Source organism: Candidatus Thermoplasmatota archaeon (assembly GCA_035540375.1).
GTDB lineage: Archaea > Thermoplasmatota > SW-10-69-26 > JACQPN01 > JAJPHT01 > DATLGO01.
In genome coordinates this window covers 1-44,438 of record DATLGO010000015.1, presented here as the reverse complement: position 1 = coordinate 44,438, position 44,438 = coordinate 1, and the positions used below count along the sequence as shown (strand labels likewise).

At 70.9% G+C, this 44,438-nt stretch carries 52 protein-coding genes and 1 tRNA gene; 27 read left to right on the top strand and 26 right to left on the bottom strand.

The genetic code is table 11. The annotated features are described in order from the left end of the window. Positions 1-123 precede the first annotated feature (123 nt). The 5 genes from VM889_01875 to VM889_01855 all read left to right on the top strand — a co-directional run bounded on the left by VM889_01875 (position 124) and on the right by VM889_01855 (position 4,271). On the top strand, positions 124-1,374 hold the full coding sequence (locus VM889_01875; protein ID HVL47285.1) for a cation:dicarboxylase symporter family transporter: 1,251 nt from the start codon (positions 124-126) through the stop codon (positions 1,372-1,374). Beyond that, the gene (locus VM889_01870; protein ID HVL47284.1) at positions 1,371-2,537 is read left to right on the top strand and encodes a threonine synthase; all 1,167 of its coding nucleotides are present in this window, start codon (positions 1,371-1,373) and stop codon (positions 2,535-2,537) included. Before VM889_01875 ends, VM889_01870 begins: the two co-directional genes overlap by 4 nt. A 78-nt stretch (positions 2,538-2,615) precedes the next feature. Further along, entirely contained in the window at positions 2,616-3,617 is a 1,002-nt protein-coding gene (locus VM889_01865) for an NDP-sugar synthase (GenBank protein HVL47283.1), read from the top strand. Between the two features lie 151 nt (positions 3,618-3,768). Then, entirely contained in the window at positions 3,769-4,011 is a 243-nt protein-coding gene (locus VM889_01860) for a hypothetical protein (protein HVL47282.1), read from the top strand. 56 nt (positions 4,012-4,067) lie between these two features. Then, positions 4,068-4,271: a hypothetical protein gene (locus VM889_01855; protein ID HVL47281.1), complete on the top strand. Its 204-nt coding sequence runs from the start codon at positions 4,068-4,070 to the stop codon at positions 4,269-4,271. Here VM889_01855 and VM889_01850 read toward each other — a convergent pair. Continuing rightward, positions 4,258-4,746, bottom strand: coding sequence for a hypothetical protein (locus VM889_01850; GenBank protein HVL47280.1), 489 nt, complete (start codon positions 4,744-4,746; stop codon positions 4,258-4,260). The genes VM889_01855 and VM889_01850 overlap by 14 nt on opposite strands. Before the next feature lie 320 nt (positions 4,747-5,066). Between VM889_01850 and VM889_01845 the strand changes: the two genes are divergently transcribed. Further along, a complete protein-coding gene (locus tag VM889_01845) occupies positions 5,067-5,255 on the top strand; it encodes a hypothetical protein (protein ID HVL47279.1) in 189 nt (62 codons plus the stop codon). A gap of 25 nt (positions 5,256-5,280) precedes the next feature. On the opposite strand, the gene VM889_01840 is transcribed toward VM889_01845, so the two are convergent. Beyond that, positions 5,281-6,915 carry an AarF/UbiB family protein gene (locus VM889_01840; GenBank protein ID HVL47278.1) on the bottom strand — a complete coding sequence of 545 codons (1,635 nt, stop codon included), beginning with the start codon at positions 6,913-6,915 and terminating at the stop codon, positions 5,281-5,283. 341 nt (positions 6,916-7,256) lie between these two features. Continuing rightward, positions 7,257-8,192: a hypothetical protein gene (locus VM889_01835; protein HVL47277.1), complete on the bottom strand. Its 936-nt coding sequence runs from the start codon at positions 8,190-8,192 to the stop codon at positions 7,257-7,259. A gap of 212 nt (positions 8,193-8,404) precedes the next feature. Here VM889_01835 and VM889_01830 point away from each other — a divergent pair, with 212 nt between their 5' ends. Both VM889_01830 and VM889_01825 read left to right on the top strand, forming a co-directional pair. After that, a complete protein-coding gene (locus VM889_01830; GenBank protein HVL47276.1) occupies positions 8,405-9,094 on the top strand; it encodes a helix-turn-helix domain-containing protein in 690 nt (229 codons plus the stop codon). A 195-nt stretch (positions 9,095-9,289) separates the two neighbouring features. After that, positions 9,290-9,829: a hypothetical protein gene (locus VM889_01825; GenBank protein ID HVL47275.1), complete on the top strand. Its 540-nt coding sequence runs from the start codon at positions 9,290-9,292 to the stop codon at positions 9,827-9,829. A gap of 41 nt (positions 9,830-9,870) precedes the next feature. Here VM889_01825 and VM889_01820 read toward each other — a convergent pair whose 3' ends face one another. Continuing rightward, positions 9,871-11,505, bottom strand: coding sequence for a hypothetical protein (locus VM889_01820; protein ID HVL47274.1), 1,635 nt, complete (start codon positions 11,503-11,505; stop codon positions 9,871-9,873). Between the two features lie 161 nt (positions 11,506-11,666). Then, positions 11,667-11,741, bottom strand: a tRNA-Ile gene (locus VM889_01815). Positions 11,742-11,860: 119 nt separating this feature from the next. On the opposite strand from VM889_01815, the gene VM889_01810 reads away from it, so the two are divergent. After that, entirely contained in the window at positions 11,861-12,949 is a 1,089-nt protein-coding gene (locus VM889_01810) for a polyprenyl synthetase family protein (GenBank protein ID HVL47273.1), read from the top strand. On the opposite strand, the gene VM889_01805 is transcribed toward VM889_01810, so the two are convergent. Then, on the bottom strand, positions 12,930-13,931 hold the full coding sequence (locus tag VM889_01805) for a potassium channel family protein (GenBank protein ID HVL47272.1): 1,002 nt from the start codon (positions 13,929-13,931) through the stop codon (positions 12,930-12,932). The genes VM889_01810 and VM889_01805 overlap by 20 nt on opposite strands. Positions 13,932-14,028: 97 nt before the next feature. On the opposite strand from VM889_01805, the gene pheT reads away from it, so the two are divergent. After that, entirely contained in the window at positions 14,029-15,687 is a 1,659-nt protein-coding gene (gene pheT / locus VM889_01800; protein ID HVL47271.1) for a phenylalanine--tRNA ligase subunit beta, read from the top strand. 3 nt (positions 15,688-15,690) lie between these two features. Here the strand turns inward: pheT and VM889_01795 are convergent, their stop codons facing one another. Then, entirely contained in the window at positions 15,691-16,104 is a 414-nt protein-coding gene (locus VM889_01795; protein HVL47270.1) for a hypothetical protein, read from the bottom strand. 164 nt (positions 16,105-16,268) lie between these two features. On the opposite strand from VM889_01795, the gene VM889_01790 reads away from it, so the two are divergent. The 6 genes from VM889_01790 (at position 16,269) to VM889_01765 (ending at position 21,012) form a co-directional block, all read left to right on the top strand. Then, positions 16,269-16,700: a hypothetical protein gene (locus tag VM889_01790; GenBank protein HVL47269.1), complete on the top strand. Its 432-nt coding sequence runs from the start codon at positions 16,269-16,271 to the stop codon at positions 16,698-16,700. 10 nt (positions 16,701-16,710) lie between these two features. Beyond that, positions 16,711-17,262, top strand: coding sequence for a hypothetical protein (locus VM889_01785; protein HVL47268.1), 552 nt, complete (start codon positions 16,711-16,713; stop codon positions 17,260-17,262). 91 nt (positions 17,263-17,353) lie between these two features. Further along, the gene (locus VM889_01780; GenBank protein HVL47267.1) at positions 17,354-17,932 is read left to right on the top strand and encodes a hypothetical protein; all 579 of its coding nucleotides are present in this window, start codon (positions 17,354-17,356) and stop codon (positions 17,930-17,932) included. A gap of 451 nt (positions 17,933-18,383) precedes the next feature. Then, entirely contained in the window at positions 18,384-19,439 is a 1,056-nt protein-coding gene (locus VM889_01775) for a hydroxymethylglutaryl-CoA synthase (protein ID HVL47266.1), read from the top strand. Then, positions 19,439-20,614 carry a thiolase domain-containing protein gene (locus VM889_01770; GenBank protein ID HVL47265.1) on the top strand — a complete coding sequence of 392 codons (1,176 nt, stop codon included), beginning with the start codon at positions 19,439-19,441 and terminating at the stop codon, positions 20,612-20,614. The genes VM889_01775 and VM889_01770 overlap by 1 nt, the downstream gene beginning before the upstream one ends. Continuing rightward, a complete protein-coding gene (locus VM889_01765; GenBank protein ID HVL47264.1) occupies positions 20,614-21,012 on the top strand; it encodes a Zn-ribbon domain-containing OB-fold protein in 399 nt (132 codons plus the stop codon). Before VM889_01770 ends, VM889_01765 begins: the two co-directional genes overlap by 1 nt. Here the strand turns inward: VM889_01765 and VM889_01760 are convergent, their stop codons facing one another. The 3 genes from VM889_01760 to VM889_01750 all read right to left on the bottom strand — a co-directional run bounded on the left by VM889_01760 (position 21,013) and on the right by VM889_01750 (position 23,997). Continuing rightward, entirely contained in the window at positions 21,013-22,713 is a 1,701-nt protein-coding gene (locus tag VM889_01760) for a hypothetical protein (protein ID HVL47263.1), read from the bottom strand. Between the two features lie 73 nt (positions 22,714-22,786). Next, positions 22,787-23,521, bottom strand: coding sequence for a hypothetical protein (locus VM889_01755; protein ID HVL47262.1), 735 nt, complete (start codon positions 23,519-23,521; stop codon positions 22,787-22,789). Then, a complete protein-coding gene (locus tag VM889_01750; GenBank protein ID HVL47261.1) occupies positions 23,518-23,997 on the bottom strand; it encodes a YbhB/YbcL family Raf kinase inhibitor-like protein in 480 nt (159 codons plus the stop codon). Before VM889_01750 ends, VM889_01755 begins: the two co-directional genes overlap by 4 nt. 128 nt (positions 23,998-24,125) lie before the next feature. On the opposite strand from VM889_01750, the gene VM889_01745 reads away from it, so the two are divergent. Next, positions 24,126-24,827 carry a cytochrome c biogenesis protein CcdA gene (locus VM889_01745; protein HVL47260.1) on the top strand — a complete coding sequence of 234 codons (702 nt, stop codon included), beginning with the start codon at positions 24,126-24,128 and terminating at the stop codon, positions 24,825-24,827. Here the strand turns inward: VM889_01745 and VM889_01740 are convergent, their stop codons facing one another. Further along, complete coding sequence (locus VM889_01740; protein HVL47259.1) at positions 24,828-25,361, bottom strand: TlpA disulfide reductase family protein; 534 nt, start codon at positions 25,359-25,361, stop codon at positions 24,828-24,830. A gap of 192 nt (positions 25,362-25,553) precedes the next feature. Between VM889_01740 and VM889_01735 the strand changes: the two genes are divergently transcribed. The 4 genes from VM889_01735 to VM889_01720 are packed head-to-tail and all read left to right on the top strand — an operon-like array spanning position 25,554 to position 28,440. Further along, complete coding sequence (locus tag VM889_01735) at positions 25,554-26,666, top strand: hypothetical protein (GenBank protein ID HVL47258.1); 1,113 nt, start codon at positions 25,554-25,556, stop codon at positions 26,664-26,666. 4 nt (positions 26,667-26,670) lie between these two features. After that, positions 26,671-27,678 (top strand): hypothetical protein, encoded by a 1,008-nt coding sequence (locus VM889_01730; GenBank protein HVL47257.1) that lies wholly within the window; start codon positions 26,671-26,673, stop codon positions 27,676-27,678. 41 nt (positions 27,679-27,719) lie between these two features. Then, positions 27,720-28,121: a hypothetical protein gene (locus tag VM889_01725; protein ID HVL47256.1), complete on the top strand. Its 402-nt coding sequence runs from the start codon at positions 27,720-27,722 to the stop codon at positions 28,119-28,121. A gap of 55 nt (positions 28,122-28,176) precedes the next feature. Beyond that, complete coding sequence (locus VM889_01720) at positions 28,177-28,440, top strand: hypothetical protein (GenBank protein HVL47255.1); 264 nt, start codon at positions 28,177-28,179, stop codon at positions 28,438-28,440. A gap of 3 nt (positions 28,441-28,443) precedes the next feature. Here the strand turns inward: VM889_01720 and VM889_01715 are convergent, their stop codons facing one another. Beyond that, entirely contained in the window at positions 28,444-29,496 is a 1,053-nt protein-coding gene (locus VM889_01715) for a UbiA family prenyltransferase (protein HVL47254.1), read from the bottom strand. Positions 29,497-29,543: 47 nt separating this feature from the next. Here VM889_01715 and VM889_01710 point away from each other — a divergent pair, with 47 nt between their 5' ends. Further along, positions 29,544-30,038, top strand: coding sequence for a carboxymuconolactone decarboxylase family protein (locus tag VM889_01710; GenBank protein HVL47253.1), 495 nt, complete (start codon positions 29,544-29,546; stop codon positions 30,036-30,038). A 45-nt stretch (positions 30,039-30,083) separates the two neighbouring features. Here VM889_01710 and VM889_01705 read toward each other — a convergent pair whose 3' ends face one another. Together VM889_01705 and VM889_01700 are read right to left on the bottom strand one after the other, a co-directional pair. Then, complete coding sequence (locus tag VM889_01705; protein ID HVL47252.1) at positions 30,084-30,527, bottom strand: hypothetical protein; 444 nt, start codon at positions 30,525-30,527, stop codon at positions 30,084-30,086. A gap of 387 nt (positions 30,528-30,914) precedes the next feature. Beyond that, on the bottom strand, positions 30,915-31,547 hold the full coding sequence (locus VM889_01700; protein ID HVL47251.1) for a class I SAM-dependent methyltransferase: 633 nt from the start codon (positions 31,545-31,547) through the stop codon (positions 30,915-30,917). A gap of 261 nt (positions 31,548-31,808) precedes the next feature. Between VM889_01700 and VM889_01695 the strand changes: the two genes are divergently transcribed. Continuing rightward, positions 31,809-31,937 (top strand): hypothetical protein, encoded by a 129-nt coding sequence (locus tag VM889_01695; protein ID HVL47250.1) that lies wholly within the window; start codon positions 31,809-31,811, stop codon positions 31,935-31,937. Here the strand turns inward: VM889_01695 and VM889_01690 are convergent, their stop codons facing one another. The 4 genes from VM889_01690 to VM889_01675 form a co-directional block, all read right to left on the bottom strand. Beyond that, positions 31,938-32,126, bottom strand: coding sequence for a hypothetical protein (locus VM889_01690; GenBank protein HVL47249.1), 189 nt, complete (start codon positions 32,124-32,126; stop codon positions 31,938-31,940). Further along, entirely contained in the window at positions 32,123-32,698 is a 576-nt protein-coding gene (locus VM889_01685) for a metal-dependent hydrolase (GenBank protein ID HVL47248.1), read from the bottom strand. Before VM889_01685 ends, VM889_01690 begins: the two co-directional genes overlap by 4 nt. A 42-nt stretch (positions 32,699-32,740) precedes the next feature. Continuing rightward, the gene (locus tag VM889_01680) at positions 32,741-32,956 is read right to left on the bottom strand and encodes a hypothetical protein (GenBank protein ID HVL47247.1); all 216 of its coding nucleotides are present in this window, start codon (positions 32,954-32,956) and stop codon (positions 32,741-32,743) included. A gap of 69 nt (positions 32,957-33,025) precedes the next feature. Further along, positions 33,026-33,745, bottom strand: a complete 720-nt coding sequence (locus tag VM889_01675) for a hypothetical protein (GenBank protein HVL47246.1) — start codon at positions 33,743-33,745, stop codon at positions 33,026-33,028. An 82-nt stretch (positions 33,746-33,827) separates the two neighbouring features. Between VM889_01675 and VM889_01670 the strand changes: the two genes are divergently transcribed. From VM889_01670 to VM889_01660, 3 genes are all read left to right on the top strand, one after another. Next, complete coding sequence (locus VM889_01670) at positions 33,828-34,052, top strand: hypothetical protein (protein ID HVL47245.1); 225 nt, start codon at positions 33,828-33,830, stop codon at positions 34,050-34,052. Positions 34,053-34,158: 106 nt separating this feature from the next. Beyond that, positions 34,159-34,497, top strand: coding sequence for a DUF5611 family protein (locus VM889_01665; GenBank protein HVL47244.1), 339 nt, complete (start codon positions 34,159-34,161; stop codon positions 34,495-34,497). 44 nt (positions 34,498-34,541) lie between these two features. Beyond that, on the top strand, positions 34,542-35,072 hold the full coding sequence (locus tag VM889_01660) for a VIT1/CCC1 transporter family protein (protein ID HVL47243.1): 531 nt from the start codon (positions 34,542-34,544) through the stop codon (positions 35,070-35,072). Here VM889_01660 and VM889_01655 read toward each other — a convergent pair whose 3' ends face one another. Then, the gene (locus VM889_01655; protein ID HVL47242.1) at positions 35,073-36,599 is read right to left on the bottom strand and encodes a phenylalanine--tRNA ligase subunit alpha; all 1,527 of its coding nucleotides are present in this window, start codon (positions 36,597-36,599) and stop codon (positions 35,073-35,075) included. Position 36,600: 1 nt separating this feature from the next. Beyond that, on the bottom strand, positions 36,601-38,028 hold the full coding sequence (locus VM889_01650) for a tryptophan--tRNA ligase (GenBank protein ID HVL47241.1): 1,428 nt from the start codon (positions 38,026-38,028) through the stop codon (positions 36,601-36,603). A 143-nt stretch (positions 38,029-38,171) separates the two neighbouring features. On the opposite strand from VM889_01650, the gene VM889_01645 reads away from it, so the two are divergent. Next, positions 38,172-38,639, top strand: a complete 468-nt coding sequence (locus VM889_01645; GenBank protein HVL47240.1) for a hypothetical protein — start codon at positions 38,172-38,174, stop codon at positions 38,637-38,639. Here the strand turns inward: VM889_01645 and VM889_01640 are convergent, their stop codons facing one another. The 6 genes from VM889_01640 to VM889_01615 form a co-directional block, all read right to left on the bottom strand. Next, the gene (locus VM889_01640; protein HVL47239.1) at positions 38,640-39,206 is read right to left on the bottom strand and encodes a CBS domain-containing protein; all 567 of its coding nucleotides are present in this window, start codon (positions 39,204-39,206) and stop codon (positions 38,640-38,642) included. A gap of 224 nt (positions 39,207-39,430) precedes the next feature. Next, positions 39,431-40,501 (bottom strand): tRNA-intron lyase, encoded by a 1,071-nt coding sequence (endA, locus tag VM889_01635; protein ID HVL47238.1) that lies wholly within the window; start codon positions 40,499-40,501, stop codon positions 39,431-39,433. A 2-nt stretch (positions 40,502-40,503) separates the two neighbouring features. Beyond that, on the bottom strand, positions 40,504-41,349 hold the full coding sequence (purQ, locus tag VM889_01630; protein ID HVL47237.1) for a phosphoribosylformylglycinamidine synthase subunit PurQ: 846 nt from the start codon (positions 41,347-41,349) through the stop codon (positions 40,504-40,506). Then, on the bottom strand, positions 41,346-43,781 hold the full coding sequence (gene purL, locus VM889_01625) for a phosphoribosylformylglycinamidine synthase subunit PurL (protein ID HVL47236.1): 2,436 nt from the start codon (positions 43,779-43,781) through the stop codon (positions 41,346-41,348). Before purL ends, purQ begins: the two co-directional genes overlap by 4 nt. A 5-nt stretch (positions 43,782-43,786) precedes the next feature. Then, positions 43,787-44,035, bottom strand: coding sequence for a phosphoribosylformylglycinamidine synthase subunit PurS (purS, locus tag VM889_01620; protein ID HVL47235.1), 249 nt, complete (start codon positions 44,033-44,035; stop codon positions 43,787-43,789). A gap of 32 nt (positions 44,036-44,067) precedes the next feature. After that, positions 44,068-44,346: a winged helix-turn-helix domain-containing protein gene (locus tag VM889_01615; protein ID HVL47234.1), complete on the bottom strand. Its 279-nt coding sequence runs from the start codon at positions 44,344-44,346 to the stop codon at positions 44,068-44,070. Positions 44,347-44,438 lie beyond the last annotated feature (92 nt).

Below are 44,438 nucleotides of genomic sequence, written 5' to 3'. Positions count from 1 at the left end.
GTTCCCGACCCAGTCCTTCCCCCTCCTCCGGCGCCTCCGGCGCCTTCCCCCGCTGAGACCCTCGCCGTCGCCCTCCGACGGTGGGGCGCACGTTAAATGCGGGGGTGGTGTTCGGGGGGTGCCATGGTCCGGAAGCTCCTCGGCCCGATCATCCCGCTCGCCGCGCTCGTCGCGGGCGTCCTGCTCGCCGTCGCCGTCCCGGACACCACGGCCTGGGGCAAGGAGGGCATCAAGCTCTTCGTCGCGGCCTTCAACGTGATCGCCCCTTACCTCATCCTCTTCCTTCTCGCGGCCACCGTCGCGGACCATTTCGGCGACAAGTCCCGTCGCCGCGTGCTGCCTCTCGTCTTCGTCTCGTTCGTCATCTCGACCGTGCTCGCGGCGGTCTACGCGGTCGTCCTCATCGCGGGATTCTTCGGTCTTCCGATCCTCGGCGCGGCGTCGACCGACGCGGCCGCGGCGGAGGGACCTTCGATCATGGAGCACCTCGCGGAGGGCCTGCGCGCCCAGACCGTGATCGCGGTCGTGTACGGCCTCTTCGTCGGTTTCACGCTCGCGATCCTCGGAGCCCGCACGGGCGTCGTCGGATACGTCGCGACCCAGACGCGGCTTACCTTCGCGCGCTGGGGCGCGTTCATGCTGCGCATCCTGGCCTCCGTCCTCAAGGTCGGCCTTCCGCTCCTCCTCTTCGCCGCGGGCCTCGCGCTCATCGGCGCGGTCGGGGCCGCGGGCGACGCGGCCTACTGGTACGGCGTGAGCTTCGCGCTCACGGTCGTCCTCCTCGGATCATTCCTCGGCCTCTACACGGCGCTCGTCTACTTCGCCGCGGGCAAGGACGGCGTGCGCCGCTTCGGTCGCTTCACGCTCAAGTCCGGAACGCCCGCTTGGGCCGCCTCCTCGAGCATGGCCGCGCTCCCGCTCGCGCTCGAGTCCGCGCGCGACGATCTCGAGGTCCCGGAGGACGTCGGCGACGCGGTGCTCGGCATCGGCGCCGTCGTGAACCTCGACGGCAGCATGATCGGCGCCTTCGCGCTCGTCGTCACCGCCGCCGTCGCGACCGGGCACGTGCCCACCTTCGCGGAGATCGCCCTTCTCGCGATCCCGCTCGGCATCGTCCTCCACGGCATCCCGGGCGTCCCGGGCGGCTTCGTCGCGGTCGTCCCCCCGATCGCGATCGCCGGCCTCGGCATCCCGCCCGAGGCCGCCGCGACCTACACGGCGTTCTTCGTCTCGATGGCCGCGGGCCCGAACGACCAGCTGCGCTCGGCCGCGAACGTCATCTCGAACGGCGCGCTCGCGATCCTCGTGCACCGCATCGTGCGCGCGACGCGTCCCGAGGCCGGGAAGCCCGCGCCGGAGATCCGGGCGCCTTGATCGCGCGGCTCGAATGCGGCCGCTGCGGCCGCGTCCACGAGGACGGCCCGCGCGCGCTCGCGACCGTGTCGCGCTGCTGCGGAAAGCCGCTTCTCGCGCGCTACGATCTCGCGGCCCTCCGCGGTCGCGTCACGCGCTCGGCGCTCGAAGCGAGGCGCCCCGGCCTCTGGCGCTATGCCGAGGTCCTCCCCGTGGAGGACGCGCGATTCCGCTTCACGCTCGGCGAAGGGGGCACGCCGCTTCTTGCGCCCGCGCGGCTTCGCGAGGCGCTCGGAATCCCGAACCTGGCGGTGAAGGAGGAGGGCCTCAACCCGACCGGGTCCTTCAAGGCGCGCGGCCTCGCGATGGCCGTCTCCGCGAACGCGGAGCGCGGCGCGCGCGGCTTCGCCGTCCCGAGCGCGGGCAACGCGGCCGCCGCCCTCGCCGCGTACGCTGCGGCCGCGGGCCTGCCCGCGCACGTGTTCATGCCGCGCGACGTGCCGCCCGTCATCCGCGAGGAATGCGAGGCCTTCGGGGCGCGCGTGACGCTCGTGAGCGGCCTCATCACCGACGCCGCGAAGGAGGCCCAGGCGCTCGTCGCGAAGGATCCGTCGATCTTCGACGTGAGCACGCTCAAGGAGCCCTACCGCGCGGAGGGCAAGAAGACGATGGGCTACGAGGTCGTCCAGGACCTCGGTTGGACGATGCCCGACGTCGTGGTCTACCCGACGGGCGGCGGCACCGGCATCGTCGGGATGTGGAAGGCGTTCGCCGAGATGGAGGCGCTCGGCCTCGTCGGCCCCGAGCGGCCGCGCCTCGTCACCGTGCAGAGCGAGGGGTGCGCGCCCCTCGTCGCCGCGTTCGAGGCGGGGCGCGAGGACGCGACGCCGTGGGAAAACGCGGCGACGCGCGCCGCGGGCCTCCGCGTGCCGCGCGCGATCGGCGACTTCCTCGTGCTCCGGGCGCTTCGCGCAAGCGGCGGGACGGCCGTTGCGGTCTCCGAGAAGGCGATCGCGGAGGGGACGCGCGACCTCGCGCGCGCGGGCATCTACGCGGCGCCGGAAGGCGGCGCGACGGTCGCGGCCGCGCGCCTGCTCGCCGATCGCGGGTGGATCCGGCCGTCCGAGCGGGTGGTCCTCTTCAACACCGGAAGCGGCTTTCCGTACGCGGCCTGGCGGGAATGACCCGGCCAGGATGCGTCACGCCTCGCGAGATCGTAGGAGGAACGCTCAAGGACTAGCGGTCCTTTGGGCACCCGTCCCATGAAAGCGATCGTGATGGCCGGGGGCGAGGGCACGCGGCTCCGCCCCATCACCGAGCGGCTCCCGAAGCCCTTCGTCCGCGTCGCCGGAAAGCCCACCATCGAGTATGTCCTCGACCGCCTCGTCGAGGCCGGCTTCCGCGACGTCATCGTCACCACCTACTACAAGCCCCACCTCCTCATCGAACGCCTCGCGGGCGGTACGAAGGTCGGCGCGCGCGTCTTCTACAGCGTGGAGGACACGCCCGCCGGCACCGCGGGCGGCGTCAAGAAGGTCGGCGCGCTCCTCGACTCCACCTTCGTCGTCACCTCGGGCGACGTGCTCGCCGACGTCGACATCGGCGACCTCGTGAAGGCCCACAAGGCGAAGGGCGCGATGGCGACGATGGCGCTCACGCGCGTCGAGGACCCGACTCAGTTCGGCATTGTGGGCCTCGACGGCAACGACCGCATCGTGCGCTTCGCGGAGAAGCCGAAGCGCGAGGACGTGTTCTCGAACCTCATCAACGCGGGCATCTACGTCCTCGAGCCCGAGGTCCTCTCGATGATCCCCGCGGAGGGGGCCTTCGACTTCTCGAAGCAGCTCTTTCCCAGGATGCTCGCCGAGGGCAAGCCGCTCTACGGGCGCGAGATCAAGGGCTTCTGGATGGACGTCGGCCGCCCCGCGGACCTCATCGCCGCGAGCGCGGAGCTCGGCAAGCGCCACCACGGCGGACCGTTCAAGGACAAGGCCGAGGTCGACCGCACGGCGAAGGTCGTCGCGACGGACCTCTACGCAGGCGCGAAGGTCGCGCGCGACGCGCAGGTCGAGGGCTCGATCCTCTACGACGGCGCCTCGGTGGGCCCGGGCGCGCGCGTCGCGCGGAGCATCCTCTGCGACGGCGCGATCGTCGAAGAGGGCGCCGTCGTCGAGGACGCGGTCCTCGGCGCGCAATCGCGGGTGCCCGCGAAGACGCGCTACGTCGGGGGTCGGCTCGAAGGCGGCGCGGTCGCGAAGCCGTGAGAGGACCCTCGCGGCGGCGCTCCCCGGGGGCGAGCCGCCCTATCGAGCGGCTCGCGCTTCGCCGCGCCGTTGACCCATCAGGACGCCTCCCGGGTCGAGCGAGCGACAGGCGGTCGACAGCATCATTCCCTGCGCGGTTCGTTCGACCCCGATGGAAATCCTTCGCTGGATCGTCATCGCAGGCCTCGTGACCGCCCTCGCGCCGTCCGTCGCGCTCGCCCACGGGACGCACAAGTGCGAGGGTCTCGTGGATGAGCACTGCTTCGCGTACTGCGAGGACACGGGGTCCATCGAGGACTGCCGCGACCCCTGCGAGCTCTGGGTCGACGGGTTCTGCACGAACATCCTGGACCCGGGTTGTTCGACGTGCCGCGCGCGCGTCCACCTTCCCTGAAGAGGGTTTGACGTCGCCCCATCCCCGGAGCGCCCAGCGCTCCGGGGCGATCTTCGATGATCCACGTTTTTTCGCCGCCGATGACGCGCGAGGTCCCCGGCGGCGCCGATCATCCGCGCAACGTCGCGCTCGATGCGCTCGGTCGGACCGCATGCGACGCGACGCGCCGCAGGCGTGCCGCGGCGTGTGCAGGCGGCGTCTTTCTCCGCGCGAGGCGGGCTGCCTTTCGCGGCGGCCTTGCCTCGATCAAAGGGCCGTGAAGTCCGCGGGCGGCGTCTCGTAGAACACGGTGACCGCGATCGTGCCGCGCAGGTTCACGACGGGCTCTCCAGCCTGCGGGACGATGCGCCACGTTCCGCGGTCGTCGTCCGTGAGGTCGAGGACCATGCGCGCGCCACCGCGGCCGCTCACCTGATCGCGAAGTTCCTCCGCGGGACCGAACGCATAGAGGAAGCCATTGCACGAAGGCGGCGCGGTGCACGTCCACGTTCCTTCCACGACGAGCGCGCGGGGCGCCGGGCCCGCCGGGGCCGACGCCGGGCCGCTGAAGCCGACGGAGACGAAGACGGGCGGCGCCGCGAGCGAGGCGTCGATGGTGAACGCCTTCTTCGTGGTCTCGGGGTCGGGGACGGCGGGTTTCGAGGCCGGCGCGACGGGCGCGGGCTCGACGGTGGAGCCGAGGCAGCCGGCGAACGCGACCGCAAGGGCGACGAGGATGACGCTCGGGGCCGACATGACGGGGTCATGGGACGGGCCCAGCTTTATCTTTCCTGTCAAGGGGACCGCCGCGTCAGGGTCCCTGGGTCGTCGCGCAAAATGACCCCGTCGCGTTGGGCCGCCACAGCGACGCGAGCGCGCCCCGCGCGCATCGTCTCACCCGCGCGCTGCCGGTGTGCGCGCGGCGCGCGCCGTCGCCGCCGCCCTTCGCGCGTCGTCGCGCGCCGTGGGCCCGCTGCGGTCGCTCGCCGGGCCCGCCGGGGGCGTATAAACATTGGCGGGGCGACACAACTAGAGGGAAGAAGCCGTCCGCGGTCGCCAGCCTGCCTGGTGTGATCGTGCACCCGAAGATGGAGAGGCTGAGGGCGTATCTGCGACACGGGTTCCGGCTCGCGTCGATCGAGAGCGATCGCCGCGCGATCGAGGTGCGCCTCGTGCGGCCGCACGCGCGCGTTTGCGGCGTGACCGTCACGTTCGACCGCAAGGACGCGGCAAGGCTACTCGCCGCGACGCGCGTCCGCCGCTGAGCCGCGGGCGGCCCGCGGCGCTCCGTCAATCGGCGAGATAGAGCATCACGAACGCCCAGAGCAGGACGAAGAGCGACGCGACGAAGAGGAACGGGAGCAGGAAGGTCGGGCTTCCGAAGGCGAGCACGAGGCCGGAGCCGAGGACGAGCGCCGCGATGAGCGCCGTGAACGAGGTCCGGAAGCTCCTGCGCTCCTCCTGCGCATGGTACTCGGTCATCGACGCGAGGTCCACCTTGATGCGCAGGTCGTTGCCCTCGATCTTGCGCGAGAGCGCCGCGAGGCGCGTCGGGAGCGCCTTCACGAACTCGGTCGTCTGGAGCGCGGCGTCGAGGAGCATCTCCGCGCCGCCTTCCGCGCTCACGACGCGACGGCGGATGACGCCGAGGATGTAGGGTTGCAGCACTTCGACGAGCTCGAATTCGGGGTCGAGCTTCTTGCAGAGGCCCTCGAACTGGAAAAGCGCGCGCGTGATGAGCATGAAATCCGGCGGGAGCAGCATGTTGTGCCGCTGCGCGACCTGGATGATCATGTCGAGAACGACCGGGTCGCCGACGCTCGCCCGCTCGCGCTCGTGGTAGTCCATGATGCGCTCCGCGTCGCGCGATAGCGCCCGCAGGTCGACCTCCCCGTACACGTTGCAGATGTCGTAGAGGCTCTGCGCGACGGCTTCGACGTCGTTGCGCACGAAGCCCATGATGAGATGCAGGATGCGCTCGGCGCGGCGCTTCGTGACCTTGCCGACGGCGCCGAAGTCGAGGAACGCGACCGTCGTCGCGTCCACGGCCATCAGGTTGCCCGGCGACGGGTCGGCGTGGAAGAGGCGGTCCTCGAACATCTGCTTCGCCATCGCGTGCGTGATCACGCGGGCGAGGCGCTTGCCGTCGAGGGCCTTGAGGTCCGGGTTGTCGAAGTCCGAGAGCTTGTAGCCCTCGATGCGCTCGAGGACGAGGACGCGCTTCGCGGTGAACTCCCAGTGGATCTTCGGGATCTTCACCCCCTCGAAACCCTGGAAGGACTCGTACACGCGCTGATGGTTGCGCGCCTCGTAGCGGTAGTCCAGCTCCTTCACGAGCATGTCGAACACCTCGTTCAGGTGCTCGCGGGGCTGCCACACCCGGCTCGCCGCGAAGAGGTTCTCCACGAACCGGACCATGGGCTCCATGATCTCGAAGTCGACGAAGACGCGCTCCTCGATATCCGGGTGCTGGCACTTCACGGCGACCTTCTCGCCGTTCTTCAGCACCGCGAAATGGACCTGCCCGATCGAGGCCGACGCGACCGGGACCTCCTCGAAGTGGTCGAACAGCTCCTCCATCGGGCGGCCCAGCTCCCGCTCGATGAGCTGCTTGATGAGCGGGAACGGCGAGGGCGTCGTGCGGTCGTAGAGGCTCTTGAACTCGTCCACGAACGCCTTCGGCACGAGGTCCGGGCGCGTGCCGAGCAGCTGCCCGATCTTCACGAACGTCGGGCCCAGCTCCTCGAGGGCGCGCCGCGTCTTCCGGGGCACCTCGGGCGGGATCACGACCTGGCCGCCCCGCGGACCGGGGGTCCTCTCCGCGACGGCCATCTCCCGCATCATGCCGAAGACGTCGTTCTTGTAGAGGATGCGGGAGATCTCCACCGTCCGCTGGAGCTTGCTCACCGCGCGTGCGCGCGCCATGGAAGGAGTTCCTGACGCGCGGTAAGGCCACGCCCTTCTTTATATCTACTGGGTTCCGGACCCCGGCTTCCTGGGGGGAAAGTGCGAGGCACAACCGAGGCGGGGGCAGCGGGCCGGATCATTGTGGGAGGCACACCCACCCCTGGAGCGGGGGCCTTCGGGCGCGGGGACCGGGGTCCGGGCGTCGGACCCGGGACCGGGACCGGGTGCCGGGATTCGGGGCCGGGTCCGGGCGTCGGGACCGGGCGCGGGTGCCGGGACCGGGCGCCGGGAGCCGGGCGTCGGGTCCGGGTCCGGGTCCGGGTCCGGGTCCGGATCCGATGCCTCCTCGCGACGCGCGATCAGCCGCTCTTCCTATCCTTCGACTTGGACGCGGACTTCTGGCCGTCCGGCTTCGCCTGCTTCGGCTTCGCGTCCTTCTTCCCGCCCTTGTCCTTCGACCTCGAGGCCTTCTCCATCCCCTCGCCGTCCTTCTTGGACGTCCCGTCGTTGGACCCCTTCTTCGAATCCTTCCCCTTCGGCTTGGCCTTCGAATCGGCCGTGTCCTTGCCTTCCTTCTTGCCTTTGTTCTTGGACTGGCCGTCGGCCTTTCCGTCCTTCTTGTCCTTGCCCTTCGGCTTCGGCTTCTTGTCGGCCGCCTTCCCGTCCTTCCCGGCCTTGTCCTTCTTCTTGTCCTTCGCCTTCCCCTCCTTGGGCTTGGCGTCCTTCCCCTTGCCCTTGTCCTTCTTCGCGTCCTCGCCCTTCTTCTCGGCGTTGCGCGCTTCGCGCTCGGCCTCGCGCTTGGCCTTCCGCTCCTCGCGCTCGGCTTCGCGCTTCTCCTTGCGCTCCTTCCGCTCGGCCTCGCGCTCGGCCTTCTCCGCGTCCTTCGCCTCCGCGGGCGACGCGCCCGAAGCGGCTGCGTCCGTTGCGGGGATCTCCGCGAGCGCGTCTTCAGCGACGCCGTCCGGGGGCACGACGCCGGCGTCGGCGAGAGGGGCGTCGCCCAGGGTGTCGGGCGCGACCGCTTCGGTTGCGCCCGCGGGGGGCGCGGGCGGGAGCGCGTCGAGGCCCTGCGGGAATCCGATCGATCCGACGCCCGATGTGGGCATCGTCGCCTCGGTCGGGGGGGTGAGGTTCGCGAGGTCCCCCGCATCGGGCGCGAGGCCGTCGGCGGAGGCCCCTTCGTCGCCCGTCGCCTCGAGCGGGATCGGCATCGCGGAGGGCGTGACGCACCCCGCGAAGGTGAGGGCGGCGGTCGACAACAGGGCCCCGAGGATCAAGGTGCGCCGTTCGAGCATGGCTGTCGGGGGCCACCCGCGGCGGGATGGTGCATACCCCGGGAGGCGACCGCCACTCGCCGCGATTCCGCCCGACCCCACCCGTCAACAAGGCGCAGACGGGCGGGGGAACGGACGCCGGAGGGCGGACTGACCCTCCCCCACGCCATTCTTTCGGCGCGAGCCGTCGCCACCTTCGGCAGCCTTATCGATCGAGGACCGGATGTCGACGCATGACGATGAACGATCGGATGGCCGAGAAGATGGCGGGCGAGATCACGCTCTCCCGCGAGCCGGGCCAGACGATCCGCAAGTGGCGGGAGATCTTCAGCGTCTCGCAGACGCAGCTCGCGGAGATCCTGGAGGTCTCGCCGTCGGTCATCAGCGACTACGAGTCGGGCCGCCGCAAGAGCCCGGGCACGGTCACGGTCCAGCGCATCGTGCACGCGCTCATCAAGATCGACGAGACGCGCGGCTACCGCGTGCTCCGGACGTACCAGTCGATGATGGAGACGAACGAGGCGATCATCGACATCCGCGAGCTCTTCGTGCCGATCACGATCCCGAAGTTCGTCGAGGCGATCGACGGCGAGATCATCGCGAACGAGGAGAACGTCGAGCGCGAGCTCAAGGGCTACACGATCATCGACTCCGTGAAGGCGATCACGTCGCTCACGGCCTTCGAATACATGAAGATCTACGGGTGGTCGAGCGAGCGCGCGCTCGTGTTCACGGGCATCACGTACGGGCGTTCGCCGATGGTCGCGATCCGCGTGCACCCGATGAAGCCCGCGTGCATCGTCTACCACCGCCCCGAGAAGGTGGACGACCTCGCGCTCCGCCTCGCGAAGACGGAGTCGATCCCGCTCGTCATCTCGCGCGCGCCGCTCGACAAGATCACGGAGCGCCTGCGGACGCTCTGAGGGGATCCTCCCGCGACGGCGGGAGTTGTGCAGGACTCCCCGCCCCAGGGTCGCGTCCGCGACCCGAACGAGGCCCGGGGGCGATCTCGCCCGCCATGGCCGGGCGTCGCGGTCGCAGGCCCGATCCGACCCGCGCGGGTCAGGGCATACGATCTCAAGGTCGTCCTTATCAAGCGGGCCGGCCCTCGCCCCGCGATGACCGCCACCCGCTCCGCCCGCACGGCCCTCTTCGTGGCCCTGGGTCTGATGACGATCGCCTTCGCGTTCCCCGCCTCCGTCGCGGACCGCCACTGCCCCAACCCCGACGGGACGCCGTGCGAGCCGCCGAAGGAGTGCTTCGAGAAGGGCAACTCCGCGGCCGCGATCGGCAACATCCAGGCCGGAACCGTCACGCTGCAGACGCAAGTCGGGAACAGCGCCGTCGAGCTCCCGCGCAAGGACCTCGCGATCGCGATCTCCACGACGGGCCAGCTCGACGTCGAGGTCGTTCACAAGTGCGTCCGCGAATACACGTTCTCGTGGACGAAGACGAGCATGATCGGCGGCCCGACGTCCTTCACGACGACGGTCTACCCGAACTGCTTCGCGGGCGTCGACACGTACGCGATCCCCGTCGGCTGGGACCTCGTCGACATCCACATGACGCTCACGGCGACCGGCTGCGACGGCGCGACGCACTCGGACGTCCGCGACATCAAAGTCGTCGACCCGCCGCTCGTCGTCCCCGCGCTCTGAACGCGCGACGCCGCCCGCCCGCGCGGGCGGCCCCCTTTTTTTCAAGCCGTCGTAGGCGTCCAGGCCTCGAACCGGTCGCAATCGCGCACCGGGGCCTCGCGCGGCGACCCGATCTCGTCCGTCCACGCGAGCGTGACGCCCGCGTCGGTGCAGGCCGTGAACGCGGGCGCGCCCGCCGCGAACGTGACGCTTTCCGTCGCGTACCGGCCCGGGAGCGTCGGATCGTGGATCACGACGAGCTCGATCGGCGCTCGACCGGCGACGAATCTCGCCTCCTCGCCGTAGAGCGGGCCTGCGGGCTCGCGCGCGACGCCCCCGACCCACGTGAAGGTCCCGGGGCGCCAATCGTCGTCGGGCACGAGGGTGACGAGGAACCGGCAGATCGTGCCGCGCCCGACGCAGCTCGCCTGCTGCGGGATGGCGGCGCCGACGAACTCGCCGGCGGATGCGTACGGGCGGTCCGGGTAGGCCCGCGTGCCGCTCTCGTACGCGTCGCCCGGCGAGGCTGTCCCGACGAACCCGTCGCCGTCGCGGTCCTTCCAGAGGCCGATCCAGATCTCGAAGGAGAAGGTCCCCGGGATCGGCGCCATCCGGCCGTCCGGCCCACGTCCGACGACGTCGCCGGACCGCTCGCTCAGGGGCGCCGTGGAGCACGTCGGGCAAGCCCATCCTTGGCGAAGCACGAGGTCCATCCAGTCCGAGTACGCGTCGATATACTCCGCATGCCGTCCCGACGCGGTCGCGCCCGATCCCGGCTCGACCTCGTGCTCGTAGCGGGCGAACGCCGCCGAGACGAGCGGGCCGACGACGGTTTCGGCCGGACCCGAGAAGAGCGACGGCGAGGGTCGGCACTCCGCCGGGCAGAGGCCGAGGCTCGGGCTCCCGATGTCGTCCATGAGCGGGCCGGCGAGGGCGTCGTACAGGGCCGCGAGCGCCGGAGGCGCGAGGGCGGGGTACCGGTCGATGTCCACGCGCGAGCCCGGCACCGGCGTGTAGGGCCGCACGTGGCCTGCCGCATCGACGCTCGGACGCAACTCGGGCTCCGCGACCGTCGCGACCTCCAGGGCGCGGGCGAGCGATCCGTCGAGGAAGATCACGCCGCTGTAGCCGACGGTCATGGGCTGCCGGTAATAGAATCCGGATCGTCCGGCCGCGTCGTAGAAGAAATCGGGCGACCACGCATCGGGCCTGTCGAACGTGAGCGTGGAGGGGTGGCTTCCGGGCTCGACGTAAGCGACGAGGAGCGTGAGGTGCTTCGCGATCCATTCGTTCGAAGAGGCGGTCCTCGCCTGCAGGGCCCGCACGCGCTCGTCACCGTCGATGTTGCCCCACAGCCCGTACCAGGCGACGAACTGCGTCCAGCCCGGCAGGATCGCGTCCGGCGCCTCGCCGTTCGTCGCGTGGTGGGGATTCCCCCGGCCCGTGATGGGCATCGCATCGAGGATGCGGATTCCGGACGGGGGAAAGGGCCTGAAGGCCTCGATCTCCTCCGGACATGACGGGGTGGCGACGCGCGCCTGCGCCTCCGCGACGCAGTTCATCTGGCCGGCCCCGTCGAGCGCGATCCGTTGGGCCTCGCGCCGCTCGAAGCCGACGGGATGGAACTCCTCCGACGCGGTCTGGGCGAGGGCGAGCGGAGCCGCGAGAAGCAGGACAACGCAGGCGAGGACGCGCATGGGCGCGGCTGTCCCTTGGGGGTCATGGAGGTGGCGAAGGTTTGTCGGGGCGAGTTCGCGCCGCTCCCGCCCAGGGACGCGACGAAAAGAAGGTCGAACGCTGAACGGGGGTGGTTGAGGGGGAAAGGTCGCGCCTCTCCCTGTCCTCGCCCTTCCTTGCATGGGCCATCCAGGATTTGAACCTGGGACCTTCCGGTTATCAGCCGGATGCTCCAGCCAGTCTAAGCTAATGGCCCGGACCGACCGGAGAAAGACCCCGGCCGGGCTTGCCGTGATTCGCTTTTTCATATATGAGCTTTCGGAGCCCTGGATCCGAGGGAATAGCTTGAAGGCGGCCGCAAAGCTTCGAGCGCCCATGCGTGCCGACCCGGGGCGCATCGCCCGCCTGGAGGCCACCATCCGCGAGCACGCGGTCCTCGTGAACGGCGCCCTCGCTTCGTACCTTCCCGCCACGGGCGGGACGTTCGCGAAGTCGCTCGCCGAATACCTCGCCTTCTCCGAGAAGCGGCTGCGGCCGTCGCTCGCCGTCTACGAGCCCATGCGCCACGTCGTCGAGGCGGGCGGCAAGCGCATCCGGCCCACGCTCTGCATGCTCGCGTGCGAAGCGGTCGGCGGCAAGCGCGAGATGGCGCTTCCCACGGCCGCGGGCATCGAGTTCCTCCACACCTTCACGCTCGTCCACGACGACATCATGGACAAGGATCTCGTCCGGCGCGGACGCGAGACCGTCGGCGCGCTGTGGGGCGACGAGGTCGCGATCACGGTCGGGGACGGGCTCTTCGCGCTCGCATTCAAGGCCGTCGCCGCGAACGCGGACGTGCCCGGCGTTCCGCCGGGCCGCGTCTTCCGCGTGATGGAGGGGGCCGCCGAGACGTCGCTTCTCCTCGCGCAGGGCCAGACGATGGACCTGCTCATGGCGCACCGCGCCGACGTGCCCATCGACGAGTATCTGGAGATGATCCGCCTCAAGACCGGCGTCCTCCTCGAGTTCTCGCTCGCGGCCGGCGCCACGCTCGGCGGCGGCACGAAGGAGGACGCGGAGGCGATCGCGCGCTTCGGCGCGCCCCTCGGCATGGCGTTCCAGATCAAGGACGACGTCCTCGACCTCGTCGCCGACGAGAAGCGGCTCGGGAAGCCGGTGGGCTCCGACATCCGGAGCGGCAAGCGCACGCTCATGGTCGTCCACGCGATGGCCGAGTCGCCCGACGCGGGGCGCCTCGCCGAGATTTTGGAGAAGCCCGCCGCGAAGACGACCGACGCCGAGGTGCGGGAAGGCATCCGGATCCTCGAGCGCGCCGGGTCGATCCGCTTCGCGGAGGAAACGGCCGAGCGGTTCCTCTCGGAATCGAAGAACGCGCTCGCGAAGCTTCCCGCGACGCCGGGCGGCGAGGCGCTCGAGGCGCTCGCGACGGTCGCGGACTACATCATGCACCGCGACCGCTGACGTCGCGGTCCCACGACCAGCCTTCCGCCTCCACGGCGCCCCGCAATCGCGCGCGTCGCTTCGCGCCGGTCGCGGTCTCGCGTCCGAGGGCCTCGGGGTCGATCCCGAATCCGCGCGCCTCGAGGCCGTCCGCCGAGGGCGGCGGAGGGGGCGCTTCGGCCTCGACGAACGTGCGCGCGAGCACCGCCGCGTAACGGTCGATCGCGCCGCGGGCCTCCGCGAGCGCAAGCGGCTGCGGACGCGCCTCCGCCTCGCGGGCGGAAGCGAGGAGCGTCACGGCGTCGTCGAGGAGGGCCGCCGCGAGCGAAAGGGAGACGCGGCGGTCGCGAGCGTCGTAGAAGTGGAGCACGGGATACGCGAGGTGCTGCTCCGTCACGAGGGCCAACTGCTCCGCGAGGCTGGACAACATCCGGTCGAAGCCTCGGGGGCGCCCGTCCACGAGCCCCGTCGCCACGATGGCCGCGGGGGTCGCGCCGAGCGCGTGCACGCGCATGGCCGTGGTGCGTTTCTTGACGACGCCCTCGAGGACCGACATCGTGTAGGTGATCGCGAGCGTGAGCAGGACGAGACCGCTCAGGACGGCGACCGACGTCGCGGCCTGCCACGGCGTGCCGTTGGGGACGTAATCGCCGTTGCCCATCGTGAGGAGCGTGTAGGCGACATAGTACGCCTTGGCCGCGAGGCCCGGGGGCGGCAAAGAGCCGGTCGCCGCGAGGCTTGCCCCGTCGCTCGCGAAAACGAGCGTCCAGCCGATGCCGATGAGGACGAACCACGCCATGAGGGTCGCAACGAGGCTCGCGGGACCGAGGAGCGAGCGGAGACGGCGGCCTCGAGGACGCCGCGCGAGGGCGCGCAGGCCGCCCAGGAGGCGTCGCGTCATGGGCCCGGCGTCCCCGTCCACCCACCAGATGGTCCACCCCGCGTCGAGGAGCGTGAGACCGACGAGCCCGAGGCCCGCCCCGAGGATGAGGAGATCGGTCACGATCGTCCGCGCGTCGGCGTATGCATGAGGCTTGCGCGTCGGGAGCCGGAACGTCGCGGAACCCTCTTATATGGCAGGAAGCGGATGCGCGCCGCAGATGCCGGTCATCCGCTTCGACGCCCGCGAGCTCACGCGCCTCGTCGGGAAGAAAATCCCGCGCGGGACGCTCGCCGAGAAGATCCCGATGATCGGCGCCGACGTGGACGACGTGTCGGGGGACCGATGGGCGATCGAGTTCTTCCCCGACCGGCCCGACCTCTTCACGGTCGAGGGCATCGCGCGCGCGATGCGCGCATTCCTCGACGTGAAGCCCGGCCTCGCGACGTACAAGGTCGCGGCTCCGAAGTCGAAGCTCGTCGTCGACCCGAGCGTCGCGAAGGTCCGGCCGCACATCACCGCGGCCGTCGTGCGCGGCGTCGACGTGACGGAGGACCGGCTCGAGGGCCTCATCGCGCTCCAGGAGGCGCTGCACTGGGGTCTCGGGGCGCGTCGCCGGAAGGTCGCGATCGGCGTCCACGACCACAAGCCCGTCAAGGGTCCCTTCGTCTACAAGGCCGTCGATCCCGAGTCCATCCGCTTCGTGCCGCTCGCCTCCGAGGAGGAGATGGACCTCGCCGAGGTGCTGAAGCGCCACCCGAAGGGTCAGGACTACGCTCATCTCCTTGCGGGCCACGGACGCTTCCCCGTCATCCTCGACGCGGCGGGGAACCTCCTCTCGTTTCCGCCGATCATCAACGGCGCGCTCACCACGGTCACGACGAAGACGCGGGACGTCCTCGTCGACGTCACCGGCTGGGACGCGTGGGCCGTCGAGCGCGCGCTCAACCTCGTCGTCACGAGCCTCGCCGAGAGCGGCGGCCGCATCGAGGCGATCACGATCGAGACGCCGCCCGCGAAGAGGGGCGCGAAGGCGAAGACGCGCCGCGCGCCCGCCCTCGAACCCGAGAAGCGGACGCTCGCGGTCGCCGACGTCGAGAAGCTCCTCGGCCTCCCCTTCACGCCGAAGGAGGCCGCGGCGTGCCTCGCGCGGATGGGCTACGGCGCGAAGCCCTCGACGAAAGGCAAGGTCGCGGTCGAGGTTCCCGCGTGGCGCACGGACATCCTGCACGACGTCGACCTCATCGAAGACGTGGCGATCGGGTACGGCATCAACGAATTCCCGCACGAGCGGCCGCACGCCGTGACCTACGGCACGCCGCTTCCCGGCGCCCGCGCCGCGGAGCGCGCCCGGCAGAGCCTCGTCGGCCTCGGCTTCCTGGAGGTGATGTCGCTCTCCCTGTCGAACGCGCGCGACCAGTTCGCGCGCATGCAGCTCGCGCGCGACTGGAGCGTCGACGTGATGAACCCGCTCTCGGAGGACCACACGCTCCTGCGCGTGCACGTCCTCCCGAGCCTCCTCAACGTGCTCGCCCGCAACGCGCACCGCGATCTCCCGCAGCGCGTCTTCGAGGTCGGCACGGTCACGGTCGAGCGCGAGGACGGGACGCCGCGGCACGAGAAGCGCGTCGCGGGCGCGTGGATCGCGAGCAAGGTCGGCTACTCCGACGCGAAGTCCGTCGTCCAGGCGCTCGAGCGCGACCTCGGCTGGAGCGCCGAGATCGGTCCCGGCCACCACGCGAGCTACGTCGAGGGCCGCGTCGCGGCCGTGACGGACACGGACGGGCGGACGCGCGGGGTGTTCGGGGAGCTCTCCCCGGCCGTCATCACCGCGTTCGGGCTCGCGAACCCGGTCGTGGCGTTCGAGTTCGTGCTCTGATCCCTAACGTCGATTTAGCATCGACTTTAGGAGGCGGACCACGAGTTCTTGGACCTCGGGATTCAACTCCTCATATAACGAGAGCGAGCGGGCCGTGTACTTGTCCTCGATACGTCCAACTACCTCATTGCCGCGCCAGACCCAATCTACACTAATGAACGAACCCACCTTGTCATCACGCGCATCCGGGTGTCTGGGGCGGGCCCGATTCACGATGCCGACGGCCTTGATAATCAGGCCTTGGTTAGGCGGGAACGATTTCATGTACACAATGTCCCCGGTCTGGAGTCGATTGAGGATTGCATGGAAGACCGGGGCTTCCTTCTCGCTGTATCCAACGGCCGCAACCGAACGGTCGAGGAATGCCTGCGTCATATCATCGGGATCGTAGTACGAGCCAACGCCATAGATTGCCATTGACGGGTCCTCAGTCTTCGTAAATGGCTATCTCTATTTAATCGGTCCTAACAAGCTCGGAGTTGACGGTGTGAAAGCTCCTTGGCGACATAGTTATAAAGCCGATCGACCTCTCAGCGTTTTGGCCATAGTGTCCCACACTATGGCATACTACGGGTGGCTCCATGAAGATCGACATCGGGAACGGCAAGATCCTCGGCACGAAGAAGGTGAGCGCGAACGGCCAGATCAGCGGCTTCACGGAGTACGCGGGCCGCGAGGTCCTCGTCGTCCTCCCGGACGGCGAGCCGCAGGTGCGCCTCGACGCGCGCGAGTACGCGAAGGAGCTGCAGACCGCGGCCCACGAGCACATGAAGCTCGCGTTCATCCAGTACAAGGATCTCAAGAAGCGGTTCGAGACGCCCGACCGCGCGACGAAGGAGTTCATGTCCAAGCACGCGCCCGAAACCTTCCAGGGCCTCTACGAGAAGGTCGACTCGTTCGTGAAGTCGAACCTCGGCAAGGCCGAGGCGCGCGTCGAGAAGGCGCTCGGCATGGAAGGCTCGAACGGGCACGCCCCGGAGCCCGCGAAGGAGACCGAGGAGATCCGCCTCTGAGGGGGTCGCCATGGTGAAGGTCGAGACCCGCAAGGTCAACGAGGACGGCACGATCACGGGCCTCGCCCCCGGCCGCGAGGTCCTCGTCGTGACGCGGCCCGACCTCGAAGGGAGCCGCGTCTCGAAGGTGCTCGAACGCCCGCGCGCGATGCTCGCCGACCTCGGACGGTTCGCCCGCGAGCACGCGGACCTCACGGTGGGCCAGGTCAGGCAGTTCACGGACCGCCACGGCAACCCCGCGGACCGTGTCCGCGCGTACGCCTCCAAGCTCTCGCCCGAGGAGTTCAAGGCGCGCGCGAAGGAGCTCGAGACCTTCGTCCACGCGCGCTTCAACGACGTGACGCGCGAGGTCGAGCAGCGCTACGTCCAGCTCGAGGGCGAGATCGACGACGCGGTCGAGCGCATCTTCGGGCGCGCAAGCCCCGTCGGGGAGCCCGAGGAGGCCGCGGCCGTGGGCGAGACCCCGTCGGCCGGCGCGCCGGTCGCGGCCGCGCCCGAGCCCGTCGCCGCGAAGGCGGGCGGCGCGAAGAAGCCCCGCGCGAAGAAGGCGAAGCAGGACTGAGACCCCGGGGCCGGCGGCCTCGCCTGATAAACCCGCCGGTCCTCGAGCGTTCCACAACCGGTATCCTCACCCGCCGGGCTTCTGCCAGTTTATGCCCGCGGAGCAGGCCCTCGTCCTCGCCCGTCATCCCGGCCGCGTCTCGGCCGCCGCGAACCGCCTCGTCCTCGACTGGTCCCGCGAGACCCTGGGCTCGTCGACGACGGCGCGCGTCGTCGCGGAGGCGGAGCGCCGCCACGGCGTGCGTGTGGAGGCCGAAGGCGCGTGGGCGCCGTTCGCGACCCATCTCGCGCTCCTCGACGCGCTCGCGTCGGAGGTCGGCGTCGACCGCCTCGCGGAGGCGGGCCGCTACAACGCGCGCCACGTCGAGCGGGTCGTGCCGGGCGTGGGTTTCCTCCTCAAGTTCGTGAAGCCGCGCCGTCTCCTCTCGGAGGCGCCGATGCTCTGGAAGACGTACGCGGACTTCGGCCGCATCGAGCGCGCGGAAGGCCGCGACGGCGCGGGCGAGATCGCGTTCACGGGCTTCGCGCCGACCCCCGCGTTCTGCGCGAGCCTCCAGGGCTTCTTCGGCGGCCTCCTCACGCGCGTCGGCGCGAACGCCGTCCGGCTCGAGCACCCCGAGTGCCTCGCGAAGGGCGCGCCCCGCTGCCGCTTTGTCGGCGCGTGGGCCTGACCCGCTCCCTCTCCCGCTCCCGCTCCCGGACCCGGACCCGGACCCGGTCCCGGACCCGGTCCCGGGCCCGCTGCCCGGACCCGGCTCCCGGTCCCGAGACCCGGCACCCGGTCCCGACTCCCGGGCCCGGTCCCGACACCCGGCGCCCGGCACCCGGTCCCGACTCCCGGGCCCGGTCCCGGTTCCCGACGCCCGGCACCCGCCTCCCGGTCCCGGTCCCGGTTCCCGGCACCCGGTCCCGACTCCCGGGCCCGTTCCCGGTTCCCGGCGCCCGGTCCCGGTTCCCGGTCCCGGTTCCCGGTCCCGGTCCCGGTTCCCGACGCCCGGTACCCGGCGCGCGAATGCGAGCGCCCGCCCGACGCCCTTTTCACCGGTTTTTTCGGCATTTGCCGGTATTTCCATCGGTTGCTTTATTAAGTACCGCGGGCGTTGCGCGCCGTCCGGTGGACCCATGACGGTCGGCATCGTGAGCTACGGCGCGGCGATCCCGCGCTACCGCATCAAGTCGGAGGAGATCGCCCGCGTGTGGGGCGAGGACCCCGACAGCATCAAGAAGGGCCTCAATGTCCACGAGAAGACGGTGCCGTCGCCGGACCAGGACACGACGACGCTCTCGGTCGAGGCGGCGCGCGTCGCGATCAAGCGCGGCCGGTTCGACCCGAAGACGATCGGCGCGATCTACGTCGGGAGCGAGTCGCACGTCTACGCGGTGAAGCCGACGGCGACGATCCTTTCGGAGGCGATCGAGGCCTCTCCGTACCTCACGGCCGCAGACTTCGAGTTCGCGTGCAAGGCGGGGACGGCCGCGATCCAGACGTGCGTCGGCCTCGTGGGCGCGGGCATGATCGAGCGCGGCCTCGCGGTCGGCGCCGACACGAGCCAGGGCGCCCCCGGCGACGCGCTCGAGTACAGCGCCTCCGCGGGCGCGGCGGCGTTCGTGATCGGCCGCGAGCGGGTCATCGCGTCCATCAACCACACCGTCTCCTACACGACGGACACGCCCGACTTCTGGCGCCGCGAGGGGCAACGCTACCCGACGCACGGCGGCCGCTTCACGGGCGAGCCGTCGTACTTCCGCCACGTCCAGGCGGCCTCGGAGCGCCTCATGGAGCGCGCGGACATGAAGCCCGCGAGCTACCAGTACGCGGTCTTCCACCAGCCGAACGGCAAGTTCCCGATCCGCGTCGCCCAGAAGCTCGGATTCAATGAACCCCAGTTCAAGACCGGCCTCCTCACGCCGATCATCGGCAACACGTACTCGGGCTCGTCGGTGCTCGGCCTCTGCGCCATCCTCGACGAGGCGAAGCCGGGCGACCGCATCTTCATGTGCGCGTACGGCTCGGGCGCGGGCGCCGACGCCTTCGACATCACGGTCACGGACGAGATCCGCAACCTCCACCGCGAGGGGACCCCCACGATGAAGCAGCTCATCGACGACAAGGAGTACGTGGACTACGCGACCTACGCGAAGTTCCGCGGCAAGATCATCAAGGGAGCGTCGGCCTGATGCGCGACGTCGCGATCATCGGCCAGGGCATGACGAAGTTCGGCGAGCTCTGGGAGCGCTCCCTCCGCCAGCTCGTCACCGAGGCGGGCCTCGCGGCCGTGAAGGACGCGGGCGTCCCCGGCGACCGGATCGACGCCATGTACGTCGGCTCGATGAGCGCGGGCCGCTTCGTCGGGCAGGAGCACGTCGGCGCGCTCGTCGTGGACGAGGCGGGCCTCGCGCACCACCACATCCCCTCGACGCGCATCGAGGCCGCCGACGCCTCGGGCGGCGTCGCGCTTCGCCAGGGCTACCTCGCGGTCGCCTCGGGGGACGCGGACGTCGTCGTGGTCGGCGGCGTCGAGAAGATGACGGACGTCATCGACCAGGAGCAGACGAACACGCTTGCGACGGTGCTCGACCAGGAATGGGAGGCGTTCTTCGGCGCGACCTTTCCCTCGGTCTACGCCCTCATGGCGCAGCGCCACGCGCACAAGTACGGGACGACCGCGGCCCAGCTCGCCGCGGTCTCGGTGAAGAACCACGAGCACGGCGCGATGAACCCCAATGCCGCCTATCCCTTCGCGATCACGAAGGACGCGGTCCTCAAGAGCCCGATGGTCGCGGACCCGCTCCGCATGCTCGACTGCGCGGCGAACCTCGACGGCGCCGCCGCGGTCGTGCTCTGCGCGGCCGACAAGGTCGCGGAATTCACGCGGAAGGACCGCGCCGTGAAGATCCTCGCCTCGCACCAGGCGAGCGACACGCTTGCGATGCACGACCGCGCGAGCATCACGGAGCTCGCCGCGACGAAGCACGCCGCGAAGCGCGCCTACGAGCGCGCGCGCCTCACGCCCGCGGACATCGACGTCGCGGAGGTCCACGACGCCTTCACGATCGCCGAGATCCTCGCGATCGAGGACCTCGGATTCTACGCGAAGGGCTCGGGCGGCGCGGCCGCCGAGAAGGGCTTGACGTCGTGGAAGGGCGAGAAGCCCGTCAACACGTCGGGCGGCCTCAAGGCGCGCGGCCACCCGCCGGGCGCGACGGGCGTCGCGCAGGCGGCCGAGATCGTCCAGCAGCTCCGCGGCGAGGCCGGCAAGCGGCAGGTCGCGGACGCCGAGATCGGGCTCGCGCACAACGTCGGCGGATCCGGCGGCACGGCCGTCGTCACGATCTTCGGGAGGATGAAGTAATGGCGGTTCCCCGCTTCTGGCGCGAAAACCACGAGCGCTACAACCTCAAGGGCGCGAAGTGCACGAACTGCGCGACGATCCTCTTCCCCGCGCGCAGCCTTTGCCCGAAGTGCCGGCACGCAAGCGTCGGAAAGCTCGTCCCGCAGTCGCTCTCCGGAGAGGGCGTCGTCGAGAGCTTCACGACGGTCCACAGCGCGCCCGCGGGCTTCGAGCTGCAGGCGCCGTACGTGCTCGCGATCGTCCGCCTCGCCGAAGGCCCGCGCGTCACGGCTCAGATCGTGGACGTGGGAGGCAAGACGGTCGCCGTCGGGATGAAGGTCCGGAAGGTCTTCCGGCGCATCAACCAGGACGGCGAGTCCGGCGTGCTGCACTACGGGTACAAGTTCGCCGTCGCCTGATCACGCGAGCTGCCCGATCACGTCGCAGTCCCGCACGGTCTCGGTCACGTCCGCGCCGGCGTCCTGGAAGCGGACGCCGATGTCCTGCGTGCACGCGAGGAAGCCCCCGTGCATCGTGCCCTGCGGCAGGAAGAGGTTGCGCGTCGCGGCGTAGCGGCCTTGCACGACGGAGTCGAGGCGGAGTTCGAGTTGAATCGGCTCGTCGCCCTCGTAGTGGTAGGCGAGCGGGTCGCCGCCGTTCGTGTTCAGGAAGAGCATCGTCCCGGATCCGCTCGTGGTGATGAACGCGCCGATCGGGCCCCAGGTCGAAAGCGGGGTGATGTAGAGGCGCAGGTTCTGGAGGTTTCCGGACGGCTTGACGGGGTCGAGCGCCGCCGTCGGGAAGTACTCGACGCCCGCGTTGTAATAGTCGTCCGGGAGGGGCCGCGTGCCGCCTTCGTACGGATCCTCCGGGTTCGCGACGCCGATGAAGCCGTCGCCGTTGTGGTCGCGCCAGACGCCGATGCGCATCTCGAACCCGACGTAGCCGGGGAGCGCCGCCTGGGAGCCGTCGGCGGCGCGGCCCGCGAGGGGGCCGGGGCGGGCGGCCGCGGAGGCTTCCGCGGTGCCGGGGCCCCAGCGGGGAAGAAGGTCGATCCAGGCGTGGTAGGCGTCGCGGTAGGCGAGCCCGTGGTCCTCGTTGGTGCTCAAGGAGCCCGGCTGCCATTCGCGCGGGTAGGGCGCGTAAAGGCCATCGGCCACCGGTTCCGTGACCGGGGAGGCCGCCGTGCCGAGGGGGGCGGGGCCGATCCTGCAGCCGCCGGGACAGTAGCCGAGGCTGGGGCTCCCGACGGCGTTCACGGCGGGTCCCGCGGTGGCGGCGTAGAGGGCCGCGACGGGCCCGGGGGCCGCGGCCGGGTGGCGGTCCACGTCGACGAGCGAGGTGGGCCGGGCCGTGAAGGGTCGCTCCCCGTCCGGCGCGAGGACGGGGTCGGAGACGGCGGTAACGGTGACGTCCTGCAGGAGGCTGCCGTCGAGGAAGACGATGAGCCCGCCCACCTGGGCGATGTCGCCGTGCCTCGACGTATAGTATCCGTAGTTGGTCGCGGACTGGAAGACGATGTCCGGGGTCGTGTCGCGCGGCCGCTCCGAGTTCAGGAACTGCGGGTGCGCGCCGGGGTCGACGAACGCGGCGAGGAACGTCCTCGAGTCGATGAGCCACTCGCTGTCGAGCGTCGGCTGGTCTCCTTCCACGCGGTTGCGGATGATGCCGTCGGGATTCGTGTCCGCCCAATAGCCGTACCAGCCTTCGAACGTGCCGGCGCCGGGCCAGATCACGTCGGGAAGCACGCCGCCCGAGGCCCGGTGGAGGTTGCCGCCGCGCGTGCTCGTGGAACCGGCGAGGTTGTTGGGCGTTCCCGGCCCGATCGGCTCCATGAGGGATTCGGGGGCCTGCGTCGCGACGCCCGAGGCCATGTAGACGAGGTCGAGCATGCGCATCATGCTCCGGGAGGAGGACCACTTGCTGTGCTTCACAATCTCGTAGAAGCAGGTCGAGGTCTCGAGGCCGTGCCAGGCTTCCGCGACGCAGTTGGCCTGGCCGGGGGCCTGCGGATTCTCGGAACCCTCGAGCCACGCGGACGAGCTGTAGGTGGAAGCGGCGGCCGCGAGGGGGGCGGCGGCGACGAGGAGCGCAAGGACGGCGAGGACGCGGACGGTCAAGATGAGCCTCCCGAGCGCGAGGGGGTCTCGCGCACGATAACCCTTTCCAGGGACGGTCGGGCTTGCCAAAGCGTCAGACGGCGCGCCCGCGGCGACCGAGGAGACGTCCCGCGCCGTAGAGCGCGAGGCCGATGACGAGGGCCGGGACGCCGTAGACGACGAGGCCCAGCCACCAGGCCCCGTGCGGCGCGTGCGCGTTCTGGCCGAAGAAATCGAGGACGCCCGGGAACGAGGCGGGACCCCCCGTTCCGGCGACGGCCGAGGCGGGCTCGCCCCGCCCGGGATCCGGCAAGAGGCGCGGCTCGACGGGGGGCATGCCCTCCGCCCCCCCGATCGCGATCGTGTAGGGGCCGCCCCGGTCGGCAGAGGCATGGACCGCGAGGTGCGCGACGCCTTGCCCCTCGACGCTGAGGCGACCGCGCTCGAGCCAGCAGAATCCGAGGTGGCAGACCTCGCCTTCGGGCTCCGGGGTCCGCGCGACGACGGCGCCCTCCCCCGGGGCGAGGCTCACGCCCGGCGGGAGCGCGCCCTCGCCGGGAGCGGGGAGATCCTTGGCGACGAGAACGCCCGCGAGGGGGACCTCGCGCGCGCCTTCGCCCGCGGGCACGAGGAGGTCGACTTCGAGCCTTCCGTCGTACGGGATGCGGATCCAGTCCACGTCGTCGCCGTCCTCGAGAACGCCGTCGATCGACCACGACCACCCCGGAACGCCGAGCGCAAGCATCCGTCCCTCGACCATCTCCGTCGGCTGGTGCGCGGCCGCGAGGCCCGCGATCAGCAGGACCGCCGCCGCGAGCGCGGGTCTCATCGCGTCGACGTCCCCATCGTCTCGCCCCAGGCGAGGACGTGGCCCGCAATCGCGTCTTCAAAGGTGGACCGTCGCGCGCCGCGCGGGAGGTCGAGGAGCGCGTCGAGCGCGTAGACCTTGAAGAAGTAGCGGTGGGTGCCGGAGGGTGGGCAAGGACCCCGGTAGCCGACGTCCGCGAAGTCGTTGCGCCCTTCGAGGCCGCCGAGGGCCGTGACGTCGGCGCCCTCGGGCAGGGCGTCGAGGTCGGCGGGGAGGTTCCAGGCCACCCAATGCGTGAACGCGCCGCGCGGGGCGTCCGGGTCGTCGACGAGGAGCGCGACCGCGCACGTCCCCACGGGACGCGGTCCGAATTCGATCGCGGGCGCGACGTCGTCGCCTTCGCACGTGTGGCGCGGGGGGATCGGCCCCCCGGCGGCGAAGGCGGGCGAGCGCGGCGTCAGCGACTTCAGCGCCTCGAGCGCGCGGGCGTCGAGCATGTTTCCGGGACGGTCATCTTCGGACCAAGGCGGTTGCGGAGGCCCCGTCGATGGCCGCGGTCACGCGCGGTCCACGGGTTCGCTTCCCCGACCGGCAGGCCTTTGGCGCCCGGGGGGTGTTTCCGCGCGTGCCGGTCGATCCGTTCCTCGCGGCGTTCGCCTTCTCGGCCGGCGTCGGCACCTTCCTCAGCCCTTGCAGCGTCGCGCTTGTTCCGGCCTACGTCGCATTCTACGCGGGGCTCGACGCCAAGGCCCGTCGCGGGACGGCCGCGAACGCGCTTCGGGGAGCCCGCGTGGGTCTCGCCGCGGCCGGAGGCGCCCTCGCCCTCTTCCTCGCCGCGGCCCTCGTCGTCTACCTGCTGCGCGTGCGATTCGCCCTCACGTCGGCCGCGCTCGCCTCGGCCGTCGGCGCGCTGAGCATCGCCGCCGGTCTCGCGCTCATCCTGCTCGGCCTGCTCATCCTCGCGGACCGCGCGCCCACGTTCGCCCCCAGGCTCACCGCGCCTCGCGGTCGCGGTCCGCTCGCGATGGCGGGCTTCGGCGTCGTCTTCGCGATCGCGAGCCTCGGTTGCACGCTTCCGCTCTTTCTCGGCGTCGTCGTCGCCTCCTTCGACCAGGACGCGATCGGCGCCGCCGCGGCGCTCGCGGCGTTCGGGGGCGGCATCGCCGCGCCCCTCCTCGCGCTGAGCGTCGCGACCGCCGTCGCGGGCGACGCGGCGCGCGCGTTCGTCGCGCGCGCGGCGCGGATCGCGAAGAAGGCGGGCGGCGTCGTGCTCGTCGCGGCCGGCCTGTACGTGATCTACTACTACACGCTTCTCGCGCCGCTTTGATCAGGCGCGCGCGAGCCTGTCGAGGGCCCTGCGGAGCGCGTCCTCCGTGACCTGGCCGTAGCCCCACCGCTCGACGACCTTTCCGTCGCCGTCGAGAAGCACGACGCTGCTCTGCGACGTCACGCCGAAGGTCCTCTGGAGCTTCTGGCCATGGTCGATGCCGTGGGGCCAGGGCTGGCCGTGGCGGGCCTTCCAGGCCTCGAGATCGCCGTCCGTTTCGAGCGGATCGTATCCCACGGAGAACAGGCGAACCCCGCGCTCGGCGTAATCGCGCTCGATCGAGGCGAGGACGGGGGCTTTGGAGCGGCAGGAGCCGCACCAGGTCGCCATGAAGAAGAGGACGACGGCGTCCCCCGCCGTCGTTTCGCGCGCATGCGTGACGCCCATCGTGTCGCGAAGCGACCACGCGGGCCCCTGCGCCGCGTCCGGGTCCTGGTCGATCGGGGCCGGGACCCCCGAGTTCGACTGGCCGATGCATCCCGCAAGGGGCGCCGCGACGAGACCGAGGACGGCGAGAGCGAGGAGGGGTCGCACGAAACGTCATCGCGTCTCCTCCTTTATGGACCTGTCCGAATCCGACGCGCGTTTTCGTCCCGGCTCTGACATGTCGACTTTCCCCAAGAGCGCGGCGCGGGGCGCTCGCGACCGCCCGCGCCGTCGCCCGTCCGGCCGTCAAAGGAGTGATTGAGAACCCGTGAATAGGCCCCCCCACAGAGCCGCGGGTCCATGCGCCGCGAAATCGAGTCGGGACTCGCCGGTCTTCGCGAGCACCTCGTCCGCGCCTCGCGGGCGAGCCTCGTCCTCCTCTTCGGCAGCGGCTTCCTCGCCGTCGTCGGCGTCGCGGCCGCGGTCTGGAGCGTGTATGCCCAGGACTTCTCGCGATACGGGTTCCGCGAGCTTGCGGGCCTCGCGCTCGGCCTCTCCCTCCCGACCTTCCTCGCAGGCGTGCTCCTCGCGTATCCGCAGCGTCTCCTCGAGCGCTTCGTCGGCGCCGCGGGGGCGCTCCTTGTCCTTGCGGGCCTCGCCGCCTTCGCATGGCTCTATCCGTACAACTGGAACGTCCAGGCGCGCACGGACTGGAGCCCGCAGATCATCCTCGTGTACGCGACGGGCCTCGGCGTTCTGAGCGTGCTGGTCTTCCGCGCGGTCCTCTCGCGCTTCCTCCCCGAGTCCGAGACGGAAGCGTTCGAGGACGTGAGCGAGGACGAGATCCGCGCGGACCTCGAGAACGCCTCGCGCGCCACGCTCAACTGGGGCGGCATCGCCTCGCGGGGATCCCCGCCGCTTTCCGTGACGCTCCCGGCGAACTCGGCCGAGACGCTCTCGCTCAGCCGCATGGTCGGAACGACCGTGACGCTCGACGACGCGCCCCACGCCTCGACGACGCGTCTTCGCGCGATGCGCGGAAGCTTCGTCGAGTGGAGCGAATCCGACTCGACGCTCGGCGAGACGAGCGCGCTCGCGGCCCTCCGCGCCGCGAAGCAGGCCGAGCTCGAGGCGAGCTTCTGGTTCCGCCTCAAGACCGGCCGCCTCTTCGGGCTCGATCGCCTCTTGGCGCCGCGCGCCGCCTCCGCGGTCCCGGCGGACGAGGACGGCCCCGTGGCCGAGGTCCCGCAGGCCGCGGCCTGGCTCGAGGATCCTTACCGCGGCGACCGCGCGGACCTCGCGGCCGCGCTCGAGCTCGACAGGACGCTCCGCCTCGCGCCCCTCGCCGCGAAGCGCGCGGACCCCTACCGCGCGGGCGCGAGCGACCTCGCGGCGGCCGCGGAACTCGACCACATCGCGCGCTCGATGCGCGCGCTTCACGCTCCTCTCCCTGGCGAACAGAAGGAAAGGTGACAGAATGCCCAAGGGTCTCGACATCGGTACGATGAACATCGTGAGCGCCAAGCCGAAGGACGGACAGATCGACCTGACGAAGCAGAGGAACCTCTTCGTCGAGGTCGAGTACTCCGACATCGCCGAGAAGATGCTGAGCCGCAGCAACGTGCTCTACATCAAGAACGGCAAGAAGGTGTACATCGTCGGCGAGGACGCGCTGAACTTCGCGAACATCTTCAACAAGGAGACGCGCCGCCCGATGAACGCGGGTATCCTCTCCCGGAAGGAGAAGGACGCCATCCCCATGATCCGCCTCATCGTCGAGCGCGTCGTGGGCGCCCCGCACAAGAAGGGCGAGCACGTGTACTTCACGTGCCCGGCGAAGCCGGTCGACGCGCCGATCGACACGCTCTACCACCAGAAGACGCTCGAGGCGATCCTCCATAACATGGGCTACAACGCCCATGCGATCAACGAGGGCATGGCCGTCGTCTACTCGGAGCTCGCCGACTCGAGCTTCACGGGCCTCGGCGTGTCCTTCGGCGCGGGCATGACGAACGCGTGCCTGTCGTACTACGCGGTCCCCGTGACGCAGTTCAGCGTCGCGCGCGGCGGCGACTGGATCGACAACTCGGTCGCGCAGGCCACCGGCACGCCGGTCGACCGCGTGACGGCCGCGAAGGAGCGCGACTTCCGCCTCGACGCCTCGAGCCACCTCGGTGAGCTCCAAGGCGCGCTCGCGGTGTACTACGACAACCTGCTCGAGTACGTCGTGCGCGGTCTCGAGCGCCAGACCCGCGACGCGAAGGTCCAGGAGGATCTCGAGATCCCGTGCGTCATCACGGGCGGTACGGCGGCGCCAAAGGGCTTCCGCCAGGCCTTCGAGGCCAAGCTCCGCGAGGCGGACCTGCCGTTCCGCGTGAAGTCGGTGAGCGAAGCGCGCCACCCGCTCTACAGCGTCGCGCGCGGCGCCCTCGTCGCGGCCCAGGCCGAAGAGGGCGACCACCACCACAAGGACTCGAAGAAGTAGCGCACGCGAAGCCTTATGGCGGCCCGGGTCAGCGTTGCCTCATGCAACGCGAAACCCCGGCCGCCGACGCGGCGGAGGGCCTCCGCCGCTGGGCTTCGGGAGAGCCCCTGGTACGGCACCTGCGGACGGTCCTCCCCGCCTTGGCAGAGGCAGGTGACCGGCCGGGGCTCTTCGTGGACGCCGCGGCGACCCCCTGGATCGACGTCGAGGGCGACCTCCGCGTGAGCGTGCTGCGACTCTGGTCCGTCGCGATCGACGGGTCGCGCACGCTCGTCGGCCAGGTGCAGGCGACCGCGTCCCGCGACGGTGACCGGCGCCTGCGCGCCTACGTTCACCGGCCCGAGATGTTCCACACCGAGGAGCAGGCAGGCGAGGACGCCTGGTTCCTCCAGGTCCTCGACGCGCACTACGAGCGCGGCGGCGCGCCGCTCGCCCTCGCCTGATGCCTCGGACGGTGTGAGCCCAAGCTATATGAGGCCCGGCCGCCAAGCGGGAGCGTTGACCGCCCCGCGCGAGCACGCCGAAGGCGCCGCCTGCAAGCCGCGCCGATTCACCGGCCGGAGCGCCGTTTTCGCGGCGCTCTTCTGCGCCCATTGCACGCTCACGGGCGTCGCCGCGTTCCTGGCCGCGGGCCTCGCCGGCGCGCCGCTCCTCTTCGGCGTCGGCCTCGACTGGATCCTGCCGCCTTTCTTCATCCTCGGAGCCTTCGGGCTCTGGGTCTGGAGCGGGCGCCGGGGCGAGCCGGCCGCGCGAGCCGAGTGACGGTCAGCCGCGCCAGAGTCCCGTGTACATCAGCGCGAAGACGAGATTCACGGCGAGGAAGGTGAGGCTCGCGAGGACGATGCCTTTCACCATCTCGGGTCCGTCGCGGGCGTGCCCGATGAACGTGTGGTATTGCCACACGAGGAGGGGAGCGAAGATGGCGAGCAGGGGGAACATCGCGCGCGGGATGATCGTGCCCGTCCACGCGAAGCCGAGCGCGCCGAGGTTCGCGGCCACCCAGCACGCGAAGCCGACCCGGTAGGCGCGGTCGCGACCGAGCTTCGTCGCGAAGGTCGCGTAGCCCGCGCGCACGTCCGCATCGTAATCGACGAGCGTCGTCGGGACATAGACGGCGGCCGCGACGAGAAGCGCCTGCGGCATGAAGAGCCAGGGCGCTTCGGCGAGGGGACGCGCGACGCTCCAGCCCGCAAGGCCCGCAAGGCCTCCCACGCCCATGGCGTTCACGAGGACGTCCGCGCCGGGGCGCGTCTTGAGCCGGAGGGGCGGGGCGGAGTAGGCCCACGCGAGCGCGAGGGCGCCCGCGACGAGCGCCGCGAACTCGACGTTGACGAGGAGGGCGAGCGCTAGGGCCGAGGCGCCCGCAAGCCGCGCCGTCGCGCGCGCCCATCCCGCCGTCACGATGCCCTGGACGAGCGGGCTTCTCGCCTTGCGCGGGTTCAGGCGGTCGCCCGCGAGGTCGTGCACGTCGTTCACGAGCAAGGTGGCGAGCCACACGAGGGGCCCCATGACGACCGCCGCGAGGAGGAACGGCCACGCGTCCTGGAGCCACCCGACGAGCGTCGCGAGGAACTCCGACGTCGTCGCGCCCTCCGTCGACGCGCGGCTCCAGAACGCGAGCCACGCGCCGAAACCGGGCGCGATCTCGCGCGTCGCAAGCAGGTGCCCGACAACCATCGGGACGAGGCTCACGAGCCAGATTTCGGGGCGCGCGAGGCGCCAGAGGGCGAGCGCCGCCTCCCCGATGAGCAGCCTGGGCGGGGGCGCGGGGTCGAGCGTCTGGACCATGGCGCGTGCGGGATCGGTGAGGGTCCGCATAACGTCGCGCCTCCCGGTAGCCCGAAGACCTTTGCACGACGCCGGTCGTGGCCGCCGCGAAGGTGAACCTCGTGGCGACCCGAACCCTGCCCCCCGAACACGTCCCGCAGAACATCAAGAGCGAGATCGAGCAGTCGCTCGGCATGGTGCCCAGCTTCTTCGGCGCGGTCCCCAAGACCGCGGTCGAGACGGCGTGGATGTCGATGCGCGACTTCGAATCGAGCGAGGAGACGAAGCTCGACAACAAGACGAAGCAGCTCATCGGCCTCGGCGTCGCGTCGCAGATCCCCTGCACGTACTGCGTCCTCTACCACACGGAGGCCGCGAAGGCGCTCGGCGCGACCGAGGAGGAGCTGCGCGAGGCCACCTTCATGGCCGCCACGACCCGCATGTGGTCCACGGTCCTGAACGGCATGGCGGTGGACTTCCGCGAGTTCAAGGACGAGACGAAGGAGATGATCCAGCACATGAAGCAGCAGATGGGCGGCAGCGCGGGCGGCGAGAAGGCGCGCGCGCAGCCGACCTCCGGCATGCGGCGCTGAATCTCCTCCGAGCCGCGCGTTCCCCCGCGCGCGGCTCCGCTTTTTCTACTTCGCAAGACGCGCGAAAACGGAGGCGTGGTCCCCGTAGAACTCCCCGGGCGCCTTGCCGACGGGCGTGAAGACGAGCTCGAGCGTGTCGGGCGTGCCCTTGAGGTCCTTCGGGGCGTTCACTTCGTACACGAGGATGAGATACCACCGGTCGTCCTCGGGGCCCGTGGCCGGATAGCTCTGGACGTCGACGAGCTTCGGCTCGCCGAGCGGCGTCTCGAACCACGACTTCGCGACGCGCTTCGCGGCGTCGAGCGGCGCCTCGTTGAGGCGGATGTTCTCGCCCGGGAGGGACCAGGCGTCGGGGCTCGCCTCGAGCCGCATCGTCGCGACGCGACGCTCGCCGTCGCGGACGGCGAGGAACGCCTGGAGTCGGAGGTGGGTGCCGTTCTCGTGTCGGAACTTCGCGAGGATGGGCTCGCCGGCGGGGCGGACGTGCATGTCGCCGCGATGGCGCGGGGCCCCCTTAACGGTGCGGTCCGGCGCGCTTCAAAAGCCCGCGCCCGCCGCGGCGTAGCACGCCCGCGGCGCGAAGCGCCAGCTTCATTTCGGGAAGCTCGTTCCTAAGGATCGGGTCAGGGCTCACCGGCCTCCGGTACCCGGATGATTGCGCCGCCGACCGCCGCGCGACGGCCCCACGCCGTCCCGTGGCGACTCACGCATCCCATCCCATTTCCGAGCCAGCCGCGGGACACGCCTCGGGCCACGCATCCCTCATGCGCGGACTCCTTTGCATCCCACGAACGGCCGACGACACACACCAAACGGGGCGTGACGCCGCTTTCGAGCGGCGCCCCCTGATCGGGGGCCGGGAGTCAACCCATCCTTCTACGCGTCCTCGCGTCGCGCGAGGGCGAGCCCGTCGCCCGCCATCAGGACGGCGCTTGCGAACTTCCGCGACCGCGTGAGCTGGTCGAGGAACGCGCGCGCCCCGAGGCCCGCCGCGTTCGCGCCCTTGGGGGCCGCCCCCTTCGCGAAGACGTGCGCGACGACGAGGAGCGCGCCGGGTCTCATCTTCGGCGCGAGGAACTGGAAGATGCCGGGGTAGATCATGGGGTCAGCGTCGAGGAGGACGAAGTCGTACGTCCCGGCGAGGCCGGGCACGGCGTGGCGCGCGTCGTCCGCGATGACGTTCGCGCGCCCGGCGAAGCCGAGCGTCTCCAGGTTCTTGCGCGCGGCCTCGGCGCGGGGCTCGTCGATCTCGATCGTGTCGACGGTCGCGTCGTCCGGAAGCGACCCGAGGAGCCACGCGGTCGCGTTGCCGAGGGCGGTCCCGATCTCGAGGACGCGCTTCGCGTCGTGGGCGCGCGCGAGGAGCGCGATGAGCCGAAGCTCCTCGGGGGAGAGGGGCGTCACCTCGGCCTCGCGCGTGAGCTTCGCGAGCTCCGGGAGCGGTTCGGGGCCTTCGCCCTGGGCGGCGCGCACCCACGCGAGGATTGCGTCGTCGTTCTCGGGGATCACGCGCGGGGGAAGGCGGGGTCCGGCATAAGGGCCACGCCGCCCCCGACCCGGACCCGGTCCCGGTCCCGGTCCCGGACCCGGACCCGGACCCGGTCCCGGTCCCGGACCCGGCGCCCGGTCCCGGACCCGGACCCGGCGCCCGGTCCCGAATCCCGGCGCCCGTCACCCGGCGCACGGCGCCCGGTCCCGAGTCCCGGCATCCGGCGCCCAGCGCGGGCGCGGGTGTCGGGCTTATGCCGCGTCGGCGCCTTGGCGCGCTCGATGGCAAACGCCCCCGAAATCGCGTTCTGGTGCCTGTGCGGCTGGGAGGGGACGGGTCCGGTCCTGGACGCGCATTTCAACCCGTGGTGTCCGAAGTGCGGCCGCCCCGCGGATTTCAAGCTGCCCTGATCAGGCGTGGCGTCGGGTGCGCCAGATGGCCTTGACGGGCCAGCTCACGAGGGCGATGACGAGGCCGACGATGAACAGGAGGATGCCGGTCACGAGGATGGGAAGGCCGACGACGAAGCCGAGGACGTTGCTCAACGTGATGAGGATGCCCAGGATGGCGAAGGCGACGCCCCATGCGGCGAGGCTCATGCCTCGTCGTCGCGGGGCCCGCTTGCTTGAGACTTGACGCCCTTTCTTCGATGCGAGACGAAGCGGCGGACCTTCAGGACCCCGACGGCGAGGATGGCGACGAGGATGAACGCCCAGGCGGCGGTTTCGTCGTAATCGAGCCACGGGTAGAACTCGACGGTCGTGGGGGCGCCGGGCGCGCTGCAGTCGCCGTAGTAGAAGTGGGGCGTGTTGGTGGCGGTCGCGACGACGATGGTGAAGTAGTAGCACACGTTGTAGTCGGTGAACGGCCAGAGCAGCGTCGCGCCGCCGACGAAGACGTCGAGCACCAGGTGGCTTGCGAGGTAGGCGGTCGCGACGAGCATCCATTCCCGCGTCTCGCGGTCGCGCCGTCGGTGCGCGTGGAGGGCGACCGCGAGCGTCGGCGCGAGGAGGAACACGTTGTGCAGCCACGACCGGTGGACGCCGACGAAGTGGTCGAGGTCGGGCAGCAGGACGAGGGGGAGGAGCCAGAACGCCTTCCTCCTGTCGATGCCCGGGATGGCGAGCATCGCGAGCAGGGGGACGAGGAGGTGGAAGGTGAGCGAGGCCACGGCGGGCCTAGCGTCTCAAGGGAGAAAAAGCGCGCGGAAGGGTCACGCGAGGCCGCGCTCGCCGTGGGCCGCGGCCCAGGGGCGCATCGCCGCGCGGACGACCTCGACGCTGCCGGGGTGCGCGCACACGACGTGGAGGGCGCGCGTCTCGAGGTCCACGAGGGCGGCGACGACGCCGTCGAGCCCCGTGGCGTGGGCGAGGAGGGTCTCGACCTCGGCGCCGGCGAGCGGACCGAGCGGGATGGTGACCGACTTCACGAGGACGTATGGCGTCGTCTCCGGTCATAAGGCGTGCGACCGGTCCCGAACCTTACGGGACGAGGATGTCTAATTCCGGACACGCTCGACCGGCGCGGACGCGAGGACCGGTCCGGGCCCGAGACGGAGCGCCTCGAGCGCGGGCTCCCACGCGTACGGCGCGCCCCGGGGCTTCGCGGCGCGAACGGCTTCGGCGACGCGGGGCGCGAGCGCGATGTCGCGCACGACGATCTCGATCGCGTTCATCGGCGGGGGCGGCGGGAGGCCGCGGCCCCGCTCGCGCAGCGCGCGGTCGACGGTCTCGAACGAGGGGCCTGTCCACGCGGCCGCGTCCACGAAGCCGAAGCGCGCGTAGCTCGTCGCGCCCTTGACGCCGCAGCCCCCGCCGAGGTCGAAGGCCTGCGCGATGACGGGCGCGAGGCGCTTGACGCCCGCGCGGCAATCGACGCCCGCCTCCATCCAGCTCACGACGACGGCGTCGTACGGGGCCGCCACGTCCTCGACGCGCGCGGAACGGACGGGGAAGAAACGACCGACCCGGCGCGAGGCGAAGCCCGCGTCGCCGGGGTCCACCGCGTCGACGTCGCATGCCTCCGCGAGGAGCCGCGCGAGGAGGCCGCTGCCGGCGCCCGCCTCGAGGACGCGCGGCCGCGCGCGTCCGCTCGCGGCGCGCAGGCCCGCGACGAGCCGCGCGACGTCGAGCCGCGTCGGGGGCCAGAGGAGGGCGGCGCGCGCGTCGCCGCTTCTCGGCGAGAAGTCTGCGATCGCGAGCGCGGTCGGGTCGTCCACGCGAGCGCGAGGACGCGCGCGCTCATGAAGCCTGGGCCGGGCGTACAAGACCCTTGAAATACCCCCTGGCGAACACTCGGGCGTGACTGCGAAACGGAAGCCGTCGCGAAGCTCGAAGAAGAACGCGGCGGCGCGCCGCGCCGCGCCCAAGACGCGCGACCGGATCGGTCGCATGAGCGCCCCGATCGCGCTCATCGACATGTGTCCGACGCACGTGAACGGCGCGTACGCGTACCCCGAAGGCAAGGTCGCCTTCTTCCGTTTCGAGCGGGCCTCGTCGCAGGTCCGCGATGGTCTCGAAGCTTGAGTCAGGAGGGCCGCGGCTGGGAGGCCGCGGCCCCTCTCTTCCCCTTCAAACCGCGGGCGGGTCCGGACCCGATACGCTTTTCACGTTGTCCACGATTCGCGCTCCCATGCGCGACTATGAGCTCCGCCGCGGCCACTGGAAGAACATCGACGGCGACGCGCTCCTCCACCTCATGCAGGACGTCTTCGGCGAGACGAAGACCGAAGACAAGGGCTACGTCGTCGAGAACTTCGGCGCGCTCCAGCGCCTCTACGTCGAGAAGCTCGGCAAGACGCACCTGCGCGTCGACACCGTGATGAACCCGAAGGTCGCAGGCGAGGAGAGCCAGAAGACGATCCGCGCCTACTACGACTTCCTGGAGCTCGCGACGGGCTACAACGCGAAGGAGCGCCAGAAGCGCCTCAAGAAGGAAATCGAGAAGGAAGGCGAGGCGCCCGAAGTCTGATCGAGGCGCCACGCTGAAGCAGCGCGTCCGCCCATGCTGCGCGCATGCCCGACGCCGTCGTCGGCCGGCCTCCTACGGGGCCGGGCCATTATCTCCGGGATGCGGTCTACGGCGCGAACGACGGCGTCATCACGACGCTCGCGGTCGTGAGCGGCGTCGAAGGCGCCGCGTTCCCACCCATCGTCGCCATCGTCCTCGGCCTCGCGAACCTCGCGGCCGACGGACTCTCGATGGGCGCAAGCAACTATCTCGGCCTCAAATCGGAGCTGGAGCAGACGGGCGCCTCGGTCGCGGAGGAGAAGCCCGTGCGCCACGCGTTCGCCACGTTCCTCGCATTCATCCTCGCGGGCGCCGTCCCGCTCCTCGCGCTTCTCGTCCCCGTGGGGCCGGGCCTCGGGCGTTTCGCGGTCGCGATGGCGCTCGCCCTCGTCGCGCTCGGCGCGATCGGCGCCGCGCGCGCGGCGTACCTGCCTTCCGGGGCGTTGCGCGCCGGCCTCGAGATGGCGCTCGTGGGCGGCGGGGCGGGCCTTGCGGCCTTCGCGATCGGACGGATCGTCGGCGGGCTGGCCGCGTGATCAGTCGACGAGCGGCGCGGAGCGGAGCCAGTCGATGTCGGGGAGGTACAGCTCGCGCACGTCCTTGAGGCCGAGCTTCATCATCGCGAGGCGCTCGAGGCCGAGGCCCCACGCGAGGACGGGGCGCCGGATGCCCATCGGCTCCGTGACCTCGGGCCTGAAGATGCCGGCGCCGCCGAGCTCCATCCACCGGTTGTTGTAGTGGACCTCGAACTCGAGCGACGGCTCCGTGTAGGGGAAGTACGCCGGGCGCACGCGGACGCCTTTCGCGCCGAGCTGCGTCGTGAATTCGCGCAGGAGCGCGATGAGGGTACGGAGATTGCCGCCCTCCTCGTGCACGACGCCCTCGACCTGGTGGAACTCGGGCAGGTGCGTCGCGTCGATGGCCTCGTTGCGGAACACGCGGTCCACGCTGAAGATCTTGATCGGCGCTTCCGGGTGGGCCTTGAGGTACTGGAGCGTGTCGGGCGTCGTGTGCGTGCGCAGGAGGTTCTGCTCGGCGACGCGCGGGTCCCAGGCGTGGCGCCAACCCGTCGAGCCCGTGCCGCCCCCGTTCTCGTGGACGGCCTTGATCTTCTTCACGTACGGCTCGTTCGAGAGGTCCGCGGTCGCGGGCCGCTCCAGGTAGAAGGTGTCCTGCATCGCGCGCGCCGGGTGGTCCTGCGGCACGAAGAGCGCGTCGAGGTCCCAGAAGGCGCTCGTGACGTACGGGCCCTCGATCTCCGTGAAGCCCATCGAGAGGAAGATGTGGCGGACCTCGTCGATGACCTGGCGAAGCGGGTGCTTCTTGCCGCCCGTCGCCGTGGGCGCGAACGCGGACACGTCGTACGGGCGGATCTTCTCGCGCCGCCACGCGCCCGAGGTGATGAAGTCGGGCGTGATCTGGCTCACGCCCTCGTCCTCGATCGTGATGCCCGCCACGAGCGCGCGGCGGCCCTTCTCGGTCAGGTGGACGACGCGCGTGATCTCCTCGCGGCGACGCACGAGGTTCTGCCGTCCGAGCAGGAGCTTCAGGCCGTCGGGATCGAGGTCCTGCTCCGGGACCTCGCCGTCGCGCAGCATCGCGAGCACGATTTCGTCGGGCATGAGGCCGCTCGCGTCGAGGAGCTTCCGGCCCTGGTCGGTGATCTCGAGGACGCTCCCGCCCGCTTCCTTGCGGATGTCCACGAGACCCTTGCGCTTGAGCCACCCGGTCGCGATGTTGGCCTCGTCGGCGCCCACGTTCGGGTCCGCCGAGACGTCGGCGACGGTCGCGCGGCCGCCGCGCGCGGCGAGGGCGACGAGGGCGCGGCGCTCGGGGAGCCCGCGCTCGAGCGCGTCGGCGCCTTCGCGGCCGAGCGCGATGAAGTTCCGCATCGTCTCCTCGTGCCGCACGAGGCCCTTGGCCTGCAGCCACGAGGATCCGTTCATGACCTCGACGATCTCGCGGAAGGCCCCGCGCGCGAGGATCTCGTCCGGGGTCGCCTTCTCGCCGATCGCGCCGAGCGCGACGAGCACGCGCTTCTCGGTGGGGCTCAGGGGTTCCATGTCATTCGCTCCTCACGGTGGCCTTTAGGGCGCTCTCTGCGGCCTTCCGGCCGTCGGCGAGGTCGCCCACGAGCTTCGCGATCGCGGGCTTGCCGTAGATGGATTTGCACTCGCCGCAGAGCATCTTCCCGCCCGTGCCCTTCTCGAAGGCCTCGGCGAGCCTGTCGTCGTCGGGGACGAGGTGGTAGACGTATGTCTCGTACGCCATGCACTTGCCGCAATCGGCGCCGAGGCGGCGCTGCTCCTCGGCGGTCGCGCGGCCGCCGGTCACGGCGCCCGCGAGCTTCTTCTCGGCGAGCGCGGGCGGATCGTTGAGCGCGATGTGCGTCTCGGGCTTCGAGGACGACATCTTGCCGCCCGTGAGCCCCTGCATGAAGCGGTGGTACGTCGAGGCGGGGGCGACGAAGCCGAAGCCCTCGAGCGCCGACGCCTCGAACTTCGCGAGCGCGAGGTCGAGGTCGTACACGTCCCGCGCCGAGGCGGCCTTCCAGGTGAGCGTGCCGTAGGGGACGTTCTTCTCGACGTCGCTCGCGCCGATCGCGTGGAGCGCCTCGCGGAGCGCGGCTTCGAGGAGCGCCTTGGTCTCGTGGCCCGGCTTTCCCGCGAGCTCGGGCCGGCGGCGGGCGAGGGCCGCATGCAGGCGCTCGACGGTCGCCTTGTCCTGGTTGTCCTTGAGCGCGACCACGACGCCCTTGCCCGGTTCGTGGTTGATCGAGAAGATGCGCGTCGCCTGCGCGAGGTCGCGGGTGAGGCGGATGTGCGGGTCCTGGTCGACGCCGACGGGCACGACGACGGGCCGGGGCCCCCCGTACTCGGGAAGCTGCACGTGGAGGATGTCGCCCACCTGGACGAGGGGCGCCATCGCGTGCCCCATGTTGGTCTCGCCCGAGAATCCGTAGATGGCCTCCATCGTGGACCAATTGATCCTGCGCCCGAGCTTCCACGCGAGGTCCTTGACCGCGGCGCGCTCGCTCTGGAAGTAGATCTGCGTGCGGTCCGGCTTGAGGCCCAGGGCGAAGTAGTTCGGGAGGTAGTCGCTCATCGCGATCTCCCGGGCGCGCTCGAGGGTGAGGCCGCGCGTGACGTGCGCCTCGACGTCGGCGACGACGATGAAGACGTCGGCGCCGAGGCTCTGGTAGTAGCGCACCTGGTCGATCACGAGCTTGTGGCCGAGGTGCATCGGCCCGCTCGGCATGAGGCCCGTGAGCACCGCCCAGGGGTCGCCGCGCTCGATCGCGCCGAAGACGCGGTCGAAGCCGCGCTCGCCGAACACGATGCCGCGCCGCACGATGGGCGGCGGGGGCGGGAGCCCGCGCTGTCGGGCGAGGGCGGCGAGGCGCTCGCCGTAGTCGAAGGCCGCGATCCCGAACTCGTCGCGCAGCCGCTGATAGTCCGTGGATTGCTGCGACGACCAGGGATCGATCCGCATGGGCGAGCGCGGATGGAGGGTGTGGCCCTTAAAGCGTTCGGGGCCCGGCCGCGCCGCGCGCCCCGAACGGGTCTCGCCTCCGGGCGAAGCGCCGTTTCGCCGCGGCCGCATCTGGCATGGCGCCTCCCCGCCTCCTTACCTGCGTGCTCCGTCGCCACGCGACGCTCGCGCGGAGGCTCCGCCCGCTGCATCGCCTCTTCCAGGCGGGACTCGGCATCCTCGCGAGCCAGCACCCCGCCGTCGTCGACGCGTGCGGCGGCCGCGTCGCGTGGGGCGGTCTTTGGAACGTGAAGGAGGGCGGGGTGGCCTTCGTCGGCCCGCGCGCGACGTACGCCGTCGTCCCGACGCTCGAGGGAGCGTGGTGCGTCGGCCGCGCGGGCGCGCCCGTCGTCCGCGCGGTCGACGGCGTCCTCGACGCGATGTTCCATACCGCCGCGGGCGTTCTCGAGAGCGCGAAGCCCGGGCGGGAAGGCAACGAGATCGCCCGCTCGTTCTTCTACCTGCAGCGGGGGATCGACGAGCCCGAATTCGTCGCGCAGTATGTCGCCCTGGCGCACGCGCGCGTCCGTCCCGAGCCGCTCGTCGAGCTGTTCGGCCTGGGCGGCCGGTGATCAGGGTCGGCCGGTCGAGGGCGCGGGACCCTCGGGGGTCGGCGCCGTCACGGGCCGAAGCGCTTCCTCGGGGGGCAGGCGTTCCGCCTTCGTCGGGCTTCGCAACGCTCGGAGGATGCGCTTGCCCCCCGTGAGCACGTGCGTCTCCTCCATGGCCTGGTGGGTCTCCTCGAGAAGCACCGCCTCGATGAGGTCTTTCGCGACGACCGCGACGTCGCTGATGCTGACGATGCCGAGAAGCTCGTTGTACTCGTTCACCACGGGGATGCGTCGGGCCACGTTGGCGCTGCGCATGGTGTCGATCGCGGAGAAGATGTTGTCGTCGAGGGTGAGGCGCGCCGGATCGCGCGTCATCACGTCCTCGACGGGGGTGCGATCGGGCGCGAGTCCTTCGGCGACGACCGTCGTCGCGATGTCGCGGTCCGTCACGATGCCCGCGACCTTTCCGCGCTCGAGGACGACGACGGCGCCCACGCCCTTGTCCCGCATCTGGCGCGCGACCTTGTCGACGGTATCCGAAGCGTCGCACGCGACCGGGTGCGGCGTCATGAAGTGCTCGACGTGCATGGGTCCCGTGGCCCCGCCTCCGTCGAAGAACCGTGTGGCCCCAGGGTCGATCGAAAAGGTGCGGCGCGGCCGGGCGCGGGAAGGTGGGAGGCTGAGAGGCTTGGAGGAAGGCGCGCCCGGCCGGGCCCGCTCCTGCGTCGTCGCTCCACCCCCCGCGTCAAAAGCGTTGTGGATGAAGGATCGCACCGTGGCCGTCGCGGCGACGGTTTCGGGACTCCAGCCGCTCAGGGCCGGGTCCGCGTCAGCTCGACGTAGCGGCCTCCGCTCGTCGCGAAGAGCATCGCCTTACGGACGCCGTGAGCGAGACGGATGAAGCCCGCGATCTCGGGCCAGGGAACGCCCTTCTCCCCGAGCACGTGCACGAGGTAGGGCGCGTGCCCCTCGTCGGGACCCGAGCGGTACACGCGGAAGTGCGTGCCGTACTTGAAGCCGGTCTTCACGACGAGCGCGCGGGCCCTGAGGTCGCGGAAGACGGGATAGAGCGCGTCGAATTCAGGGTTGAGGCCCCGCGCGCGGGCGCGGAACGCGGAGGCCGCCACGCGCTCGCCGCTCGCCGCGTCCTCGAGGCCCATCCCCGTTTCCTCGAGGAGGTAGAGCGTTTCCTCGGGCGAGAGCTGGCGGCCGGGCGAGAGCGCGCGGCCGTAATGCTCCTCCGAGGCGAGGGCGTCCGCGAGGGCGCCGTGCGCGACGACGCGGTCCGCGAGCAGGTGCGCGCGCTCGCCCGAATGGTCGCGCGGCCGAACCGGCACCTCGCCGCGGGGATCCGCGAGCTTCACGTCGTAGTAGGTGAGGTCCCCCTCCTCGTCCACGATGGCCGCAAGCAGGCTCTTGCCGAGGCCCGCGGCCCGCGCCGCCTCCTCGGCCCATCGCGCCGCGTGGAACGCGACGCGCTCGGTGCCCGCGCGGACGAGCGTCGACGACGGCGTCTTGCCCGGGAAGCCGCCGCGCGGATACAGGTGGAAATCGTACGCCTTCACGAGCGGGTCCTGCGAGGGCACGCCGGCCTTCACCAGGAAGCCGCGGTTGCGGAGGTCGCGGTACACGACGTAGCGCACCTCGAACTCGCGCTCCGAGCGCGCGCCGAGCGCGAGGAGGTCCGCGGGGTCCATGCGGCGTCCCGCGTCCTCGACCGAGAGGCGTCCCGCGTCGACGAGGTAGAGCGCCTCGACGATGTCGAGGTCGATGCCGCCGCCCGAGAGCGGCGTGCCGAAGGCGCCCTTGTTGTAGAGCGGGCTCGCCTCCTTCTCGTCGCGCAGGAGGACGCGGTTGCCTTTCAGCGATCCCGTGGGCGCCATCGTCAGAGCGTCTTCTCGACGTACCTGAGCACGCCTTCGAAGATCGCGCGTCCGTCGCCCGCCGCGTCCGGCTTCGCCTTCGCGTCGCGCGTCCAGTCCGGGTGCTGGTACCGGTGGAAGACGCGCTCCGGGTGCGGCATCATGCCGAACACGGTGCCGGCCTCGTTCGTGATGCCCGCGACGTCGCCGGGGGCGCCGTTCGGGTTCCACGGGTAGCCCGCGGGCTTCCCGTCGGGGCCCACGTAGCGGAAGAGGATCTGGTCGTTCTTCTCGAGGTCCTTGAGGATGCGCGCGATCGCGTCCTTCGGGTAGAGGAGCTTGCCCTCGCCGTGGCTCGCGATGATCGTGCGCACCTCGCCCGTCCGGATGCCGCGCGTCGCGACGCAGCGACCCTTGTTCACGTGCTTGAGGTGCACGGGGCGGCACTCGTAGCGGTTGGAGTCGTTGATGTGCAGCACGGCCTGCGGATCGGGGCTCATGACCTCGTGTCCGATCGCCGGCAGGAGGCCCACCTCGACGAGCACCTGGAAACCGTTGCAGATCCCGCCGACGGGCTTGCCCTCCGCGACGAACGCCTCGAGCTCCTTCGCGTGGCGGGACTTCAGGCGCGCGGCCCAGATGGCGCCCGCGCGGATGTAGTCGCCCGCGCTGAAGCCGCCCGGGATCATGAGGGCCTGGTAGTCCTCGAGCCTGCGGAAGTCCTCGGGCGCGACCTTCGATCGGTCGAGCTGGTTCATGTGGACGAGCTCCGCCGAGGCGCCGAGCTCGCTGAAGCAGCGCGCGGTCTCGGCCTCGGAGTTCGTGCCTTCGATGCGGAGCACCGCGACGCGAATGTCCTTGCGCTTCATCGCTTCCGACCTCCCTTCGACCGGCGGGCCGCGGGTTTCGCGGCGCGCTTCGCCTTCGCCGCGCGGCGCGCCTTCGGCGCGACCGCGGGCGGCGCGGGCGAAAGCGACCCCACGAGCCTCGGGAGCGCTTCCGTCCACGCGCGGCGGGCGTCGACGAGCGCGAGCTTCGCGACCGTCGAGCGGCCCTGCTTGAACACGAGATCCCTGCCGCCGACCGCGCCGAGGAGCGCGAGGGGCGCGCCCGCCTTGCGGAAGTGCGCTTCGAGCTTCTTCGGGTCCTTCGCCTCGACGACCCAGCGCGTGTTGGACTCGCTGAAGAGCGCGACGTCCGCACGGACGTCCTCGGGGATCTTCACCGTCGCGCCGAGGTCGCCGCCGAAGGCCATCTCGGAGACGGCGACGGCGAGGCCGCCCGCGCTCACGTCGTGCGCGGCGGCGACGAGGCCCTTCTCGATCGCTGTGACGAGCGCCTCGCTCCAGACCTTCGTGACGCGGAAGTCCACGCGCGGGACGCGGTTCGACTTCAGGCCGAGGAGGCGGTTGAATTCGCTGCCGCCCATCTCGTCGCGGGTGACGCCGACGAGGTAGAGCTTCGCGCCCTTCTTCTTGAGGTCCGTCGTGACGCACTTGCGGATGTCCTTCACGAGGCCCGCGCCGAGGAGCGTGGGCGTCGGCGGGATGGGCGTCGTCGGGGACTCGTTGTACATCGAGACGTTGCCCGAGATGAACGGGACGCCGAGCGCGCGCGCCGCGTCGCCGAGGCCGCGCGTCGCCTCCTCCGTCTCCCACATGCGGTTCGGCCGCTGCGGGTTCGCGAGGTTCAGGTTGTCGGCGACCGAGTCGAGGCGCGCGCCGACCGCCGCGAGGTTGCGGACGACCTCGTCGAAGGCGCTCGCCGCGCCCCAATACGGGTCGATGTCCGTGAAGTTCGGGTTCACGTCGGTCGTGAGCGCGAGGCCGCGCCACGAGGAGGCGACGGGCTTGAGGACCGTCGCGTCGCCGTGCGAGGCGACGCCGACCTTGCCCTGGAGGGGCTTGATGACGGTGTTCGCCTTGACCTCGTGGTCGTACATGCGGATGACGAGCTCGCGCGAGCAGATGTTCTCTGACGCGAGGAGGTCCTTCAGCGTCTTCGACCAGTCCTTGCGCGGCCTCGCCTTCTCGTCGACATCCACCGTGGCGGGCTTCTCCATGGGGCGGTTGTAGACGGGGCCGCCGTAGAGGAACTCGCTTTCCATCTCGAGGACGGGCTCGCCCTTCCAGAGGACGCGCACGACCTTCTCGCGGATCGCCTCCGCGACGACGACGGCCTCGACGTCCCACTTCCGGGCGACGTCAAGGACCTTCTGCACGTTCGAGGGGCGCACCGTGACCATCATGCGCTCCTGCGATTCGGAGACCCAGACCTCCCACGGCTTCATGCCGGGTTCCTTGAGGTGAACCTTGTCGAGGTTCACGACGACGCCGAGGCCCGCGTCGAGCGCCATCTCGCCGCAGACGCACGAGAGGCCGCCGCCGCCGAGGTCCTTCATGCCCGTGAGGATACCCTTCGCGTTCGCCTCGAGCACCGCGTGGATGAGCGGCTCCTTCGTGATGGGGTCGCCGAGCTGCACGGCGGAGCGCGACGTCTCCTCCGCGTCCTCGGCGAGGTCGGCGCTCGCGAACGTGACGCCGTGGATGCCGTCGCGGCCCGTGCGGCCGCCGAGGAGGATAAACACGTCGCCGACGCCGCCCACGCGGCTGTGGATGAGGTGCTCCTTCGGCATGATGCCGACGCAGCCCACGTTCACGAGGTTGTTCGTGATGAACTTGGGGTGGAAGTGGATCATGCCCGCGACCGTCGGGATGCCGACGCGGTTGCCGTAGTCGCGGATGCCCGCGACGACGCCGCCGAAGAGGTAGCGCGGGGAGCGCGTGCCGGGCGGCAGCGCCTCGCGGGGCGTGTCGAGGGGGCCGAAGAAGAGGGGGTCGATGAGGCCGATGGGCTCGGCGCCCATGCAGACGACGTCGCGCAGGACGCCGCCGATGCCCGTCGCCGCGCCGCCGTACGGCTCGATCGCGGACGGGTGGTTGTGGCTCTCGATCTTGACGACATAGTGGTGCTTGTCGTCGAAGGGCGCGACGCCCGCGTCCTCGCGGCACACGAGCTTGTCCTCGTGGATGCCGTACACGTGGCGCTTGAGGACCGGCTTCGAGGACTTGTAGCAGCAGTGCTCGCTCCAGGCCTGGCCGAGGCTCTCGAGCTCCACGTCGCGCGGGTTGCGGCCCTTCGCCTTGAAGTGGTCGCGCACGACCTTCATCTCGTCGAGCGACAGGCCGATGCGCGTCTCGGCGCTGATCTCGAGGAGACCCTCGTCGCTCGCGTGCAGGAGGTCGACCTCGTAGACCGGCGGGTCCGCGCGCACGAGGCGCAGATACTTGTCGAGCGCCATGGCGATCAGGCCTTCGAGAGCGTGATCTTCGTCGTGTGGATCACGGGGTTCGAAAGAAGGCGGCGGGCCATCTCCTCGACCTGCTCGCGCGCGGCCGACTCGTTCGCGGCTTCGAGGTCCACCGTGAAGCTCTTGACGCTCTTCACGGCCTTGACGCCCCCGAATCCGAGAAGCTCGAGCGTCTTCTTCGTGTTCGCCCCTTCGGGATCCGTGACGCCCGGCCTCAGCTCGACCCGCACTTCCGCCCGGAACATGGCTGGCACCGGCCGACCATTCCCGGTCCCGGTTATAAGCGTAGGCCCGGCGCGCAGGCGGGCCCGCCCGCGAGGCGGCGCCGGACGCGGCCCACGTCGTCGAGGAGGGATCGCCCCTCCGGGGTCAGGCGGTAGGCGCCGCCTTCCCGCGGAAGGACGAATCCCCCGTCGACGAGAAACCCCAGGTACCGCGTGAGGAGCTCGTGGCTCAGGTTCGCGGCCGTCATGATCCTCGTCTTGCGCTCCCCTTCGTCCACGAGCCGGAGGACCGCGTGGATGATGTCGAGGGAGCTCCTGCGTCCGCCGAGCATCCAGCGGACCGGCCCCCCGGCGTCGCCTTGGGGCTTGTGGTTCAACGCGCGAACCGCGCCGCGACCGCAAAGCCCGCTGCAAGGAGCGCGAC

Excerpts from the sequence above, each read along its gene's own strand:
- VM889_01875 (HVL47285.1), top strand. The coding sequence starts at position 124 with ATGGTCCGGAAGCTCCTCGGCCCGATCATCCCGCTCGCCGCGCTCGTC.
- VM889_01865 (HVL47283.1), top strand. The coding sequence starts at position 2,616 with ATGAAAGCGATCGTGATGGCCGGGGGCGAGGGCACGCGGCTCCGCCCC.
- VM889_01860 (HVL47282.1), top strand. The coding sequence starts at position 3,769 with ATGGAAATCCTTCGCTGGATCGTCATCGCAGGCCTCGTGACCGCCCTC.
- VM889_01855 (HVL47281.1), top strand. The coding sequence starts at position 4,068 with ATGATCCACGTTTTTTCGCCGCCGATGACGCGCGAGGTCCCCGGCGGC.
- VM889_01850 (HVL47280.1), bottom strand. The coding sequence starts at position 4,746 with ATGTCGGCCCCGAGCGTCATCCTCGTCGCCCTTGCGGTCGCGTTCGCC.
- VM889_01840 (HVL47278.1), bottom strand. The coding sequence starts at position 6,915 with ATGGCGCGCGCACGCGCGGTGAGCAAGCTCCAGCGGACGGTGGAGATC.
- VM889_01835 (HVL47277.1), bottom strand. The coding sequence starts at position 8,192 with ATGCTCGAACGGCGCACCTTGATCCTCGGGGCCCTGTTGTCGACCGCC.
- VM889_01830 (HVL47276.1), top strand. The coding sequence starts at position 8,405 with ATGACGATGAACGATCGGATGGCCGAGAAGATGGCGGGCGAGATCACG.
- VM889_01825 (HVL47275.1), top strand. The coding sequence starts at position 9,290 with ATGACCGCCACCCGCTCCGCCCGCACGGCCCTCTTCGTGGCCCTGGGT.
- VM889_01820 (HVL47274.1), bottom strand. The coding sequence starts at position 11,505 with ATGCGCGTCCTCGCCTGCGTTGTCCTGCTTCTCGCGGCTCCGCTCGCC.
- VM889_01810 (HVL47273.1), top strand. The coding sequence starts at position 11,861 with ATGCGTGCCGACCCGGGGCGCATCGCCCGCCTGGAGGCCACCATCCGC.
- pheT (HVL47271.1), top strand. The coding sequence starts at position 14,029 with ATGCCGGTCATCCGCTTCGACGCCCGCGAGCTCACGCGCCTCGTCGGG.
- VM889_01795 (HVL47270.1), bottom strand. The coding sequence starts at position 16,104 with ATGGCAATCTATGGCGTTGGCTCGTACTACGATCCCGATGATATGACG.
- VM889_01790 (HVL47269.1), top strand. The coding sequence starts at position 16,269 with ATGAAGATCGACATCGGGAACGGCAAGATCCTCGGCACGAAGAAGGTG.
- VM889_01785 (HVL47268.1), top strand. The coding sequence starts at position 16,711 with ATGGTGAAGGTCGAGACCCGCAAGGTCAACGAGGACGGCACGATCACG.
- VM889_01780 (HVL47267.1), top strand. The coding sequence starts at position 17,354 with ATGCCCGCGGAGCAGGCCCTCGTCCTCGCCCGTCATCCCGGCCGCGTC.
- VM889_01775 (HVL47266.1), top strand. The coding sequence starts at position 18,384 with ATGACGGTCGGCATCGTGAGCTACGGCGCGGCGATCCCGCGCTACCGC.
- VM889_01770 (HVL47265.1), top strand. The coding sequence starts at position 19,439 with ATGCGCGACGTCGCGATCATCGGCCAGGGCATGACGAAGTTCGGCGAG.
- VM889_01765 (HVL47264.1), top strand. The coding sequence starts at position 20,614 with ATGGCGGTTCCCCGCTTCTGGCGCGAAAACCACGAGCGCTACAACCTC.
- VM889_01755 (HVL47262.1), bottom strand. The coding sequence starts at position 23,521 with ATGAGACCCGCGCTCGCGGCGGCGGTCCTGCTGATCGCGGGCCTCGCG.
- VM889_01750 (HVL47261.1), bottom strand. The coding sequence starts at position 23,997 with ATGCTCGACGCCCGCGCGCTCGAGGCGCTGAAGTCGCTGACGCCGCGC.
- VM889_01735 (HVL47258.1), top strand. The coding sequence starts at position 25,554 with ATGCGCCGCGAAATCGAGTCGGGACTCGCCGGTCTTCGCGAGCACCTC.
- VM889_01730 (HVL47257.1), top strand. The coding sequence starts at position 26,671 with ATGCCCAAGGGTCTCGACATCGGTACGATGAACATCGTGAGCGCCAAG.
- VM889_01725 (HVL47256.1), top strand. The coding sequence starts at position 27,720 with ATGCAACGCGAAACCCCGGCCGCCGACGCGGCGGAGGGCCTCCGCCGC.
- VM889_01715 (HVL47254.1), bottom strand. The coding sequence starts at position 29,496 with ATGCGGACCCTCACCGATCCCGCACGCGCCATGGTCCAGACGCTCGAC.
- VM889_01705 (HVL47252.1), bottom strand. The coding sequence starts at position 30,527 with ATGCACGTCCGCCCCGCCGGCGAGCCCATCCTCGCGAAGTTCCGACAC.
- VM889_01695 (HVL47250.1), top strand. The coding sequence starts at position 31,809 with ATGGCAAACGCCCCCGAAATCGCGTTCTGGTGCCTGTGCGGCTGGGAG.
- VM889_01690 (HVL47249.1), bottom strand. The coding sequence starts at position 32,126 with ATGAGCCTCGCCGCATGGGGCGTCGCCTTCGCCATCCTGGGCATCCTC.
- VM889_01665 (HVL47244.1), top strand. The coding sequence starts at position 34,159 with ATGCGCGACTATGAGCTCCGCCGCGGCCACTGGAAGAACATCGACGGC.
- VM889_01660 (HVL47243.1), top strand. The coding sequence starts at position 34,542 with ATGCCCGACGCCGTCGTCGGCCGGCCTCCTACGGGGCCGGGCCATTAT.
- VM889_01655 (HVL47242.1), bottom strand. The coding sequence starts at position 36,599 with ATGGAACCCCTGAGCCCCACCGAGAAGCGCGTGCTCGTCGCGCTCGGC.
- VM889_01650 (HVL47241.1), bottom strand. The coding sequence starts at position 38,028 with ATGCGGATCGATCCCTGGTCGTCGCAGCAATCCACGGACTATCAGCGG.
- VM889_01640 (HVL47239.1), bottom strand. The coding sequence starts at position 39,206 with ATGCACGTCGAGCACTTCATGACGCCGCACCCGGTCGCGTGCGACGCT.
- endA (HVL47238.1), bottom strand. The coding sequence starts at position 40,501 with ATGGCGCCCACGGGATCGCTGAAAGGCAACCGCGTCCTCCTGCGCGAC.
- purQ (HVL47237.1), bottom strand. The coding sequence starts at position 41,349 with ATGAAGCGCAAGGACATTCGCGTCGCGGTGCTCCGCATCGAAGGCACG.
- purL (HVL47236.1), bottom strand. The coding sequence starts at position 43,781 with ATGGCGCTCGACAAGTATCTGCGCCTCGTGCGCGCGGACCCGCCGGTC.
- purS (HVL47235.1), bottom strand. The coding sequence starts at position 44,035 with ATGTTCCGGGCGGAAGTGCGGGTCGAGCTGAGGCCGGGCGTCACGGAT.
- VM889_01615 (HVL47234.1), bottom strand. The coding sequence starts at position 44,346 with ATGCTCGGCGGACGCAGGAGCTCCCTCGACATCATCCACGCGGTCCTC.